Here is a 57,671-nt window from a genome sequence, read left to right on the forward strand (position 1 = left end):
TCGGGCCTGTCATCGAGACGTGATTACTGTTGAGGGATGGCTGGAACATCCGGTTCTGCCAGAGAAGGCATACCGAACATACCAACAAACTCATCCAGTGGCATTTTTTGCCCGTTCAGCGTTACCTGGCCTTTAGCGTATTGCAGGCTGGAGCCGATAACGTTGTCCTGCAGCGTCGTAATACGGAACATCTGGCCCATTGCCGCCAGGCCATTAACCTGTTGCTTCGCCAGATCCGCCGCTTCTTCCTGCTGATATCCTTCCAGTTTGGCAATCTTCGTCATGAACTCGGTCGCCATATCGACAGGGATTGTCAGCTTCGCATCCAGTGATTTGACTGAACGGTCCACTTCCTGAGTCAGCGTTTGCGGCTCCACGGTATTTGTGGTCGGATCTTTTAGCAGCAGGGACAGGTTAAATGCGGTTTCACCCTTTGCATTCTTCCAGCTCAGTGGGGCAATGGTGATAACCGGTTCGCCTTTCATCAAAATCGGCAGCGCATTAAAGAAGGCTTCAGTGACTTTCTGTTGATAGAGCTCAGGGTTCTGTACCACATCAATCTGCGCCATCAGCGCTTTGGTTTGGGCGCTGTATTGCTGACTAAACTGATGCAGTGCTTCCCCGTCAATCTGGCCAACTTTCAGCGTCAGCTTACCGCTCCCCATATCCTGACCCTGCAATTTCAGGCTATTCAGGGTGTAATCCAACTGGCTGTTGACGGTTTTGCCATCGTTGATCAGATCGGATTTACCATCGATGCCCATGCCTTCCAGAACCGCTAACTCTTTGCCTTCGACTGAAATCGACAGTTTTTCGAGTGACAGTTTCTGGTCGCCAATGCGTTCACCAAAGCTGGCGATACTGCTGGAACCTTCAGTTTTCAGGTTATTGAACGTAATTTGTACTTTCTGATCATACTCATTAACCGCATTAACCAGACCACTCTGCGCATCGCCAGTTAACGACACAGCATTACCGTCTTTGTCAGCGGTAAACTGGAACTCACCGCCGCTAAAGGCGACTTTTTCATCGCCTTTCTCGTAGTTCAGTGGTTTGAGAGTGAGATCGGAACGGGTATCCCCGCTGTAGCCAATGCGCGAATTAATGACGAATGGCGTCTCGCCTTTGGCAATATCAAACAGTGGTTTGGTAACGTCGTTATTCACCAGCGTCGTTTTCACGGAGGCCATCGCTGGAACCAGATTCAGTGACTTCAGTTGGGCCAGCGGGAAAGGACCGTGATCCACCGTTTCATTCAGGACAATACTTTGCCCCGGTTTCAGCCAGGAATCTGCCTGTCCGGCAATAGGTTTTACCACCAACTGCAGTTGGCTATTGAACACGCCGCGCTGGTAGTTCTGATAACTCAGTTCAATGCCAGCCTCGGGAGAGTAGCGTTTTAACTGATCGTTTGCCTGCGTCACCATCTCGGCGAGATGCGTTTCGAGTTTTTTTCCTGTGTACCAGGCGCCGCCCGTCCAGACGATACCCAGTGCAACCACCACACCCGCAGCTACCAGCGATTTTTTCATTTTGATATCCATATAATAAAACCAGACGCTTGAAGACGCCTGGAGGAGTGACATGTCTCTAACTTACTACAGCTTAGCAAGAGATGTTAAAAATATCAGTATCTTGCTACAGCTTGTTATAAACCCGAGCTAAACGACCCGTGCCGCTGACGTTTATCGGTGATTCATCCGCACTAATAAAGGCCGACTCACCCGGCTGCAACACCAGACGCTGCTCGCCTTTGCTCAGCACGGCTTCACCCTCAATGCAGAACAAAATGGCCGCACTTTGCTGGTTGATATCTGCGCCATCGGCGGTCAGTTCATGCAGAGAAAATGCGAAATCGTCTACCGGAATGGGGAAGTCCAGCTCGCTATTAGTTTTTATCGGTGTCGTCAGCAATTGGTTCGCAGGCTTGGCGACGAACTTAACGTTGGCGACCAGCTCGGGAATATCAATATATTTTGGCGTCAGTCCGGCGCGCAGCACGTTGTCTGAGTTGGCCATTACCTCAAGCGCCACACCTTGCAGGTAGGCGTGTGGAGTTTCAGCAAATAAGAACATCGCTTCGCCAGGATTAAGTTTCACCACATTCAGTAACAGTGGGGAGAAGAGCCCGCTGTCGTTCGGGTAGAAGTCAGCGATCTGGCGAATGGTTTGCCAGGGTTCACCCTGTTGGCTGTTCAGCGCGGATTTCAGGATCGCCAGCGCATGGGATTTCTCCTCATCCTGCATATTCAGCAAACTGGCGAAAAGATAGCTCAGACGTTCGGCATTCGGTTCCTGCAGGAAATGTGCAATAGCCGGATGCGCTGCGGAAACCGGTTGTAACAATGCAACAATGTCTGAGAACTCGCGAAATGCATTCATCGCCAGGAAAGGGGTTAAAGCAAAAACCAGTTCCGGCTTGTGGTTAGGGTCTTTGTAGTTACGCTCGGCGGCATCCATCGGGATCCCCGCCGCGTTTTCTTTAGCAAAACCGATTTCAGAGTTGTGTTTGTTAGGATGGACCTGAATCGAAAGAGGTTGCGCGGCGCAGAGTACTTTAAACAGGAAAGGCAGTTCACCAAAGCGTTTCGCAACGGCATCGCCTAACAGTGCGGATTTGTCATTCTCGATGACGTCGCGCAACGCGATCGTCTGGCCGTTAGCGCCCATAACCTGCGAACTGCTTTTCGGATGCGCGCCCATCCACAGCTCAGCCATCGGCTGCTGAGTGGGATTGGCAATCCCATAAAGTTCCGTTAACGCAGTTTTACTTCCCCAGGCATAGTTCTGCACTGAGTTGATGAGTTTTTGCATGCTCAAGCCCTGTTTCAATGTGGAATTTTCTACGGCTATTAAAGCAAGAAACCCGTGGGGAAGTAACCTGCACATGTAAAAAGTCGTCCTTGTCTCAGTTTTTGTTAAAAAATTGTGTAGGATATGGTGACTCGCTTTTAATACCCTGAGTAATTCCGGTTGCGGAAAGCCCTTCCTTCTGCAACCCGACCTGCGGCAGGGAAACAGGGCAATGGAACATCTGCCCAGAGAATAACCAGACCGAGCAGTAAGTGAGAGCACAATGTCAAACAAACCCTTTCATTATCAACATCCTTTTCCCCTCAAAAAGGATGATACCGAATACTATCTGCTGACCAGCGACCATGTCTCCGTTGCCGAATTTGAAGGGCAGGAGGTTGTCAAAGTTGCGCCGCAAGCATTAACTTTGCTGGCTCGTCAGGCGTTCCATGACGCATCGTTTATGCTGCGTCCTGCGCATCAACAGCAGGTAGCCGATATTCTGCGTGACCCTGAGGCCAGCGAAAACGACAAATATGTGGCACTGCAATTCCTGCGTAACTCTGACATTGCGGCAAAAGGTATTTTGCCGACCTGCCAGGACACTGGCACCGCGATTATTGTGGGTAAAAAAGGCCAGCACGTCTGGACCGGCGGCGGTGATGAAGCGGCGCTGGCCCGCGGTGTGTATGACACCTACATCGAAGATAACCTGCGCTATTCACAAAACGCCGCGCTGGATATGTATAAAGAGGTGAACACCGGTACCAACCTGCCAGCACAAATAGATTTGTATACTGTCGACGGCGATGAATACAAATTCCTGTGCATTGCTAAAGGCGGTGGTTCGGCGAATAAGACCTATCTGTACCAGGAAACCAAAGCACTGCTCACGCCAGGAAAATTAAAAAATTACCTGGTTGAGAAGATGCGAACGCTGGGAACAGCGGCCTGCCCGCCGTACCATATTGCGTTTGTAATCGGTGGAACATCAGCGGAAGCCACGCTGAAAACGGTCAAACTGGCGTCTGCTAAATACTACGATGCGCTGCCGACCGAAGGTAACGAACATGGCCAGGCATTCCGCGATGTGGAGCTGGAAAAAGAGTTGCTGATTGAGGCGCAAAATTTGGGGCTGGGCGCCCAGTTTGGCGGGAAGTACTTTGCTCATGATATCCGCGTAATCCGCCTGCCGCGTCACGGCGCGTCGTGTCCGGTCGGAATGGGAGTCTCTTGCTCTGCTGACCGTAATATCAAAGCTAAAATCAACCGCGAAGGTATCTGGATCGAAAAACTGGAACATAATCCAGGCAAGTACATTCCAGAAGAGTTGCGTCAGGCTGGAGAGGGGGAAGCGGTGCGCGTTGATCTCAATCGTCCGATGAAAGAGATCCTGGCCCAGCTGTCGCAGTATCCGGTTTCTACGCGACTGTCTCTCAATGGTACAATCATCGTTGGCCGAGACATTGCTCATGCGAAACTGAAAGAACGTCTGGATAACGGTGAAAGTTTGCCGCAGTATGTTAAAGATCACCCGATCTATTACGCCGGTCCGGCAAAAACGCCAGAGGGCTACGCCTCTGGTTCGCTTGGTCCGACCACAGCCGGGCGTATGGACTCGTATGTTGACCAGCTTCAGGCCGCTGGTGGGAGCATGATCATGCTGGCGAAAGGCAACCGCAGCCAGCAGGTTACCGATGCCTGTCATAAGCACGGCGGTTTCTACTTAGGCAGTATTGGCGGTCCTGCGGCTGTACTGGCGCAGGGCAGTATCAAGAGTCTGGAGTGTGTGGAATACCCTGAATTGGGGATGGAAGCCATCTGGAAAATTGAAGTGGAAGATTTCCCGGCGTTTATCCTGGTGGATGACAAAGGCAATGATTTCTTCCAGCAGATTCAGACGTCGCAGTGCGCACGCTGCGTTAAGTAACGTCAGCCGCCCTACGGGGCGGTTTTTTTTTACCGCACGAACCACCAAACGACAGTTTTATCCTCGTTAATACTCATAAGACCAACGCAAGTGGGCAATGTCGAAACATAACCTAATCAATTGTTAATGTGAGGAGCAGGTAATGGTAACGGTACGCCGCGAAAATGATTCAATGGGGGCGATTGATGTCCCGGCTGATAAGCTTTGGGGCGCGCAAACCCAACGATCGCTGGAGCATTTTCGTATCTCTACGGAGAAAATGCCGGTCTCGCTGATCCACGCGCTTGCGCTGACGAAACGCGCCGCAGCAAAGGTTAACCAGGATCTCGGACTGCTGGCGGAGGATAAAGCCCGCGCAATTATGCAGGCGGCAGATGAGGTGTTGGCGGATAAGCACGTTGATGAGTTTCCGCTGGCCATCTGGCAGACCGGGTCTGGTACGCAAAGCAATATGAACATGAACGAGGTGCTGGCAAATCGGGCCAGCGAATTGCTGGGCGGCGTGCGGGGGATGGAGCGTAAAGTACACCCCAATGACGATGTCAATAAAAGCCAAAGTTCAAACGATGTTTTCCCGACTGCAATGCACGTTGCCGCGCTGCTGGCTCTGCGCAAATCGCTGATCCCGCAATTGCAGGTGTTAACCAAAACGTTAAGCGATAAATCCCACGCGTTTGCGAATATTGTCAAAATTGGTCGTACGCATCTGCAGGATGCCACACCGTTGACGCTGGGCCAGGAGATTTCCGGCTGGGTGGCAATGCTCGAACATAGCCTGAAGCACATTGAAAACAGCTTGCCGCATGTGGCGGAACTGGCGCTTGGTGGAACAGCGGTAGGGACCGGACTCAACACCCATCCGGAGTATGCCCGGCGGGTCGCGGATGAACTGCGAGTCATCACCTGTGCGCCGTTCACTACCGCACCGAATAAGTTTGAAGCGCTCGCCACCTGTGACGCGCTAGTTCATGCCCACGGCGCGCTAAAAGGGCTGGCGGCGTCGCTGATGAAAATTGCCAACGATGTGCGCTGGCTGGCATCCGGTCCGCGTTGTGGCATTGGTGAGATTTCGATTCCGGAAAATGAACCGGGCAGCTCGATCATGCCGGGCAAGGTCAATCCTACCCAGTGTGAAGCGCTAACCATGCTTTGCTGTCAGGTGATGGGCAACGATGTCGCGATCAACATGGGGGGGGCGTCGGGTAATTTTGAGCTCAACGTTTACCGACCAATGGTCATCCACAACTTCCTGCAGTCGGTACGGCTGTTGGCAGACGGTATGGAAAGCTTTAACGAGCACTGCGCAACGGGGATTGAGCCCAACCGTGAAAGAATCGATCAGCTGCTTAACGAGTCGCTAATGTTGGTGACCGCGCTCAATACCCATATCGGTTACGATAAAGCGGCTGAAATTGCCAAAAAAGCGCATAAAGAAGGGCTGACCTTAAAAGCCTCCGCCCTGGCACTGGGGTATTTGACCGAAGCGGAGTTTGACAACTGGGTACGCCCGGAGTTGATGGTGGGTAGCATGCGGCCTGGCAGTTAATCAGCAACGTACAGGTGCAGCCGGGGAATAATCAATCTCAACGGCTGCGCCTGAGGTTTAAAACGATGCTGGACATTGTCGGCATCGTAATTCAGTAACTCGCCGATATCCGGTACGGTCATACCGTTTTCATTGTTGATCAGCGCGATCAATGGCGTCGGACAGGCGTATTGTACCTGCTTTTGTGCTCCTTTGTACCAGACGCGGGCGATCGGCTGCACTTTTACCGGTCGTTTAATCTTCAGGCGCGCATGCTGCCCCAGAGCGGCAATATCCTGATATTCACGTTCAAGTTTTGCCTGCCACTCTTCACGCGTCCAGGGATGTACGCTACGCGGTGACGTCAGGCTTTTTTCCAGTTGCTGCAACACTTCATCGCGCTTCAGATTTTTAATAATGTGTTTGTTGGCCCAACCAAATCGCAGAGTCGCCGGTTCTCTGACAAGGGTAAGTGTACGGTAGGCATTCAGCGTAATCAGCCCGGGCAGGTGGCGATGCACCCATTCAAAACGGGCTGCCGGTGCGAGCCCGGATTCCACTGTGACAATGCGCTCAAAGGTGGTTTTGAGCTGATTAATACGCTGTATTTGCGCTTCCAGATCACGTTGAGTCGCATTATCCACCTGATAACACAGCACGCCAGGCAGGCGGACAGCTGCTTTACTGCTACGATTCTCTGATTGTTGCTGGATAAACAAATGACGATAGTGGCGCAGCGCCAGTGTTTCTGCTTCTTTACCTAAATGCTGTTTAACATCAATGCTCGGTAGCGGGGCGTGTTCTGCTTCTTTAACCACTTCCGGTAACGAGAATACGCGTGCAATCAGCAGCGTCTGCTGCAACAGATTTTCATTCAGAAGCGCCAACTCTTGTTCCATCTGGCGGAAGGTGCCGTTCAGGCGGTCGACGAGATCGTAACGGGTCATTGGGGTTACCATTTTAGTTACAACATACTTTTTTATAGCATAACATCTGCCACCTGACTACCGAGCAGAACGGGTCAGGCAGGTGAAATTTCAGGAATGTCATGCCAGACGGGCCAACTGAAGCAAAAGCGGGCGCCGCCGAGCTCACTTTCATCGCAGACGACCGTGCCGCCCATTGCCAGTGCGATTGAATGTACGATAGCTAAACCAAGCCCGCAACCACCGGTCGCCCGGTCGCGGCTGGGATCAAGGCGTACAAACGGTTCAAAAATCTGTGCGCGGGCATCAGGTGCAATACCGGGTCCGTCGTCTTCCACAACCAGCGTCGCCTGATTTCCGTTTAATAGCAGGCTTGCTTGTACCGTAGACTGGCAATAGCGCAGGGCGTTATTCAGGAGATTATCCAGGACACGCTCCATCAGGCGCATATCCAGCGCACCATAGTCGCCGCTCTTTAGATGGCGTAAGCGCACCGCTCGATCAGGGTTTACGCTTTGCACATCCTCCAGATGGGTTGTCAGCCAAACGGGCAGGTCCGGTACCGTGAGCTTTAATTCGTTTTGTGGGCGGTCCAGCCGGGCATAGGTCAGTAACTCCTCGATTAACGCTTCCAGTTGACCAATATCACGATTCAGGGCCAGCGATTCCTGCTCGGTGAGGTTATCGCTCATTTCCAGCCGGTAGCGTAAGCGTACCAGTGGGGTCCGAAGCTCATGGGCAATGCCATCGATAAGCTGTTTTTTACTGGCGATTAAGGCATTGATATTATCCGCCATCTGATTAAACGCCACGCCCAATCGCTCAAAGCTGGAACCACTGTCAAAATGGAGGCGCTCACCCAGATGCCCTTCGCCAAAACGCTGTGCAGCGGCTTCCAGTCGGAGCATTTCCTGCCAGTGCGGACGCATCCAGATAAGCACCGGGAAGGCCAGAGAAATAGCAATAAATGCCATCAGCGCGATGTCCAGCAAGCGCATTTGATGGAGAAAATAGAGATACGGGACCGGGCCAACGGCCAGTACATAGTGACTGCGAGGGATCCGTTGAATAAAGGTGTACTGATCGTCAAGCGCGACGATATCGCCTTCGCGCAAACGCAGCATGGTTGGCGCGTCCAGTGTGTATTTATTTAGCGGCTCAACACGCAGGTCAAAAGAGAGGTTCAAATCCATCTCTTTTAGCGTCTTACCCCAGTCACGTGGCGGGATTTCGCGTAACTCACTACGCATCAGGTATAGCGAGCTTTTCATCAAATCGTCGAGCGACTGCCGGCCTGCGCGTTCTGCGGTGAATTTGTATACCAGACCGACCAGTAGTGTCATCACCAGAAAGCAGACAAACAGCAGGAGATAAAACTGCACAAACAGCTTCTTCATCAAAATCACCAGACGCTCAAAGGGTTAGCTAATCTCATCGAAAATGTGCGGGTGCGGATAACTCTCCGAATGCCATTAAGCACACTCAGTGGAGCAGATTACACTGTATCGACTATTTCTGCATTGCCATGCTCCGCTCGGCGCTTTGGCATGTATGACGTATAATGCGGCTTTGATGCATTCTGAGCTATTCCACGACTAATAAAATGACTCTCAATCGTTTCTGTTACTTGCTACTGATTTTGGCCGCGTCAGGCAGTATGTTCACCTCACATCCCTTTGTCATGTGGTGTCTGCTTGCTAATGTTTTGACGCTGGTCATTTACGGCGCAGATAAAATGGCGGCGCGCAGGGCCTGGCGCAGAGTGCCTGAATCCACTTTGCTGGTGTTTGGCGTGGTGGGCGGGTGGCCTGGCGCGATTGTGGGCCAACAACTCTTTCATCATAAAACACAGAAACAGCCATTCAAAACTTATTTCATTATCAGTATCTTATTGAGTGTTTCAACGATGGCAGCTGTTTATTGGCTCTTTCCACTTTCATTTTCCTGAGCATCAATCACAAGCATTATAAACAGCGGAGACAGGATGATATGAAGATCTATATTATTGACCAGAATGGCGATTTAACCTTACAAAACGGTCGCAGTATTGTTGTTGAGTTTGCTGATGGCAAATCGCTTGAACTGGCTGGTAGCCCACAACCTTTACCAGAGGGAATTCCTGAAGGGCTTCATATTTGGGGGGGCAGAATTCCGTATCAGACGTCAGAAGAAGTGAACACCTCGCAACTGGATTTTAAACCGGTAGCGGCCAATGGCATGATTGTTTCACCACTGCCGATTAAAGAAGCTGATTCCGGTGTTACAGGAATGTTTATTGCTGATGATGACGGTTCTTTGCAACCGGTAAAACAAAACAGGGTGGTTATCGCGCTTGATAATGGCAAAACTCTGGAGTTCATGGAGCATTATGCCAAAAGTGGGCTGCTGGTCTGGGGGGGACGCGAGCCCGATCCGCAACTTCCTTTTGAAGAAGTTAAGCAAAGAACCGAGAGCCTTGGATTGTATCTACTGGCAGGCAACGTTGTTCATGTATTTCCCTATAAAGTAGAGTAACAGTATGCTTTTTCGCCTCAAGGCTCAATCAAATAAAGGGCCGCATTGGATAAATCGGTAGTCAATGGCTGGCTCTGCCGATGGGGGCTCGTTCCTGATGGCGAACAGATAGAACGGCAACGTTTGCTGATGTGGATTATTGCCTGGTGTGGACTATCGTCCGCCTGGTTTATGCAAGACGGGTGCAGAGCGACAGTCCCCCTGTGCGTAGCGGAGTTAGCGACTGCGGAACTTGCTTCAGGTGGCCATCAACTTTGTTCTACGACACTGGGTTGGTAATTCTTAAAAGTTATCATTAGCACGGTAAACGTTTTAATAATCAATCAGTGAACGGCGGTGTGGAGGCGCTGGGACTTCTTTCGCAGGCGTTTTCACTGCAGGGAGGATTGTGGGATGCCGTCAGTGATTTGAGTGACCATATGGGGAATGTCGGGTTTGCCATTATTGGCGTCTTTATCGGTTGCTGGATTTTTTCTGCACTAAACTACCGTTGGAAAAAATACGACGGACTGACGTTTAGTTGAGACAAAAAGACGGTTTTAAAATAGTGGGAACGAAATATAGGGAGCGAGAAGGTGAGCGGCCATTCAAAAATGTAGAATGGAGCTGGAGGGCGTTTGTATGCCTGTTATGCAGTCGAGTTTGTGTGACAGTGTAACGCAAAGGGTGGGTTTGCCGATCAATATGACCGGCTCGGTGGATTACTTCTGAGGCCCGACATCCCAGGCATGCGGCGCGAACAGATAACCTTTGTTGCGTATCGTTTTGATTCGGTAGGGTTCCGTCGCGTTATCGAGCAGTTTTTTGCGTAACCGGGAAATTGCGACATCGACACTGCGATCCATGCCGTCATAACTTACACCGCGCAGATTTTTCAGCAACGCATCGCGGTCCATAATTTGCCCGGCATGAGTTGCCAGTTCCCACAGTAATTCGAAATCGGCGGTGGAAAGAGATACCTGCTCGCCGCCAAGCAGCACGGAACGATTGGTTGGGTCGATGGCGAGTGTGCCAAAGCGCAGCGTGGCGTGTGGTGTGATTGTTGCCGCCTGAATGCCTTTAGACTGCGCAGAGTGTTCATTCTGGCGCAGATGCAGGCGCAGGCGGGCCAGCAGCACCGCTGGTGGCGTTGTTTTCAGAATATAATCGCAGGCCCCCATTTCCAGCGCCAGAATATGGTTCATGTCGCTGTCCAGCGAGGTAAGCAGGACAATCGGACCCTGCCAGCGCCCACGCAAATCGCGGCAGATAGTCATCCCATCTTTGCCCGGCAGCATGATATCTAATAACACCAGGTCGGGTTGAACTTGCAGGATTTTCTCCTCGGCTAAATCGCCACGAGGTTCCACGATAACCTCAATATCATGCCGAGCCAGATAGGCCGCGATCAGCGAACCCACTTCGGGATCATCTTCAACAAATACGATGGTATTCATATCATTAATTTTGAATATAAAACGTCAACATACACCGCCCTCGTTTTTCCTTCCATTAATCTTTTCTAAACAAGAATGCTTCCGTTATGCTAGAGGCTGATGTTATTGATGTGTTAAGGCAGAGTGATGGGACTCGTTATAAAAGCGGCGCTCGGTGCGCTGGTGGTGGTGTTGATTGGTTTGCTGGCGAAAACAAAGAATTACTATATTGCCGGATTAATTCCGTTGTTCCCAACCTTTGCGTTGATTGCCCACTACATCGTGGCCAGTGAACGTGGGATCGAGGCGCTGCGTACAACCATTGTATTCAGCATGTGGTCGATTATTCCTTATTTTGTCTACCTCGTTTCGCTGTGGTATTTCACTGGATTTATACGTTTGCCTGTCGCGCTCGGCAGTTCAGTGGTGTGCTGGGGCCTGAGCGCGTGGTTGCTGATTTTCTGTTGGATTAAACTGCATTAACGCAGATGACGTCCACCATCAAGGGCAAAACTACGTCCGGTGACAAAACAGCTGGTTAGCAGATAGTCAATTAAATCAATGACCTCTTTTTCACCTGGCGCTGTTTTCATCAGGGATTTATTTAATGCCTGCTGGCGATACTCTGCATCGTCACCCTCGTTAAACAGGATTAGCGAAGGGGCAATGGCGTTCACTTTCACTTCCGGCGCCAGTTTACGCGCGAACGAGCGGGTCATATTATCCAGCGCCGCTTTACTGGCAGCATAGGCAATGTGCTTATCGCTGCCGCGCTCCACCACATAATCCGTAAAATGGATAATATCGCTGGCTGCGTGTCCATGACCGCGCAGCAATCCTTCAAGCGCATGGTTAAGCAGGTAGGGCGTATTGACGTGAATTTGCATCATACCTGACAGCACGTCGGTCAGCGGAGTGCCGGGTTTTTCTGCAAGCCAGGCACTGGCATTATGCACAATGGCGCGCAGGCCATTGGTATGAGCCTTAACTTCATCAGCAAAGGCCAGCACGCCTTCATCGCTGGAGAAATCAGCCTGGATACACAGCGCGCCCGCACCCCGTAGGCCATCAATGGCGGGGTAATGCGTACGGTAGCTGACGATAACCGGCTGTTTTTGATTCAGAAAATGCCATGCAACGGCGAGGCCGATGCGACGGCCTCCACCGGTGATAAGAATTGGCAATGGGGGTTTTTGACCCATCGTAATCTCCATGTGTCGCGAACGATGGGGATAACGTTACCCCATCAGCATCCAGGTCGCCGGAACAGAAGCTACAAGCAGCAGGCCGATCAGCGCAATCTCCTGGCGGTTTAATACTTTTTCATGCTCGTGTGTTTTTCGGGCATACAGGAAAACCAGCAGTCCCGGCGCATACAACACCACAGACAGCAGCAGGTGCATCGGACCTGATGCATACAATAACCATATACCATAAATACTGGCGCCGACACCGACAGCCCTATGAAGCGGACGAGAGGCGATTTTCACCAGGAAGGCACCGACCAGGAAATAGGGCACCAGAATCATTTCTGAGGCGATGGTCAGTAACGTATTGTAGTCCGAACCTGTAAGCCAGATCAGTACCAGACAGAACTGGACGGAAATGTTGGTCAGCCACAGCGATGCGGAAGGTGCGCCTTGTGCATTCTGGCGGGCAAAGATGCGCGGGAAGGCTTTGTGTGTGGCGGCGAGGAACGGTACTTCCGCCGCCATAATCGTCCAGCTTAAATAGGCGCCGCACACTGAGACAATCAGACCTGCAGCAATAATTATTTCGCCCCATGGCCCCATCATTTTAACCATCAGACCGGCCATTGATGGGTTACGGATTTCCGCCAGTTCGGGACGCGCGACAACGCCCAGAGACAGCAAAGTGACCAGCAGGTATACGCCCAGCGCGGCGAGTACCGCCAGCAGCGTAGCACGCCCGACATCGCGTTTGTTTTTGGCTCTGGCAGAAACCACTACCGCACCTTCCACACCGATGAATACCCACAGGGTAATGAGCATGGTGTTTTTAACCTGCTCCCAGACGGGAACGCCCAATGCAACGCCGGTAAAATCAAGGGTAAAGGTGTCTAGCTTAAACAGCATGAAAGCCAGCACGATAAACAGACCCAGCGGCAGTAACTTCGCCAGCGTGGCGACCAGGTTAATACTGGCTGCGGTTTGCACACCGCGGAGCACAAGAAAGTGTACGACCCACAGTAGCACCGATGCGCCAACGATCGCCTGCCAGGTATTACCGTCGCCAAACAGACGTAACTCTGGCGTATCGGTAAAGAAGCTGAGTGCAGAGAAAACGATGACCAGATAAGAAACGTTAGCGATAACGGCACACAGCCAGTATCCCCACGCGGAGCAGAAGCCAATCAGTTCGCCGAAACCTTCCCGCGCATAGCTAAAGATGCCGCCGTCCAGTTCAGGACGGATACGCGTGAGGATCAGCATGGCAAAGGCGAGCAACAGGATACCCGCGCCGGTAATTGCCCAACCAATCAGTAATGCGGCCGGACTGGCTACTGCCGCCATATTTTGTGGCAGGCTAAACACGCCAGCGCCAAGCATTGAGCTTAAAACCAGCGCTGTCAGCGCGCTCAGACCCAATTTCTTTTCCATTTCTATCCAGTTACAAAAACGAGAGTGAGAGAATAATTATTTTGGCAAACCGCATAAAAATGGTGAAAGCCACTAAGGCGCGGGATTTTACGGAGAGAAGAGATTGCATGCAATGGGGATAGGCAGATTTGTGACTAAAAATGCTAAAGGCGGCATAAAGCCGCCTTTTAATGTTACTAATGACGATTACTTGTACAGGTCAGCGCTGATCGTAATGTTGTTACCACGTTCAGACCACTGGCGAGTGATGTGATAGTATTTCGCGCCTTTCTTCGCAGCGCGTTTGGCCACCTGGTACGAGATTTCGGTCATGTTGCCATAGTTACCGGTGAACTTGATGCTGTCGAACGGAACCATCATGGCGGCAGTCGCTTTGTTCAGTTCTTCAACTTTCGTTCCATCCGGCAGCGTGACAGTGTAACGCCCACCTTTGGTGGATTGCGTTTCGAAGAAGCGACCCACTTCAGCGCTCGGAGACGCGGTAGTCGCAACGCCCGGGATCTCAACTTTCTTCGCGGCTTCCCCACCTGCTGCTAATGCGGCGCGACCGGCATCAGAGTCAGCTGGGATCGCATCAGGGCTTTGCACAACGCGTTTTTTCGCATCAGCTTTGTAGATAAATGCAGTAATACGTTGGTTGCCGCCCTGGTTGGCATCGACCTGGCGCACGATATAGAAGGAGTAAGCACCTTTCTCTTTCGCCGCTTTGGTGATGGCATCGTTCACTTCAGGTTGGCTGCGGTAGAAACCCTGCACCGTAACGGTATCATAAGGTTCTATCAAAACGGCCTGATCTTTGGGTAATTCCATTACACCGTTAATGATACGGTTTTTGGATGCTTCCGCTTTTTCAGCGTCGGCTTTGTAAACGTCAGCGACAACGCGCCAGTTACCGCCGCTGCCAAAATCTGAGGTATCAACAACATAAAAGGAGGCTGCACCGTCTTTATCTGCACGGCGTGATACGGCAGTCACCGCATCACCGATCGCATTAAAACGACCGGTAACCACAATGCGGTCATAGGGTTTAAGGGCTGCAGCTTGCTCCGGCGTCAATTCTGTCGCTGCATTTACAGAAAAAGCAGTCGCAGAAATAAGTGCGGACGCCAGGAAAGTGTTCTTAAGCTTCATAAAAATAATCCTTCGCCTTGCGCAAACCAGGTACTGGTATTGTTATTGACTAGAAACGTCGCTGATTATTGCATTTAAATTGTGTCAGTGTCTGCGTCATTTTTCACTCATCGTGCCACCTGACGTAACAACATCGATAATATTTTGTGATATGTCGAAAATTTCGGCGTTTGGTGACAAAAACTGATAAAGCAGTTGAATTTCATAAGTTAATTTAATGTTAATTAATTGTTTTTGACAGGTACGTAATCATGTTTTGCCGCTTCGCTTGAGCGAATTATCGGTCTTTGTGGGCTATTTTTAGGGCATTTTATCTGTCTGAGGTTCGAATCATCTCTATTTTGCAAATTTCATAATAAATACTGTTTTTTGGCGCTAGATCACAGGCGTCATTTTCAGTAGGTTATACAGAGTTTGTTACTGTTTTATTTTATTGAGGTAACACTGACCTCTTTCGAGAGTGCGCGCATGCCTCGTGCGAACATTGATAAACCATCATCATAAATACAGATGGAAGGGAACATTATGCGAATTGGCATACCAAGAGAACGGTTAACCAATGAAACCCGTGTTGCTGCCACGCCGAAGACGGTTGAACAGCTGCTTAAATTGGGTTTCAGCGTCGCGGTTGAAAGCGGCGCAGGTCAACTTGCAAGTTTTGACGATAAGGCGTTTGTACAAGCAGGCGCAGAAATTGTTGACGGAAATGCGGTCTGGCAGTCAGAGATTATCTTGAAAGTCAATGCGCCGGAGGCGGCGGAAATTCCGTTACTCAACCCGGGCACGACGCTGGTGAGTTTTCTTTGGCCCGCGCAAAACCCTGAGCTGCTGCAAAAGCTTGCAGAGCGCAACGTGACGGTTATGGCGATGGACTCCGTGCCGCGTATTTCGCGTGCGCAGTCGCTGGATGCCTTAAGCTCGATGGCAAATATCGCCGGGTATCGCGCCATTGTTGAAGCTGCACATGAATTTGGTCGCTTCTTCACCGGGCAAATCACCGCCGCAGGTAAGGTTCCACCTGCCAAGGTTATGGTGATTGGTGCGGGTGTGGCAGGTCTGGCGGCGATCGGTGCTGCAAACAGTCTGGGCGCTATCGTGCGTGCATTTGACACCCGCCCGGAAGTGAAAGAACAAGTTCAGAGTATGGGCGCCGAGTTCCTCGAACTGGACTTTAAAGAAGAGGCGGGCAGCGGCGACGGTTACGCTAAGGTAATGTCCGAAGCGTTCATCAAAGCCGAAATGGAACTCTTCGCCGCGCAGGCGAAAGACGTCGATATTATTGTCACCACCGCGCTGATCCCGGGCAAACCTGCCCCGAAACTGATTACCCGCGAAATGGTCGATTCGATGAAAGCGGGTAGCGTGATTGTCGATCTCGCCGCGCAAAATGGCGGTAACTGCGAATATACCGTGCCTAACCAGGTGACCACCACCGAGAACGGAGTGAAGGTTATCGGCTATACCGACCTGCCGGGACGTTTGCCAACGCAATCTTCCCAACTGTATGGCACGAACCTCGTCAACCTGCTCAAACTTTTGTGCAAAGAGAAGGACGGCAATATCACCGTCGATTTTGACGACGTGGTAGTGCGCGGTGTCACGGTCGTTCGTGAGGGTGAAATCACCTGGCCTGCGCCGCCAATTCAGGTTTCTGCTCAGCCGCAGGCTGCGGCAAAAGCCGCGCCCGCGCCAAAAGAAGAGAAAAAACCTACCTCACCGTGGCGCAAATATGCGCTGATGGCGTTGGTGATCATTCTGTTTGGCTGGCTCGCCGACGTTGCTCCGAAAGAGTTCCTGGGTCACTTTACGGTGTTCGCGCTTTCCTGCGTGGTGGGTTACTACGTGGTCTGGAATGTGTCGCACGCGCTGCACACTCCGCTGATGTCCGTGACCAACGCCATCTCCGGCATCATCGTTGTCGGGGCGTTATTGCAAATTGGCCAGGGTGGCTGGGTGAGTTTCCTGAGCTTTATCGCGGTGCTTATTGCCAGCATTAATATTTTCGGTGGCTTCACCGTGACTCAGCGCATGCTGAAAATGTTCCGGAAAAACTAAGGGGTAACATATGTCTGGAGGATTAGTTACAGCTGCATACATTGTTGCCGCGATCCTGTTTATTTTCAGTCTGGCGGGGCTTTCGAAACACGAAACCTCACAGCAGGGTAACAACTACGGTATCGCCGGGATGGCGATTGCGCTGATTGCCACGATTTTTGGCCCGGATACCGGCAACGTTGCGTGGATTCTGGTGGCGATGATCATCGGCGGCGCGATTGGTATTCGTCTGGCGAAGAAAGTCGAGATGACCGAGATGCCGGAGCTGGTGGCGATTCTACACAGTTTCGTCGGTCTGGCTGCGGTACTGGTGGGTTTCAACAGCTATCTGTATCACGACACGGGCCTGGAACCGATTCTGGTGAACATTCACCTGACGGAAGTCTTCCTGGGTATCTTCATCGGTGCGGTGACCTTTACCGGTTCCGTGGTGGCGTTTGGCAAGCTACGCGGCAAGATCTCTTCTAAACCGCTAATGCTGCCGAATCGTCACAAAATGAACCTGGCAGCGCTGGTAGTTTCTTTCCTGTTGCTGGTGGTGTTTGTTCGTACAGAAAGCGTGGGCCTGCAGGTTCTGGCGCTGTTGGTGGTGACCATAATTGCCCTGGCCTTTGGCTGGCATCTGGTGGCCTCCATCGGCGGTGCGGATATGCCGGTAGTCGTTTCAATGCTCAACTCTTATTCAGGATGGGCGGCGGCAGCAGCGGGCTTTATGCTGAGCAACGATCTGCTGATCGTCACCGGTGCGCTGGTCGGTTCTTCAGGTGCGATCCTGTCTTACATCATGTGCAAGGCGATGAACCGGTCATTCTTCAGCGTTATTGCGGGCGGCTTTGGTTCCGATGGTTCTTCTACTGGTTCTGATGAAGAAGTGGGCGAGCACCGTGAGATTAATGCAGAAGATACGGCAGAAATGCTGAAGAACTCGCACTCTGTGATTATCACCCCGGGTTACGGTATGGCAGTCGCTCAGGCGCAGTATCCGGTAGCGGAAATCACCGAGAAGCTGCGCGCGCGCGGCATTAAAGTGCGTTTCGGTATTCACCCGGTAGCAGGGCGTTTGCCAGGTCATATGAACGTACTGCTGGCGGAAGCCAAAGTACCTTATGACATTGTGCTGGAAATGGATGAGATCAACGATGATTTCGCCGATACCGATACTGTGCTGGTGATTGGTGCCAACGATACGGTGAACCCGGCGGCGCAGGATGACCCGAACAGTCCGATCGCCGGTATGCCGGTGCTGGAAGTGTGGAAAGCGCAGAACGTCATTGTGTTCAAACGGTCGATGAACACGGGCTATGCTGGTGTGCAGAATCCGCTGTTCTTCAAAGAAAACACCCAAATGCTGTTTGGCGATGCCAAAGCCAGCGTGGATGCGATCCTGAAAGCGCTGTAATCGTCAGCGAAAACTGAAACGGCCTCTGCGGAGGCCGTTTTTATTTTACTCTTTATTGAGATCGCTCAGTAACACGGCAATGCTTTGACCGCCATTGGTTTGCTCAAGCGCGATTTTCACAATGATGGTTAGCGGAACAGAAAGCAGCATCCCGACAGGGCCGAGCAGCCAACCCCAGAAGATTAACGACAAAAATACCACCAGTGTAGACAGTCCAAGTCCACGCCCCATGATCCGCGGCTCAAGGATATTCCCAAACACCAGGTTAATGACCAGGTAGCCAGCCAAAACAACGAGAGCGTCATAAAGGCCGCTAAATACCAGAACCTGAGCAATAGGGGGAATGGCTGCCAGCACCGAACCGATATTAGGAATATAGTTGAGGGCAAACGCCAGCAATCCCCAGACAAAGGCGAAGCGTACGTCCAGCGCGGCGAGCATGCTCCAGGCCACCAGCCCGGTGACAATGCTGATCGCCGTTTTTAGCACCAGATAGTGGGATACGCTGTCGATGGCGCGTTGAATCGCTGCCATTCCCTCAATAGGGCGGCTCATCATTTGTTTTAGCTTATTGGGCAATTGCGGTACTTCCAGCAGCATAAAAACCACCGTCAGCAACAGTAAAAATATCGATGACATGGCATTCGAAAGCTGTGCCAGCAAATTGGTCACCAGCGTCATTGCCGCGTTTGGATCGATATATTTGACAAGTTCATCCACAGAAACGCCGATTCCTGCGCGTTGTAGCCACGGCTCAAGATTTTTTAGCGGGACTACCAGTGAAGATCGATACTGTGGCAGCGTACGCGCAAGTTCATTTAAGGATGTACCTAAATACGCTAATAGCAGCACCATTAGCATCACAATAATTACGATGAGCAATGACACCGCGACTACACGCGGGATGCGAAGTTTGACCAACCACTGCACCACGGGGTTAAGCACAACGGCAATAAATAACGCCAAAATAAAGGGAACGATGATATCTGCGGCAAAGCGGATGCCGCTCAGGATGATCACCAACATGCCCAGCATAATGACTATTTTAAGACCGTTAAGCGTGATGATCGGTTTTGTCATGTGTATTCCTTCGTTTTTATTTTGAACCTTAATAATAATGTGACTTGCGTCGAGTCGTTATAATAAAAATCAAACGCACTGAGTAAAGAAGTGAAAAGGTTTTGAGTTCGTATTGAAGCTATGATACAAATCATCTGTGTTTAACTACCGAGGACAATTATCATCCGCGATGATGAGAAGCAACACTGCGGATAATTGTAATATTATGGACAATATGTTCAGGATGTTTTTGCGTTTACCTACACTTCTTCGTACTTCTTCCTCTTTCCTGCTTGCAGGTGAGCAACACTGGCGCAACGCGCTATAGTCCCTTCTTCTGCCTGAGCTGGCGCTGCGCGCTGAGCTAACTCACTTTATTTTTTTGGTTTACTGCATGCAGTAGGCCCAAAGGACTATATTCTCACGCAGGAGAAGCATCATGTTTTACTGGATATTATTAGGTCTGGCCATCGCGGCTGAAATTACCGGTACGCTTTCAATGAAATGGGCAAGCGTCGGTCATGGTAATTCGGGCTTTATTTTAATGCTGGTAATGATCGCCTTATCGTATATTTTTCTCAGTTTTGCCGTTAAAAAAATTGCCCTTGGTGTGGCCTATGCCCTGTGGGAAGGGATCGGTATTTTATTTATTACGCTATTTAGCGTGCTGTTATTTGACGAAACCTTGTCCACACTGAAGGTGGCAGGACTGGCTTCGCTGGTGGTCGGCATTGTGCTGATCAAATCCGGCACCCGAAAGCCTGTTAAACCGGGCAAAGAGGTGACTCATGCAACAGTTTGAATGGGTTCACGGTGCCTGGCTGGGTATGGCCATCGTGTTAGAAATCGTCGCTAACGTCTTTTTGAAATTTTCCGATGGTTTTCGCCGCAAGATTTATGGCGTGCTGTCGTTGGCTGCTGTATTAGCGGCCTTTAGCGCGCTGTCGCAAGCGGTAAAAGGTATCGATCTTTCTGTGGCTTATGCCTTGTGGGGCGGATTCGGTATTGCCGCAACGTTAGCGGCTGGTTGGGTGCTGTTTGGTCAGCGCCTGAATAATAAGGGCTGGATCGGTGTGGTACTGCTGCTGGCCGGAATGATAATGATAAAACTTGCCTGATATCCGTGCTGCCCGGTAATGCGGGCAGCACATGTTAATCCTTCGCCAACTCTTCCAGCTTATCGCGAAAACCGGTCACGGATATGGCGCGATTATCTGCCCGCCAGCGATCTTTGGCAGCCGGAGCGGAGCTTTGCACACCAATCAACTGCCAGCCAGACTCGGTCTGCAGCATCAATGGCGAACCGCTGTCACCCGGAAGCGTGTCGCACTGGTGTGACAAGACGGTATTCTGTGCCCAGCCGGTCACGACACAATCCTGATGCGTGTACAGGTCGTCCAGATGATCTTCTGGATAGCCCGACTGGGTGACTTTACGATCTGCAGTTTTTAACGCTGCGGTTAACGCGTCTTTGTCGCCGTTAAACAGTGGCAGCGGTGTGATGCCCGAAGGCGGATTACGCAGTACCACCAGACCAAAATCCCACGGGGCTGCGGCAGGCGGCACTATCCAGCCATCACCATCGGCTTTTAAACGTTTGGCAAGTGAGGGCGCAACCCGTCCTTCAATGTCGTGGATTTCATAGCGCCATAGACCCTTTTTAGACACGAAGCGCAATGCGACGGCCTTGTCCGGTTTGCCTTTCGGGGGCGTGAGTAAGCAGTGTCCGGCTGTCAGGGCCAGATGTGGCGAAATAAGCGTGGCGGTACACAGGTTACCGCTGGCGGTTTCCAGTTGCCCGATAGCGTCCCACGGCGATTGTGTCGGGTCAGTCACCTTTATGCGATCGTCATGACCAAAAAACAGCGTTTTTATATTTTCTGCTTCAGCGCTGTCCGTTGCAGGCTTGTCCGCATGTGCAACGACAGGAAGTAAACAAAGTGAACCCAGTAATACAGCAATGGTTTTAGGCATATCACGCTCTGGTGGGGAATTATGATTTTTAACAGCAAACCCTCAGTTAATACTATAGACGGGACGACGAGAAAGTGGGAGTAAAATCAGATAACTACATTCAGGAAAGATAAAAACGCATGGCGATGATGGCGCAAATTATCAGGGTAATAAGAATGAACTCAAAGCGGTAATGTGACACCATTTTACCCTCCGAATGGCGGCGCTAAATCCGGTTGATTTAGCGCCGTTTGCTATGGCGTGGGGGACGCCACAGTGACTACAAAGACGTTATGCTGCAGGCTGAGCAGCCGGTTTAGCGGTGTCTTGTTTTACCGCTTTTTTGGTGTGTTTTTTAGCGGCCTGAGCTTTTTGCTCCGGCGCTTTCTGTTCTGCTACTGGTTTGGTTGCCGCTTTTTTTGTGTGTTTTTTAGCGGCCTGCGCTTTTTGCTCCGGCGCTTTCTGTTCTACTGCCGGCTTGGTTGTCGTTTTTTTAGTGTGTTTTTTGGCTGCCTGCGCTTTTTGCGGCGCTGCTTTGTGCTGTTTTTTGTGGTGAGTGGTTTTCGCCGGGGCTGCTTTGGTAGTTGCAGCAGCAGCCGGAGTGGTGGTAGCAGTTGTTTCAGCAGCAAATGCAGCAGAAGACAGACCCATAGCAGCGGCAACAACCAGAGCTAATACTTTTTTCATTCTCATACCCTCGATTTGGTTTTTCATTCAACCCCACTGCGGGGCCGTTGAAATAACTATATCGCTGTAATCACAGGGCTTCCGTGAGTCATTGGTTTCGGCGTGTAACGATATGTACAATGACTCACGGTATGAGATTACAAATAGCGGGCTTCCAGGTGAGCGCGGAAATAACGGCTGCTAAGCGGCTCCCCGGTGGCCTGGGTAATAAGCTGTTCAGTGGTAAAACGGCTGCCGTGCTGCCAGATATTCTGACGTAACCAGTCAAATAATGCGCCAAACTCGCCTTGCGCAATAGACTGATTTAAATTCGGCAACGCGCGGTTAGCGGCACTGAATAACTGCGCTGCGTACATGGCACCTAAGGTATAAGAAGGGAAGTAGCCAAAGCCGCCGTCGGTCCAGTGAATATCCTGCATACAACCGTTACGATAGTTGCCGATCGTTGACAGTCCCAGCCAGGCCTGCATTTTCTCATTCCACAATGCCGGGATATCATCCACTTCAATATCGCCATTAATGAGCTCACGTTCGATTTCATAACGCAGGATCACGTGAGCGGGGTAGCTTACCTCATCGGCATCAACACGGATAAATCCGGGTTTAACCTGCTGATTCCAGGCGATGAAATTGCTTTCTTCAAACGCAGCCTGATCGCCAAAATACCGCCTCACCGCCGGAATTAACCGCGTCAGGAAGGCTTCACTACGGCCCAGTTGCATCTCGAAAAACAAACTCTGGGATTCATGAATGGCGGTTGAGCGTGCCAAAGCGATAGGTTGACCTGACCAGTTGCGCGGCAGATTTTGCTCGTAGCGGGCGTGACCGGTTTCATGGATCACACCAAACAGCGCGCTGAGTAATTCGTTTTCATCATAGCGGGTGGTGATACGAACATCTTCCGGTACACCGCCACAGAAGGGATGTGCGCTGATATCCAGTCGGCCAGCCGTAAAATCGAATCCCAACTGAGCCATTGTTTCCAGACCCAGCTCACGCTGGAGAGCGGTTGGGAAGGGACCAACCGGGGCAATGAGCGACTGCTGAGACTGCTTCGCCACAACGTTGTTGAGCAGGTTAGGAAGCCAGCTCTTAACGTCAGTAAACAGGACATCCAACTGGGCGCTGGTCATCCCTGGTTCAAAAATGTCCAGTAGCGCGTCATAAGGCGTACAGCCTTTAGCCTCTGCGCGCAGTCGGGCTTCTTCTCGGCTGTACTTCACGACTTCTTTCAGGTTGTCGGAAAATCCTTCCCAGTCATTCGCGGGGCGCTGGCTGCGCCAGGCGTGTTCGCAACGACTTCCCGCGAGTGATTTCGCTTCTACCAGCGATTCAGGCAACAACGATGCCTGGTGATGCAGACGCGACATTTCGCGCAGGTTGGCCTGCTCAACATCGTTGAGGTCTTCCTGTTGGGCCGCGGCGATCCACATTGCCACCTTCGGATCGGTTAACAGCTGGTGCTCGAGCACGCTCAACTCGGCCAGCGCTTCACCGCGTGCTTTACTGCCGCCGGATGGCATCATGGTAAACATGTCCCAACTGGCGATTGCCGAGAGGTGGGAGAAGCGAGAGAGCCGCTGGAACGTGCGGGTGAGCTGATGGTAATTATCATTGCTACTCATTTTTTGTTCTCGTTCTGTTTAGGTGTATGAGAAGTTTACCGTGATTCATTCACTTTTCATAAACACACCTTTGTAACCGGTTTTCCGTAACAGCTTTTTATAGCGAAAAGCCAGCAGCACGGCAAAACAAATGGCGTAGATAATGGGAAGCGGGGATAACACTTTTACTGACCACAGGTAATGAAGCGGTAGCAAAATGGCAGTCAGATAAACGTAATTGTGCAGTGTTTGCCAACGTTTACCCATTTTACGCTGCGCGGCTTGCGTGGACGTTAGCGTCAGCAAGAGTAAGATTATCCAACCTATTATGCCCAGCGTCAGCCATGGGCGTGAAACCAGTTCACGTCCCAATAGTCCCAGATTTTGTATACCCAACTCCAGCAGCGCATAGCTGGTCAAATGCAGCGTGGCCCAGGCAAAACACCATAAACCTAACAGCCGCCGAGTGCGAAACAGCAAAGGTTGTTTTGCATAGCGTGCAAGCGGCGATATTAGCAAAGTCACAAGTAAAAACTTCAGCGCAGTGATACCTGTAAAGTGCTGGATATCTTTTCCTGGGTCGGCACCTAATCCGCCATGCTGTACGGCCCAGAAAAGCCACACCAGGGGTAAAAAACCGGCGAGATGCAGCAGCACTTTCAGGCCCGTTATCTGTTTTACGGTTAACCTCACTTAAAAATACTCCCGTAGATTCATGCCCTGATATAAAGACGCCACCTCATCGGCATAACCATTAAAAGGCAATGTAGGCTGCCGCTGTACATCGAGAATGCCACCCGAACCGATAAAACGCTCTGAAGCCTGAGACCAGCGGGGGTGATCGACCTGCGGATTTACATTGGCGAAAAAACCGTATTCGTTTGGCGCCGACATATTCCAGGTTGTCGGTGGCTGCTCTCGCGTTAGCTTAATACTGACTATCGATTTAATACCCTTGAAGCCGTACTTCCAGGGGACCGTCAGGCGTATTGGCGCCCCGTTTTGTGGCGGCAACGCTTTGCCATACACGCCCACGGTCAGAAGTGTGAGCGGGTGCATGGCCTCATCCAAACGCAGACCTTCGACATAGGGATATTTCAGTCCTCCACCAATGAAGCGATCTTTCTGGCCAGGCATTTCGTCAGGGGCGTAGCGAGTTTCAAAAGCGACGTATTTGGCATGGCTGGTTGGCTCAACCAACGCCAATAATTTATGCAAGGGAAAGCCAACCCATGGCACGACCATTGACCAGCCCTCGACGCAACGCATCCGGTAAATGCGTTCTTCTAACGGAAAACGCGTGGTCAGTGCATCATGATCCAGCGTCAAAGGCTTGTTTACTTCACCGCTGATAGTTAACGTCCAGGGCTCGGTTTTCAGGCTACCGGCATTCGCGGCAGGATCGGCTTTATCCAGACCAAATTCGTAGAAGTTGTTGTAGCCCGTCACCTTGTCTTCCGGCGTCAGGGGCAGATTGCTTTGCCAGCGCTCGGGTTTTGCGAATTCGAGCGTTTTGCCCGCCGGAACAGGTGGACGATCGTTACCTTTAAACCAATTCAACAAATTGGCCTGTGTCGGGGAAGACAACGATGCCGCAGCCGCGCCTATCCCAAGAGCTTTAAGGATCTGTCGACGTTGCATAAAAAAAACTGACTCGGCTGTTACATCAGCTTCCCGAAGTAGGCGTTTTTTCTGCATAACTTTTCCTTTTTGTTGTCATATTGAGGAAAACAAAGCGACGTTTCGCTTTGAATGCCTGACGTGTCTATATCGACATACTGGGCGCAGGGGTATCCCCTGATCCTCACGAAAAGTTAAAAATTTTGTGATAACTTCCGCCCCTTGCCTGAGGTAAGCTTTCAGTATGACGAGAGGGGGATGACACTGATGACTGGCGCAAAAAAGATATTTCTGGTGGAAGATGACAGTGATATTGCCTCACTTTTGCAACTGAGTCTGAAGGATGAGGGGTACGAAATTATACATGAAGCAAATGGTGCGCGTGCGCTTGAGCAACTCGAGAAGCACGTCTGGGATGCCGTTATCCTCGATTTGATGCTGCCAGGAGTGGACGGCTTGGAGATTTGTCGTCGCATTCGTCAAATGAGTTTCTATCTACCCGTCATCATTATCAGCGCCCGTACCAGTGAAACGCACCGTGTTCTGGGGCTGGAAATGGGCGCCGATGATTATTTAGCTAAACCTTTCTCCGTGCTGGAGTTAATGGCTCGGGTGAAGGCGTTATTTCGCCGTCAGGAGGCAATGAGTCAGAACCTGCGTATGGAGGCCGGGATTATCACCGTTCATGGCGTAGAGATTGATCCATTAGCCCGGGAGGTCCGCTTGCAAGGTAAAACCCTCGATTTGACGCCGCGGGAGTTCGATTTGCTCTATTTTTTCGCCCGTCATCCAGGAGAGGTTTTTTCGCGTCAGGCACTGTTAGATCAGGTGTGGGGCTACCAGCATGAAGGGTATGAACATACGGTGAACAGCCATATCAATCGTCTGCGGACCAAAATTGAAAAAGATGCGGCTGAGCCGGAAATTATTCTCACCGTTTGGGGAAGAGGCTATAAGCTTGCTGCGGTTAACGCGGAGCATCAGTCATGATTTATCGCCTGTCGCTGAGCCAGCGACTGACCCTGGTCTTTACCGCCATTATGCTGATTTGCGCGGTTGCCGTCAGCGCTGTTCAGATCCGCAGCAGTAAACAGTATGGTGATGCGATGGTGCAAAGGCTCTCGTTGGCGTTGGCGAGTAAGATTGTCGAAAGTGAGCCACTTATTGACTCCAGCGGGCAAGTTAATCGCCAGACCTTAAAAGGACTTTTCAATCACCTGATGACGCTCAATCCAAGCGTGGAGCTGTATCTGGTTTCACCGTCCGGTGAATTACTCGCTGATGCTGCCCCGCCTGGGCATCTGCAGCGACAGAAAATTAGCGTACAACCAATTAAAGCGTTCCTTAATTCGAACGAGTTGCCCGTATATGGCAACGATCCGCGCAGTAGTCAGCAAAAGGTTTTTAGCGCCGCGCCAGTGTTATTCAACGGTGAGCTGCACGGCTATTTGTACATCATTCTCCAGGGCGAAGACCTGAATATGCTGGCAAATAACGCCTGGCAAAAAACGCTTTGGAACACCGTGGCCGGGACGTTAATTCTGGTTTTATTCGCTGGTGCAATCGCGGGGTTCCTGGTGTGGCGATGGGTGACGAATCCGGTGAAAAGGCTGACCGGTCAGGTGGTCAAACTGGAACAGGACAGCATTAGCGTTATTAAACAGCTGGCACAAAAAAATCCTGATTCGGCTCCGGCGAATGAGATTGCCTTACTGAACAACGCGTTTATCGAGTTAGCGCAGAAAATCGCACAGCAGTGGGATTTATTGGCTGACAGCGATCGTCAGCGCAGAGAATTTATTGCCAATATCTCACACGATTTACGCACGCCGCTCACATCGCTGCTGGGGTACCTGGAAATGCTGTCGCTGAAAGCGGATACGATGACGCCGGATGAAAACCGGCATTATCTGAGTATCGCGTTACGCCAGGGGCATAAGGTTCGTCATCTGTCGAAACAGTTGTTTGAGCTGGCGCGACTGGAGCATGGTGGTATAAAACCGCAGCGCGAGCGTTTTGCAATTGGCGAGCTTATCCAGGATGTGGCGCAGAAATTTGATCTCCCCGTTGCCACGCGTCATTTGCAGTTGCACCTTGAAGTAATGGGGCCGTTGCCATTGGTGAATGCCGATTTATCAATGATGGAAAGAGTGGTGACGAATTTGCTGGATAATGCTATCCGTCATACGCCTGACGGGGGCGATGTATGGTTGAAAGTCTGGTGTGATGCAGACCGCCTATTAGCGGAAGTGCAGGACAGCGGACCTGGGGTGGAGGACGCTGTACGAGAAGTCTTATTTCAGCGCCCCACCGCGTTAATTCCCCGTGAGCAGCGGGCTGAACGTGGTGGTCTGGGCTTACTGATTGTGCGAAGAATGCTCGAGCTGCATGGGGGGGATATAAGCCTGGTTAATTCATCGGCAGGGGCCTGCTTCCGTTTTACGTTGCCGCTGGCGGATTCTCCACTGAGTAGCTGAGATGATATTCCTGAGTAAAGAGAGGCTATAACACTTCCTGGCATTGATGCCGATTATGCTGCATATAGTGATGAATTGAACGGTTATTGCCCTGCAAATGGCGGCTCAGATGTTACTGTCAGGTTCATGAAGATGATGCCCGGAGGCCGGGCATCGAGGATTACACGTGCAGACGATGGTGTAAACGTGTGCCGACCAGCAACGCCAGCACCAGCATCAGGGCGATAAATCCGCCTACGCCGTTCCAGCCATAGCTGTGCCAGAATACACCGCCCAGCGTGCCAGCAATGCTGGATCCCAGATAATAACTGAACAGATATAAGGAAGAGGCCTGGCCTTTAGCGCGTTTTGCCCGTGGCCCAATCCAACTGCTTGCCACGGAGTGCGCGGCAAAGAATCCAGCTGAAAAGAGCAGCATCCCGGCGAAAATTAGCCATAGCGATGTAAAAAGGGTCATCAACAGCCCAACCAGCATCACGCCGGTTGAAAACAACATTACCGGGCCGCGTCCGTAGCGGGTGGTCATCGAACCTGCTTTCGGCGAACTCCAGGTCCCGGTCAAATACGCCACTGACAGCAGGCCGACAACAGCCTGGCTGAGTTCCCACGGGGAGAGCATCAGACGGTAGCCGATGTAGTTAAACAACGTCACAAAAGATCCCATTAACAAGAAACCTTCGGCGAACAGCAGCGGCAACCCTCTGTCGCGCCAGTGCAAACGAAAGTTAATAAATAACGTCTTCGGGCGCAGCGACGTCGGTCTGAAATGACGAGATTCCGGCAAGATTTTCCAGAACATCAGCGCGGAGGCAAGGGCAAAACACCCGATCGCCGCCAACGCGATACGCCAGTTAAAGAAGTCGGTAAACACGCCGCTGATCAAACGACCACTCATACCACCAATCGAGTTACCGCTGATATATAAACCCATTGAAAAGGCGACGAAGCTGGGATGAATTTCCTCACTCAGGTAGGTCATACCCACTGCCGCCACGCCGCTCAGCGAAAGGCCTATCAGTGCGCGCATGATTAAAATACCGTGCCAGCTGGTCATCATCGTGGAAAGCAACGTACAGCAGGACGCAAGCAGGAGTGCCGTTACCATTACCGGCTTGCGACCTATCGCATCAGAAAGTGGGCCGGTAAACAATAAACCAATGGCGAGCATCGCCGTTGAGATGGAAAGCGAAATACTGCTGCTGGCGGGAGAGACCCCAAACTCGTGTGAGAGCACGGGCAGAATGGGTTGCACACAATAGAGGAGAGCAAAAGTTGCCAGTCCGGCAGAAAACAGCGCCAGCGTGACGCGCATAAATGGGGATGTGCCACGTTTGATAAAACCATCCGGCGTGGTAACTCTCTGTGCATCAACATCGCTTGCCGGCGCGGTATCGACAGTTGTTGTACGGCTCACTTGAAATCCTTGCTCAATCAATTACCTCTACAGGTCTAGCCTTAAGAGTATGAAACTCACAATATTCTGTCTAATATATTAATAATCTCAAATAATATTTTAAAAATATGAATATCGAATTGCGTCATTTACGTTACTTTGTGGCGGTTGCCGAAGAGCTGCATTTTGGTCGAGCTGCGGCTCGACTGAATATTTCGCAACCGCCACTCAGCCAGCAAATCCAGATCCTGGAACAGCAGGTCGGTGCCCGACTTCTGGCGCGCACTAACCGTAGCGTGGCGCTGACGTCTGCCGGCAAGCAGTTTCTGGCGGACAGCCGACAGATCCTTAGTCTGGTTAATGAAGCCGCTGCCAGGGCTGAGCGTTTGCATCTGGGAGAAGCAGGGGAGTTGCGTATCGGCTTTACATCATCGGCGCCGTTTATCAAAGCAGTTTCTGATACGTTATCCCTGTTCCGCCAGAGCTACCCTGCAGTCCATATGCAAACCCGGGAAATGAATACGCGCGAGCAAATTGCCCCGCTTAACGAAGGAACGTTGGATTTAGGACTATTACGCAACACGCATCTTCCGGAAACGCTGGAGCGTGAAATTATTCTGCATGAGCCCTTGATGGCGATGATCCCGCGCGCGCATCCGCTGGCGCAAAAGCCGGTAGTTACGCTGGCAGAGCTGGCCAACGAACCCTTTGTCTTTTTTGATCCACACGTGGGGACGGGGTTGTATGACGATATTCTTGGTCTGATGCGTCGCTATGGACTGAAGCCTACTATCGCTCAGGAGGTTGGTGAGGCGATGACTATCATTGGGCTGGTGGCTGCAGGATTAGGTGTTTCCATTCTTCCCGCGTCCTTTAAACGGGTGCAATTGTATGAAATGTGTTGGCTCCCGATAGCGGAAGAAGATGCCGTCTCAGAAATGTGGTTAGTGTGGCCTAAGCATCATGAACAAAGTCACGCCGCACAGCGCTTTCGCGAGCAACTGCTGGCGGTTGTTCATACGATTAATTTAGTTTAAAAATGGGCGAAAATGTGCAGTAAATCACACGGCTAAGTAAAAATTTGACGGGAGCCATTGAAGTGCTTCACCATAGTCTACAGATTATTTCGGAGCGCGAAAATAAAGGGAGTAAGTGGTGGTTGCTGATAGTCAGCCTGGGCATATCGATCAAATTAAGCAGACCAATGCGGGCGCGGTTTATCGCCTGATTGATCAGCTGGGTCCGGTATCGCGTATTGATCTCTCTCGCCTGGCACAATTGGCGCCTGCCAGCATTACTAAAATTGTCCGCGAAATGCTCGAGGCGCACCTGGTACAAGAGCTGGAAATCAAGGAGGCGGGAAGCCGTGGGCGTCCGGCCGTTGGGCTGGTTGTTGAAACGGAAGCCTGGCACTACTTATCTATTCGTATCAGTCGCGGAGAGATTTTTTTGGCGTTGCGCGATCTGAGCAGCAAGCTGGTGGTTGAAGATTGTCTTGAGATGGCGCTGGTCAGTGAAACCCCGTTGCTGGAACGTGTTATTACCCAGGTCGATCAGTTTTTCATCCGCCACCAGCAAAAGCTGGAGCGCTTAACCTCCATCGCCATCACCTTACCCGGTATTATTGATACTGAAAACGGTATCGTCCATCGCATGCCGTTTTACGAAGATGTCAAAGAGATGCCGCTTGGGCAGGCTCTTGAAAATCATACTGGTGTACCGGTGTATATTCAGCACGATATCAGCGCCTGGACCATGGCCGAGGCACTTTTTGGTGCATCGCGTGGCGCGCGCGATGTCATTCAGGTGGTGATCGATCATAACGTGGGTGCAGGGGTGATCACCGACGGTCATTTACTGCATGCTGGCAGCAGTAGTCTGGTTGAAATTGGGCATACACAGGTGGATCCCTATGGTAAACGCTGCTATTGCGGCAACCATGGTTGCCTGGAAACGATTGCCAGCGTCGACAGCGTGCTGGAACTCGCACAGGTGCGATTGAAACAGTCAATGAGTTCTTCTCTACACGGGCAACCGTTAACGGTAGACGCGCTGTGTCTGGCGGCCATGCAGGGAGATTTGTTGGCGAAGGATATCATTAGCGGCGTCGGAACCCATGTAGGCAGAATTCTTGCCATCATGGTGAATTTGTTCAACCCGCAAAAGATATTGATTGGTTCTCCGTTCAGCAAAGCGGCGGATATTTTGTTTCCCACTATTGCTGACAGCATCCGTCAGCAGGCGCTTCCGGCCTACAGTCAGCATATTGTCGTCGAAAGTACGCAGTTCACCAATCAAGGAACGATGGCCGGTGCGGCGCTCGTTAAGGACGCGATGTATAACGGTTCTTTGTTGATTCGTCTATTACAGGGTTAACATTTTTTAACTGTTGTACGAAAAATTGCGCTATCTCAAGCCGATTCTTATCGCCATACCTTAGACTTTCTCCACTGTTTTATTTTCCTGATTTATATTTTCAAAGCATAACGGTGGAGTTAGTGATGCTGAAGCGTTTCTTTATTACAGGTACAGACACTTCTGTTGGGAAGACCGTGGTTTCCCGCGCATTACTACAAGCGTTAGCGTCAGGAGGTAAAAGTGTTGTGGGTTACAAGCCCGTAGCCAAAGGAAGCAAAGAGACGCCTGAAGGCCTGCGCAACAAAGACGCGCTGGTGCTACAAAGCGTGTCGACAATCGAGCTGCCCTACGAGGCGGTCAACCCGATTGCACTCAGTGAAGACGAAAGTAGCGTAGCGCATAGTGGGCCGGTCAATTACACCCTGCTCTCTAACGGCCTCGCAAGCCTCAGTGAAAAAGTCGATCACGTTGTCGTGGAAGGCACAGGAGGCTGGCGGAGCCTGATGAACGATCTGCGTCCGTTATCTGAGTGGGTGGTACAGGAACAATTGCCGGTGTTGCTGGTGGTAGGTATCCAGGAAGGCTGTATTAATCATGCCATCCTTACTGCGCAGGCGATTGCCAGCGACGGACTGCCGTTAATCGGCTGGGTCGCGAACCGTATCAATCCAGGGCTGGCGCATTATGCGGAAATCATTGATGTGCTGAGCAAAAAATTACCCGCACCGCTTATCGGCGAACTGCCTTATCTGCCTCGCGCAGAGCAGCGCGAGCTGTCTCAGTTCATCCGCCTGTCAATGCTCGGCAGCGTGTTGTCGGTAGATCGAGTCGTGGCGTAACGTTCGCGATAGCACCGACGCCACCACACAGGCAATCAGCAACCCGGGGAGCAGACGGTACTCCCCGGTCATTTCACAAACCATCAGTGTCGACATTATTGGCGCATGTGTAGTTGCTGCCAGCAGCGTGGCCATACCCGTTAATCCCAGCAAAATAGCAATCTCATCCGGCCCCGGTAACCACAATCCCCACATCCGTCCCAGTAGCATGCCCACCGACAGACCGACAAACAGCGTTGGCGTAAACACACCGCCTGGCGCGCCGGAACCACTGCTGGCTAATACTGCCAGTATTTTGCAGATAAAGATCACGCTCACCACGGCAAGTAACGGAGGGGCGGTCAAATATGACTGCACTACGCTGTAGCCATTGCCCCAGACCGCAGGCGTGAGCAGCGACAGCAGGCCAACGATCAGTCCGCCGAGTGCCAGTTGCCACGGAGGGGAGAGTTTTAAGCGCAAAAAACCATTATGGCTGGCGGTCATCAACCACATAAACAGCGGCCCGCAAACGCCGGCTGCCAGACCGGTACTGACGATCATGACATATTCCAGCACATGTAGCTCGCGCGTGAATCGTACGGCATACAGGAGCGCATTGCTATCGCTCAGTACATTGGTGGTGAGCAAGGCCACGACGGCAGACACCACCACTGGTCCCAGTGATGCGAGGATCAGCGTGCCAAACAATACTTCAGCAATAAATAAACTGCCCGCCAGTGGAGCATGGTACGCTCCAGCCATACCGGCAGCGGCTCCACAGGCAATCCATAACTTCCATTCCGTACGCGGGGTGAAGCGTTTAGCAAAGCAGGAGGCCGCCAGCGCCGCCAGTAAAATCATGGCGCCTTCGCGCCCGATGGCGCTCCCGCTGGCGACAACCAGTAATGAGGCGAGTGATTTAACCAGGCTTGCACTGACGTCAAATTGACCGTCGGTTTGCAGGGCTTCCATATAATCGGTAGGGGCCTGTGGGCGTAAACGGTTAAACTTTTGCCATCCCCAAAGCAGTAAACCTGCCGCCAGACCACCTAATGCAGGCGTCAGCGCACGTCTTAGAGGCGAAAGACTTGTTGCCGCATTGACCAGACTCCCGGTGTCGTTGCTCAGGAACAACCATTCAAGCAAGAACATGGCATGACGAAATCCTGCAACGGCTAACGCGGCAAGAATACCAATCAGCGCGGCAATCATCAGACGGCGGAACATGGCGCGCAGATCAGGATAAGCATGTAAATGGTGCATGAGTGTCCAGAAAGGAAGTTGCAGACGCTTCATTTTGCGGTTATTTGGCAACAGAAGCAAAAGCTTAGCGTGCGCAACAGGATGTCCCACAGGCAGGATGCATTCTGCCTGTGAGGAAATTAGCGAAACAGAGGTTTTTTGGCTATCGGGATCAGTAACTGCGATTGCCATTTAGCCAGTGTCAGACGGGCCAGCTCACCGAGCGCCTGATAGAACGGGTGGTCGGCTTTGTCGATAAATACGTCAAGGAAGCGGGATGACCACGGGAACAAATGCCACGCCAGCAACTGCTCGCATTCGGTATGGCGTTCGTTCTCAGCAAGCCAGGCCGTAAGCAACAGCAACGAACCAAAGTGATCTTCCGGCTCATTTTGCTGCATGGCGAACTGGATGCCGTTTTCCCGCATCCATTGGCGTAATGCCAGAGTGGAATCGCCAAACAACACGTTTTCACGATCCAGCCAGACGGATCCCCAGGGCGGAGAAGGTAGTGCATACGGACCGACAAACAGACGCTGCCAGGCCTGCGGCAGAGGCTCATCGGCCTCGACTTGCAGTTTTTCTGCCAGCGGAGAAAGCGTTGCCTGATCAAGCGGCCACTGGACCTGCCAGCCTTCGGTTCTTAACGCATTGACTAATGCAGAGGTTTCTGCGCTTTCAGGTGCATAATAAAATAGCGCACCCAGCACACGCGCTGCGGTAGAGAAGTTGTCACGTTGTGAAAAATGGGTCATGCATACAATCCTGAACAGTGCGGGTTGCCCCGCACCCGAGAGTTAACCTGCGACAGCCATTCCGACTGTCATATGTAATCCGTAAAACAAACCGCGGCCAATGATTTCACCGGCGAGGACTGAAACCAGGCCCAACGCCAGTCCGCCAACGGACGGTTCTTTGCGACGGACAAGCGGACATATCCAGCACCCCAGACCCGCAGCCAGCAGGAGGATACGCCAGACCTGTAAACTTGCGTAGTCGGGCACCAGCGCGCTGGCGTTTTGTACCGAACTGTGGATCTCACCGAGCGCCAGTCCCTGCAGAACGATAACCGCCACGGTCACCAGCAGGGCCAGAACGCTTACGCCGGCGAATCTGGCAGGGCTACAGGAAACACCTGCAGCCCGCAGCAGTAGGGTGGCAAACAGCGGCCCGCTGAGCAGCATCGTCATAAAAAATGCCAGCGTCGTATAGCCATTATACCAGGTCGGGACGGTGTCTATCAGATAGACGCGGGTCATCGCCAGCACAAATACCAGACCCAGCACCATGCCTGCCAGCAGCCAGATTTTACCTAAAGCTGCAGGCATTTTACCGAGAAACGCCACCAGCCACCACAGGCCACCGACGGCGAAAAACAGCGACCCGCTGGCGATTTCGTTACTCAGCGCCGATGCGCCGACTCTGTTCAGCGAGTTAAAGGCGCGCAGCGGCGAACCCAGATGCATCACCGAGGCGAGAAAGGCGATGCCCATCACCAGCCACAGAAAAAACATGTTGCGCACGATACGCTGTTTTACCGCATCGTCTTTAGCGGTCAGCCAGCCGTAACCACTCACCAGCAGCGCCCCGACCACGCACTGGCCGAGCACCGTAAACAGAACCAGCGGCCATTCATGCCATCCATTACCCATGTCACACCTCCTTCGGGTTGGCCAGATAACCCGTGGTGTCCCCGGTCGGGCGGCTATTGGCGTTGGGTTTGATTACAATACTCGGTTTGGTGAAGTGCGGGCCCGGCAGCGGAGCAACCGCCGCCAGCTCACCGTGTTTTTTGCGCAGCTCATCAATGGGACCAAAGTCCAGCGCGCGCAGCGGACAGGATTCGACACAGACGGGCTTTTTGCCGTCGGCGACGCGATCGTGGCAGCCGTCGCACTTGGTCATATGCCCTTTGGCGGCATTGTACTGTGGTGCGCCGTACGGGCAGGCCATGTGGCAGTAACGACAGCCAATACACACGTCTTCATCCACCACCACAAAACCATCTTCACGTTTATGCATAGCCCCGCTGGGGCAAACCTTGGTGCAGGCCGGATCTTCGCAGTGGTTACAGGCAATGGAGAGGTAGTAGGCGAAAACGTTCTGTCGCCAGACGCCGTTGTCTTCCTGCCAGTCTCCCCCGGCGTATTCATAAATCCGGCGGAAACTGACGTCGGGCGTGAGATCCTTGTAGTCTTTGCAGGCCAGTTCGCAGGTTTTGCAGCCGGTGCAACGACTGGAATCAATAAAAAATCCATACTGAGTTGTCATGGGTTAGTCCTTAAACCTTCTCGATCTCGACCAGGTTAGTGTGCTGTGGATTGCCTTTTGCCAACGGCGACGGACGCTGAGTTGTCAGCGTGTTGACGCAGGCGCCGTGATCAATTTTATCGCCAGCCATATCGGCATCATGCCATGCGCCCTGGCCCATTGCGCTTACGCCGGGTAGGATTCGTGGCGTTACTTTTGCCGGGATACGTACTTCACCGCGATCGTTAAAGACTCGAACCATATCGCCATTTGCAATGCCTCGTTTTTGGGCATCGACGGGGTTGATCCACACTTCCTGACGGCAAGATGTCTGGAGAACATCGATATTGCCGTAGCTGGAGTGCGTACGGGATTTGTAGTGGAAACCAAACAGCTGGAGCGGAAATGAACTGCGTTTCGGATCATCCCACCCTTCAAAGGTGGACGCGTAAATGGGAAGCGGACTGATCACTTCATCCTTTTGCAGTTCCCAGGTGTTGGCAATTTTCGCCAGTCGGCTGGAATATATTTCAATCTTTCCGGACGGTGTTTTGAGCGGATTGGCCTGTGGATCGTCGCGGAATTTTTTATAGGCGACAAAGTGGCCATTAGGATCTTTGCGTTTATAGATCCCCATTTTTTTAAGCGCGTCATAAGAAGGGAGGGCAGGATCTTTGGCCAGCATTTTGGCATACAGATACTGGAGCCACTGTTCCTGAGTACGGCCTTCGGTAAAACGTTGATAGACATCATCTCCAAGACGTTTTGCCACTTCACTCATGATCCAGTAGATCGGTTTGCGCTCGAACTTAGGTGAGGTTGCTGGCTGAATGAAAATGAGGTATCCCATATTGCCCGCATAGTCGTTAGGAATGATGTCTTCCTGCTCCACAGTCATTAAATCAGGCAGCAGGATATCGGCATATTTGGCCGAGGATGTCATGAAGTTCTCAATGACCACTATCATTTCGCACTTTGTATCGTCCTGCAGGATAGCATGCGTTTTATTGATATCTGAGTGCTGATTGGTGATGGTGTTTCCCGCATAGTTCCAGATAAATTTAATCGGCACATCGAGCTTTTCTTTCCCACGCACGCCATCGCGGGTAGCGGTCATTTCCGGACCCCGGGCGATGGCGTCAGTCCAGCTAAAGCAGGATATCTGGGTCTTAATGGGATTATCTGGCAGCGGCATACGCTCAATTGTGATGGTATAGGTTGATTCTCGTGCACCGCTATTGCCGCCATTGATGCCGACGTTGCCAGTCAGGATAGGCAACATCGCGATCGCGCGTGAGGTCAGTTCGCCGTTAGCCTGACGTTGCGGCCCCCAACCCTGACAAATATATGCCGGTTTCGTGCTGCCGATTTCCCGAGCCAGTTTGATAATGCGATCGGCTGGGATTCCGGTGACTTGGGATGCCCATTGGGGGGTTTTGGCGATGCCGTCATCGCCATCCCCCAGAATATAAGCTTTGTAATGTCCGTTTGCTGGCGCATCGGAGGGCAGGGTTTTCTCATCATAACCGACGCAGTATTTGTCAAGGAACGGCTGGTCGATAAGATTTTCGTTAATCATAACCCAGGCAAGTCCCGCTACGAGTGCGGCATCGGTTCCCGGTCGGATAGGGATCCACTCATCTTCGCGACCCGCTGCGGTATCGGTATAGCGCGGATCGATGACGATCATCCGGGCATTAGAGCGTTCCCGGGCCTGTTCAAGGAAGTACGTTATTCCGCCGCCGCTCATGCGCGTTTCGGCTGGATTATTGCCAAACATCACTACCAGTTTGGTGTTTTCGATGTCGGACGTGCTGTTGCCGTCATTTGAGCCGTAGGTATAGGGCATTGCCGCCGCGATTTGGGCGGTGCTGTAAGTACCATAATGGCTCAGAAATCCGCCATAGCAGTTCATCAGGCGAGCGACCAGCGAGGCATAAGGAGAGGAGCGCGTAATGTTGCCGCCTACAATGCCTGAGGTGTAGTTAATATAAACAGCTTCATTACCGTATTTCTCCACGGTATTTTTTAAACTGTCACTGATGGTATCCAGCGCTTCCTGCCAGGTTATACGTTCGAATTTTCCCTCACCGCGTTTTCCCACCCGCTTCATTGGGTAATTCAGGCGATCCGGATGATTGATCCGTCGGCGGATTGATCGCCCACGCAAACAGGCACGAACCTGATGCTGACCATAAATATCGTCTCCGGTTGTATCGGATTCCACCCATACAACCTCGTCATCTTTGACATGGAGTTGCAGGGCACAACGACTACCGCAGTTCACGGAACACGCGCCCCAAACCACTTTTTCTTCAGCTGGTTGAATAGCTTGTTGTACCGCAGCGGCGGCGGTGCGTATTCCGAAAGGTAATGACAGCCCGCCTGCGGCAAGCGCCAGCGAACCGATAGCCGAGGATTTCACTAACGCCCTGCGGCTGATGCCTCCATATTGCTCAGTTTCAGACATAACTCACTCCATTATTGTTATCGCTATATAATAACTTCTATAACGCAATTAATAGCATGCTAATAATAGAGAGAGTTTACCCACTTGTAGGTAGAGCATATTAATGCATATCAAACTGGAGTGACCCTCCGCGCACGGAGGGCGTGATTTATTGCGGTTCGGCGGCGTGTCCGTCTTGCGAAGATGTGCTATTCGCGGGGGCGTTGCCACTGTTAGTCCGGGTGTAGAGAATTTTGTGCGTATCGTTTGCACAATGTCCGACTACCAGTGAGTCAGGCTGATCTGCCTGATCGTTGGGGACAATATTCAGCGTGAAGCTGGATTCAGCCACACCATTATTGATGATACGCTGTTCGATATCGCTTTTTACGCGTTCACATGACGCCGGGGCAGCCAGAACCTGCGGGGAAGCGACTATCAATATGATCGCGGCAATTCCTGGTATGTTTTTCATCATCAGCTCCTTTATGATCAACTTAAACTAAGATTAGCATTTCTGGTGTAAATAACTGTATTTGCTAATATGATTGAGAATTATCTTCTTATCCCGGTGAAAAATGTGAAGAAACAGACCTTGTTAGGTTTCCTGTGCCTCTTGCTGGTTGGATGTGATAACGCCAAAGGGCTGATTTCCTTTACGCCGGAAATGGCCAGTTTTTCAAATGAATTTGATTTCGACCCGCTGCGCGGACCGGTGAAAGATTTCAGCCAGACGTTGCTCAATGACAAAGGTGAGGTTACTAAACGCGTTGTTGGTACGCTCTCACAGGAAGGGTGCTTCGATACGCTTGAATTGCACGATATTGAAAATAATAGCGGCATGGCGCTGGTCCTGGATGCTAACTATTACCGGGATGCCGAAACGCTGGAAAAAAGGATCCGCTTACAGGGTAAATGTCAGTTGGCAGAGCTGCCTGCTGCGGGTGTGGTTTGGGATACCGATGATAACGGTTTTGTCGTTTCCGCTACGGGCAAAGAGATGAAAGTGCAATATCGCTATGATGCGGAAGGCTACCCGCTGGGTAAAACAACCGTCAATAACGATAACACCTTGCAAGTTGATGCCAAACCCTCGGTTGATCCGTTGAAGAAGCTGGATTACACCGCGGTGAGTCTGCTTAACAATCGTCCTGTAGGCAACGTCAAACAAACGTGCAAGTACGATGACTATGCTAATCCGGTCAACTGCCAGCTTGTTATCGTTGACGAGAGCGTGAAGCCGGCAGTTGAACACCATTACTCAATTGAAAACACCATCGAGTACTATTAGTCAGTCTTTACTGAGCGGTAGGTTGCAGCAAATTAGGACCTGACGTTTTATGTTCTGCCAGATACTGCTGCTGGAAGATACACATGCGGATAGTGTTGCGGTATTGTCCGTTGATAAAGAATTCATGAATTAGTTCGCCTTCGACCATAAAGCCGAGTTTACGGTAGATGTGGATAGCTTTTTCGTTCTCTTTATCAACGATCAGATACAGCTTATACAAATTGAGTACGGTAAAGCCGTAATCCATCGCCAGTTTAGCCGCACGCGTTGCCAGACCTTTACCCTGATAATCAGGGGAGATAATGATCTGGAATTCCGCCCGGCGGTGCACATGGTTAATTTCAACCAGTTCTACCAGCCCGGCTTTTTCACCGTTGCATTCCACAACAAAGCGACGTTCGCTTTGGTCGTGGATATGCTTGTCATAAAGATCTGACAGCTCAACAAACGCTTCGTAAGGTTCTTCAAACCAGTAACGCATTACGCTGGCGTTGTTATCAAGCTGATGGACGAATCGTAAATCTTCACGCTCCAGCGGGCGCAACTTAACACTGAGGGCGCTAGTCATATCGTATCCTTTCAATATCCTTCAAAGTGCAATGTTTATGGGGCAACGGTGCGGCCTGTGCGGCGGTCAAGGCAGCGCAGGGTGTTGGGTTCCCAGTACGCATTAATATTAGCGCTCTGTTCGCACTTATCACGGCTATCGAAGGCGGCGTCGGTTTTGTCCCACTCTTTCTCTACACGTTTATTGACTTTCTGGCGTAGCTGACGCGTATCGTTCCATTGTTCCTTTTCCATTGCAGCCTGTTGACGACTCTGCGCACTGTCCCCGGACTCAATGACCAGTTTACTGGTTTCAGCAAATGCGGAAGAGGTGTACACAGCCGCCGCCAGCGTCAGCATAGCCGTCAGGCACAGGCGTTTGGTCAGTGTAATATTCATGGCGAATTCCTTTTATGGGAAAGGGGATAAATCGTAAAACAGGGTTAAATTCTACACTATTACGTTTCGTGGGCATACCCACTCAGCGGATATGGATACGCTGATGATATTCTGTCGTATCATGGTTAAACCGAAGGTAACTGAATAACATCAATGCTTAAGACCACATTGCTTTTCTTCGTCACCGCACTATGCGAAATCATTGGCTGCTTTTTACCCTGGCTCTGGCTTAAGCGAGGGGCTACGGCCTGGCTGCTGATCCCCGCAGGGGGGGCACTGGCATTATTCGTCTGGTTTCTGACGCTGCACCCGGCAGCAAGCGGGCGTGTCTATGCAGCCTATGGCGGGGTTTACGTGGTAACCGCGCTGCTATGGCTACGCATCGTCGACGGCGTAAAACTCAGCCTGTACGACTGGTCGGGGGCGCTTGTGGCGTTGTGCGGCATGCTGATCATTGTGGCTGGATGGGGGCGCGCATAGCGCCTTTTTTGTGATCAAGAAGCGTTTTTTTGATCATTATACTTGTATGGTAGTAGTTCAGTTGGGTAAATTTCCTGCATCTCAAGAACAGATGTAAGGAACAAGAAATGAAGATTGTCGGGGCTGAAGTTTTTGTCACCTGTCCGGGGCGTAATTTCGTGACGTTGAAAATTACGACAGAAGATGGGATCACCGGGCTGGGTGATGCCACATTAAACGGACGCGAGTTATCCGTAGCGTCCTACCTGAAAGATCATGTGTGCCCGCAGTTGATTGGTCGCGACGCGCATCGAATTGAGGACATCTGGCAGTTTTTCTACAAAGGCGCGTACTGGCGTCGTGGTCCAGTCACCATGTCGGCGATTTCCGCAGTGGATATGGCATTGTGGGATATCAAAGCGAAAGCGGCCAATATGCCGTTGTACCAGCTACTCGGCGGCGCGTCGCGTGAAGGGGTCATGGTTTATTGTCACACCACAGGCCATACCGTCGACGACGTACTGGAAGATTATGCGCGTCATAAAGAGATGGGCTTTAAAGCGATTCGTGTGCAGTGCGGCGTACCTGGCATGAAAACCACTTACGGGATGTCGAAAGGTAAAGGACTGGCCTATGAACCCGCGACCAAAGGGCAATGGCCGGAAGAACAGTTATGGTCAACGGAGAAATATCTCGATTTCACGCCAAAACTGTTTGAAGCGGTGCGCGATAAATTCGGCTTCAACGAACATCTTCTGCACGACATGCATCACCGTCTGACGCCAATTGAAGCGGCCCGTTTTGGCAAAAGCATTGAGCAGTATCGTTTGTTTTGGATGGAAGATCCAACCCCAGCTGAAAACCAGGAGTGCTTCCGCCTGATCCGCCAGCATACGGTCACGCCGATTGCGGTCGGGGAAGTGTTTAATAGCATCTGGGACTGCAAACAGCTTATCGAAGAACAATTGATCGACTACATCCGCACCACCATCACCCATGCGGGGGGGATCACCGGTATGCGTCGGATTGCCGATTTTGCTTCGCTGTATCAGGTTCGCACAGGCTCGCATGGACCTTCCGATCTTTCACCCGTGTGCATGGCCGCCGCGTTGCACTTTGATCTGTGGGTGCCTAACTTCGGTGTACAGGAATATATGGGGTATTCGGAACAGATGCTGGAAGTGTTCCCGCATAACTGGACCTTTGATAACGGCTACATGCATCCGGGAGACAAACCGGGACTTGGGATCGAGTTTGACGAAAAACTGGCGGCGAAATATCCGTATGACCCTGCATATTTGCCTGTAGCCCGCCTGGAAGATGGCACGCTGTGGAACTGGTAAGGAGTGATTTGCGATGAAAAGTATTGTGATTGAAAAACCGAATACGCTGAATATTGCTGAGCGAACTATACCTGAACCCTCAGCAGGCGAAGTCCGGGTAAAGGTAAAACTGGCGGGAATTTGTGGTTCCGATAGCCATATTTATCGCGGACACAATCCCTTTGCACAATACCCGCGCGTGATTGGCCACGAGTTTTTTGGTGTGATTGATGCGGTAGGCGACGGTGTTGAGCGTTCGCGAATGGGTGAGCGGGTATCCGTTGATCCGGTCATCAGTTGTGGACATTGTTATCCCTGTTCGGTTGGTAAACCTAACGTTTGCACATCGCTGGTGGTGCTGGGCGTTCATCGAGATGGTGGTTTCAGCGAGTACGCTGTCGTGCCGGCGAAAAATGCCTGGACCATCCCCGATATCGTGTCCGATGAGCATGCCGTTATGGTTGAACCTTTTACCATTGCCGCAAATGTAACCGGGCAAATCAATCCGACAGAAAACGATACGGCTCTGATTTATGGCGCAGGCCCTATGGGGCTGACTACCGTACAGGCGCTTAAACGTGTCTATAACGTTAAAACCGTAGTGATCGCCGACAGAATCGATGAGCGCCTGAGCATGGCGAAGCAGTGCGGTGCAGACTGGGCAGTCAATAATAGTCAGCAATCGTTGCAAGATTTCCTCGCAGTAAAAGGGCTAAAACCGACCATCATCGTGGATGCCGCTTGTCATCCATCCATTTTACAGGAGGCTATAACGCTGGCATCGCCTGCCGCGCGGATTGTTTTAATGGGATTCTCCAGCGATCCTTGTCAGATTGTTCAACAAGGCATTACCGGGAAAGAACTTTCAATCTATTCCTCAAGATTAAATGCAAACAAATTTCCGGTTGTTATTGATTGGTTGGTCAATGAACTCATCGATCCTAATCAACTTATTACCCATACTTTTGACTATCACCACGTTACCGACGCAATTGAATTGTTTGAGAAAGATCAGCAGCACTGCTGCAAAGTTTTACTCACATTCACTGAATAATATAAATAACTGCGAGTAAGTGGTACGCATCTTACCTCTTAGAGATAGCCAATATGAATCAAGAAAAACACGAAAGATCAACGAAGGACCTGGTCAGAGCAGCCGTATCCGGATGGTTGGGCACTGCGCTCGAATTTATGGATTTCCAGTTATATTCTTTGGGGGCCGCGCTGGTATTCCATGAGATATTTTTCCCGGAACAGTCTGCAGCGATGGCGCTCATTTTAGCAATGGGTACCTACGGCGCGGGATATATTGCTCGTATCATTGGAGCATTTATATTTGGCAAAATGGGCGACAGCATTGGACGTAAAAAGGTGCTGTTTATTACCATCACTATGATGGGTATCTGTACAACATTAATAGGTGTACTGCCAACGTATGCGCAAATCGGTATCTTTGCGCCCGTATTACTGGTGACACTGCGTATTATACAAGGATTGGGTGCGGGAGCTGAAATCTCGGGTGCAGGTACTATGCTTGCCGAGTATGCACCAAAAGGCAAACGCGGCATCATTTCTTCACTTGTTGCCATGGGAACCAACTGTGGCACGCTGAGTGCAACGGCCATCTGGGCAGTGATGTTCTTCGCTCTCGACCGGGAAGAACTGTTAGCCTGGGGTTGGCGAATTCCATTCCTGGCAAGTGTCGTGGTGATGATTTTTGCCATCTGGTTACGTATGAACCTCAAAGAAAGCCCGGTATTTGAGAAAGTTAACGACGAGGAAAATTTACCAGCATTAAATAATTCGCCGGAAAACACGCTGGGGGCGATGTTTACCAGTAAATCTTTTTGGCTGGCAACTGGTTTACGCTTTGGGCAGGCGGGCAACTCTGGGTTAATCCAAACCTTCCTTGCCGGTTATTTAGTTCAGACGTTGTTATTTGATAAATCAATACCTACCGATGCGTTAATGATTAGTTCGATACTTGGATTTATTACCATACCGCTACTCGGTTGGCTTTCTGATAAGTTTGGCCGTCGCTTGCCTTATATTATCCTGAATATTTCTGCAATTCTTTTGGCTTACCCGATGCTGTCAATCGTCGTGGATAAAACATATAGTCCTGGCATTATTATGACGGCACTGATTGTTATTCATAACTTTGCCGTATTGGGATTATTTGCGCTAGAAAATATTACCATGGCTGAAATGTTCGGTGCGCGTAACCGATTCACTCGCATGGCAATCTCAAAAGAGGCGGGCGGGTTGGTTGCCGTTGGTTTCGGTCCGGTGCTGGCCGGTATTTTCTGCAACATGACCAATTCCTGGTGGCCAATTCTGGTGATGGTTATTGCCTACTCACTGATAGGTCTTATTTCCGCGTTGTTGATGCCAGAAGTGAAAGACCGCGATCTTAGTGTGCTAGAGGATGCAGCAGAGGTGGGTCAGTCGAATAAAGTTCGTTGCTCGGCGACTCAGACAAGCTGATGTTAAATAACGGCATGGACGGAGGTGCTCGTGCTCCGTTCATCCTGGTATATATCTTCTAATGATGTCATACCAATCAAGAAAAGCTTAATGCAAGTCAAAACATACAACCCTACAGGCGTTACTCTGAAACAATCCTGAGTTCATAAATAAATAGGCCATACCATGCAAAACAAGCTCCTGGCAGCGAAGGCTGCGCTTCCCGACTACGATCGTACAAAACTGGTTCCGCGTATTGTTCATCTGGGATTTGGCGCGTTTCATCGCGCACATCAGGGTGTTTACGCTGACATTCTGGCTGCAGATCACGACAGTGACTGGGGCTATTGTGAAGTGAACCTGATTGGCGGTGAGCAGCAAATTGCCGATCTGAAACAGCAAGATAACCTGTATACCGTTGCGGAAATGTCAGCGGATGCCTGGACTGCAAGAGTCGTGGGCGTGGTGAAAAAAGCGCTGCATGCACAGGTTGATGGTCTGGAAAGCGTACTGGCTGCGATGTGTGAACCGCAGGTCGCGATCGTTTCCCTGACCATAACGGAGAAAGGATACTGCCATTCTCCGGCGACCGGTCAACTGATGTTCGACAATCCAATGATTGCCGCCGATCTGCAAAACCCAAAACAGCCAAAAACTGCGCCAGGCGTAGTGGTTGAGGCTTTGGCACGTCGCAAAGCGGCAGGTTTAGGCGCCTTTACCGTGATGTCTTGCGACAACATGCCAGAAAACGGTCACGTAATGCGCAATGTTGTCACAGCGTATGCGAGGGCGGTGAATGAAGAACTGGCGGCGTGGATCGAGCAACATGTGACGTTCCCGTCGACTATGGTTGACCGGATTGTCCCAGCGGTTACCCCAGAAACGCTGGACAAAATTGAACACATCACTGGCGTACGCGACCCGGCAGGCGTGGCATGTGAGCCATTCCGTCAGTGGGTCATCGAAGATAACTTTGTCGCCGGTCGCCCTGAGTGGGAGAAAGCAGGAGCGGAGCTGGTGGCAGATGTCATCCCATTTGAAGAAATGAAGCTGCGCATGCTCAACGGCAGCCACTCTTTTCTGGCTTATCTTGGTTATCTGGGGGGATATCAGCACATTAACGACTGCATGGGCGATGAAAATTATCGTCTTGCCGCTCGCGCGCTAATGTTGCAGGAGCAAGCACCTACGTTAAAAGTTAAAGGTGTGGATCTACAGCACTATGCCGATCTGTTAATTGAGCGCTACAGCAACCCGGCACTGCGTCATCGAACCTGGCAGATCGCTATGGACGGCAGTCAAAAATTGCCTCAGCGTATGCTTGATTCCGTTCGTTGGCACATTGTAAACGGCAGTCACTTTGATCTACTGGCGCTGGGTGTGGCTGGCTGGATGCGCTACGTCGGCGGTGTTGATGAGCAGGGCCAGGCGATTGAAATTAGCGATCCGTTGTTGCCAGTGATCCAGAATGCGGTGCGTAGTAGTAACGAGGGCGAAGATCGTGTTCGGGCGCTGCTGGCGATCGATGCTATTTTTGGTCGTGAACTGCCGCAGGTCGAATTATTCAAAAACAAGGTTACACAAGCATATCTTGCTTTAGTGGCTGAAGGGGCAAAGACAACAGTTGCGAAGTATGTTGCAAAACTGAAGTAACGAAAAGCATCGATTTAGCTCGCCATCTGGCTGTAAACGGGCCAGATGGCGCATTGTTTTGGCATTCACACCAATTAGTTCATGCCCAAACGAATCAGTTCGAGGGGGGCATATTTACCTTCACACCCTTCGATTTCCACTGTTTTACCGCGACGAATTTGCTCAGCGGTCAGGCCATCGGTATCTATCGCTGTAATGCGGCCTGTGAGTCCGGTGTCGCTAATCATGACGCGGCTGCCAGTGGTGATTGCGTTACGGTTACGATCGTATGTTTTCATGGTGTTTTCTCCTTTCCAACTTACCGTCAAAGCCCGTGGGCTTTTAGTCCCACGTAACGGGCGCAATATAAATACGCTTCTCGTTAATGATTTTTTTTGTTTTCGATCAAAATCACAGCTTTTTTTATGCAGATGTGCAGGAGAGTGGGGGATGCAGAATAAACTCACCTCTGCGCGAGGTGAGCGTAATATTAATCTTCGCTGAACCAGTCGCTATTTTCCTGACGAATAAGCTGAACGGACTCACCTATTTCCTGAAGATGCAGCATCATTGCGCGCTCAACGGCATCGCCATCATGCTTCTCAAGTGCGGCAAAGATGTCGTGATGCTGGCGCAGCAGCATTTCTGGCGGAGAGATATGATCCAGACTCATATAGCGAACGCGGTCAATCGTGGCCTTTATATTTTCGACGGTATCCCAGGCGAGCTGACACTCGGCGATTAAAGCCAGTTTCTGATGAAATTCGTCATCGAGCTGAAAGAAATCATTAATTTGTTTTCGGTCAATCGCAATACGTTGCTGATGCAGATTCTGTTCGAGCTGATAGCTCTGTTTATCGGTGATCAATGCTGCGGCGCGGCGAACTACGGCACATTCAATTGCCTGGCGTACAAAACAGCCATTTTGTACTTGCGACAGCGAAATTTTGTTCACGTAACTGCCACGCTGCGGGCGAATTTGAATCAGGCCGTTTTCTGCCAGTTTGATGAATGCTTCTCGTACCGGCTGGCGGGACACATTAAAGCGTACGGAAACCTCTTTCTCCGACAACGGTGTACCGGGTGCAATCAGACAGTGCACGATATCGCGACGAAGAATACGGTAGATCTGTTGATTTACCGGCTGTGTAGGGTTGAGCTGCGTTTCTTCGGTCATTCATTATTACTTTTTAGAGAGTTAACCCAGAGATCTTATCACTTATTTCAGGCTATCTATACCCGGCACAAGGCCGGGCAGTGAAATTAGCTCCGATGAATACTCAGTCCTGCAAATGACTGTGTGACAGGCATCATTTCAAGGGTGTTAATGTTGACATGAGCAGGTAAGGACGCCACCCACCATACCGCTTCTGTGACATCTTGCGGGGTCAGCGCGGTCGTATTTTCGTAAGCTTTTTCAGCTTTGGCGTCATCGCCTTTGAAACGCACATTCGAGAATTCCGTACCGCCAACCAGGCCTGGCTCAATGTCGGTAACGCGAATCGCGGTGCCGTGTAAGTCAGTACGTAAATTCAGGCTAAACTGGCGAACAAACGCTTTGGTCGCGCCGTACACGTTACCACCAGCGTATGGCCAACTGCCCGCGGTAGAACCGATATTGATAATGTGACCGCGGTTACGCTCAACCATGCCTGGCAAAACGGCACGGGTCATATAAACCAGACCTTTATTATTGGTGTCGATCATATTTTCCCAGTCTTCAATGCTGGCCTTATGGGCTGGCTCAAGACCCAGCGCCAGACCCGCGTTGTTGACCAGTACATCAATATTGCGCCACTCAGCAGGTAGGGCGTCGAGCATCCCTTCTATTGATGCACGATTACGTACGTCCAGCTGTGCGGTATAGAGGCGGTCACCCAGCTCGTCTTTGAGCTCCTGCAGGCGCTCCTGGCGGCGTCCGGTGGCAATAACTTTATGCCCATTCTCAATAAAACGACGCGTAATGCACTCACCAAAACCTGCCGTTGCTCCGGTTACTAAAACGATCATCTCACTGTTCCTCAACGCTTTTTATGTAGCACTACCATAGCACGTCATTTCCGTTCAGAGCTATTCCTGCTTAACGCGATTGCGGTAGATTACAGGGAAGTCTACTCTGGTAAACAAATCGTTTTCAGGAGTGAAAGATGTCGTTAACGAATCCTTTTTTACACCACAGCACATTGCCGTATCAGGCACCGCAATTTGATCTGATAGACGTGCAGCATTATCGTCCTGCTTTCGAGGAAGGCGTGCGGCAAAAACGCGCAGAGATCGAAGTGATTGTGCAAAACCCACAGATCCCTGATTTTGCAAATACTTTGCTGGCACTTGAACAAAGCGGCGCGCTGCTCACACGCGTGACCAACGTTTTCTTCGCGATGACGGCGGCTCACACTAATGATGAAATACAGCGCCTCGACGAAATGTTTTCCGCAGAGCTTGCCGCGCTGGCCAATGACATTTACCTCAATGACGCGCTTTTTGCGCGCGTCGAAGCCGTATGGCAACGGCGCAGTACGTCAGGTCTGGATAGCGAGTCATTACGCCTGTTGGAGGTCGTCCACCAGCGTTTTGTACTGGCTGGTGCCCGTCTGAATGAGGCGGATAAAGCCAGCCTGAAAGCGCTCAACACGGAATCCGCCACCCTGACCAGTCAGTTTAATCAACGGCTGTTGGCAGCGAACAAGTCCGGTGCTTTGGTGGTGGACGATGTCCGGCATCTGGACGGGTTCAGCGCTGACGAAATTACCGTTGCCGCCGAAGCAGCAAGGGAAAAAGGGCTTGAAGCGCATTGGGTTATTCCGCTCCTAAACACGACTCAGCAACCGGCGCTTGCGATGTTACGCGATCGCCAGACCCGTGAAAACCTGTTCACCCGCGCATGGACACGGGCCGAAAATAATGACGCCAACGACACGCGGGCGATCATTCAGCGGCTGGTTGATATTCGGATGCAGCAGGCAAAACTCCTCGGTTTTGCCAATTACGCCGCCTGGAAAATTGCCGATCAAATGGCAAAAACGCCGGAAGCGGCACTAAATTTCATGCGGGCGATTGTTCCTGCCGCGCGAGCGCGGGCGTTGGATGAGCAGGCTGAAATCCAGAAGGTTATCTCTAAAGAAAACGGGCAATTTAGCCCAGAGGCCTGGGACTGGTCATTCTATGCCGAACAGGTCCGCCGTGAGAAATATGCGCTTGATGAGCTGCAGCTCAAACCTTATTTTGCTCTGGATACGGTGCTGAACGAGGGGGTTTTCTGGACGGCTAATCAACTGTTTGGCATCAAGTTTATCGAGCGTTTCGACATTCCGGTTTATCACCCCGATGTACGGGTATGGGAAATATTCGATCATGATGGCGTAGGACTGGCGTTATTTTATGGTGATTTCTTTGCCCGGGAATCAAAAAGCGGCGGTGCCTGGATGGGCAATTTTGTTGAGCAATCGCGGCTAAACGAAACCAGACCGGTGATTTACAACGTCTGCAACTATCAGAAACCCGCTCAGGGCCAACCCGCCTTGCTGCTGTGGGATGATGTTATTACGTTATTTCATGAGTTTGGACATACGTTGCACGGCCTTTTCGCCACTCAGCGTTATGCCACGCTCTCAGGGACTAACACTCCGCGTGATTTTGTCGAGTTTCCATCGCAGATTAACGAACACTGGGCGAGTCATCCGCAGGTCTTTGCCCGTTTTGCGCGTCATGTTGATACCGGGGAGCAAATGCCACCGGTATTACGGGATAAAATGCAACAGGCCAGCTTGTTTAACAAAGGTTACGACATGACTGAACTGCTCAGCGCCGCATTGCTGGATATGCGCTGGCACTCCCTGGATGTGAGTGACTCATCTCGCTCGGTCGATCAATTTGAACAGCAGGCACTGGCGGCGGAAGATTTGGACCTTAAAGCCGTGCCACCGCGTTATCGCAGCAGTTACTTTGCCCATATCTTCGGCGGGGGTTATGCCGCAGGTTATTACGCCTATTTGTGGACGCAAATGCTGGCCGATGACGGCTATCAGTGGTTTGTGGAGCAGGGCGGATTAACGCGTGAAAATGGGCAGAAATTCCGCGAAGCGATTTTATCTTGCGGGAACAGTAGTGATTTAGCTGAGCTTTATCGCCAGTGGAGCGGGCGCGACCCACGAATGGCTCCAATGCTGGAACATCGTGGTTTGAGCGCGTAGGATTTGTTCAGATAGTGAGAGTAACCGGGTGTAATGCCCGGTTTTTGCGTATTTAAATATCTGATTCTGAAAAGCCATCAGCGAACGTTGTCTGGCGTCATGAATAATTTTATCTTCCCAATGGTGGTGAATCCCCCTGAGCGGTGGGGCGTCCAGCCATACCTCCTTTGCCTGGTATGCAACGCGAAACTAACCGGCTGGGGCTGTTTCACCGGGAGGCACCCGGCACCACAGGTATAATAAATGTTATCAACATTATCCACCCCATTAGCCTGTCATGAATGACAGGCTTTTTTTATTGTCTTTCCCTAATGGTAATGCTCCAGGCTGTCAGTTAATAATGTCAGGGCGCTATTTTTTACCTGATGCTGAAAATATCGCTACAGTACCGGTTACTTGCGTATTAACATGTTCAAAATGCGCTGACAGAATCTGTTTCAGTCCCTCTTCAGAATCATTAGCGTTTGAGAAAATACCTTTCTTATTGTAGATGCTCATGAGTTTATTTCCGAAAGTGTTGTGTATAACACCATCGCCAAGAATAGTTGCGCCATACAGCGTACCCGTGTCTGTTAAAGCCCGTGCGGCATTTGCTATCACACTGGCTTTCGCTGATATATTGCCAGGCAAGCAGTGCAGGAGATAAAACATGGAAATGGAATCGAACTCATTGTGCAAATCCGTAGGGTAAGATTCGAACACGTCATGCTTAATTTTGCGCTGAATTTTCGCTTCCCCGATTCTTGATGCAGCAGCGTCCAGACTGGCTTCATTCAAATCCATTAGCGATATTACACAGCCGTCAGGAGCGTGATAGGGGTAAAATCCGGTTCCAACGCCAATATCCAGATGTGTTTTACTCATATGCTGGAGAAAATGGGGAAGAAGGTGTTCCCTGGTCGGACACTTCCAGGCATATTGATTTGATACTCCTAGCACCCACCAGTCATAAAGTTTTAGCGTCATTGGTGTGTAAATTTTAGCGCCATCGTCAGTCATTTTATTCATTAGTTTCTATCTGTTATTGTTTTGGCTGGGAATTAAATCAATAATCGCGATAAATGGCAAGTGCTATGACACCATTGATTTCTATAACTAAATTTACATAAATTTTCTTTTTTATGGTTAAAATCCCGGTTCAAAGTGTTCATTCAGGGAAGGAAACCGTGATGATGAAAAACACAGCGGAAATAGATGCAATCATAAATGAGTTGAACAACTCAATTGATGCCCACTACAAATGGCTGGTAAAAATGTTCCGCTGCGCTGTGTCCTCAGATGTTACTCATCCCGATATTACGGGTGACAACGCTCATTTTGTTTGTCGATTTGGAAAATGGATAAATGATCAATCGCTGAACAATGAGGATGATAGTAGTTATGTGAGCAAGATTTATTCTGTTCATGAAAAAATGCATGTAATAGGAAAGGAGTTGCTATTGGCAATAGTGGAGAATCGTAGCCATACATGGCATTTCGACAGCTTCCAGGACGCGCTATTGGCATTTACGTCTGCTGTAATGGACTACAAGATATATTTATTGAACATCCGCAGTAATATCGATGTATTAACGGGTTTACCCGGGAGAAGAATGCTTGATGAGTCATTTGATCAACAACTACTCGACGCCGAACCGCTAAATCTTTATATATTGTTATTGGATATCGACCGTTTTAAACACGTTAATGATACTTATGGTCACCTGGTGGGGGATGTAGTGTTGCGTGCTATGGCCTCAAATTTGTTGGCATGGACGCGATATGACGAGGTAGCGTACCGCTACGGCGGTGAAGAGTTTATCATCATCATCCGGACTAAAACTGACGAACAGGTCTGCCTGGCGGGATTGCGGCTTTGTCAGCTTATTGGCCAGAAAAAAATACCCTATGCTGATGGCGAAATTGGTATAACGGTAACGGCTGGAATAACCCGGGTTCAACAGGGTGAAACGCTGGATACCGCACTGGATCGCGCTGACAGAGCGATGTATCAAGGGAAGCAGAACGGCAGGAATCGCTGTATGTTTATGGATGAATACGAGCGGATCACTCAGGTTGACACTAATCGTGTGATCTCATACCCCCTTAGCGCATGAGATTTGCGAACACCGTTTCGAAGTAGTTACGTTTCGTTTAGCTTTCATTGGGGTTGCCAGTGATAGGTTAGCTGACTATCCGTTATCTTCGCAGGGAATTGCCAGATAGCGTATAAAAGCAAAACACAAATCTATCCATGCAAGCATTTACCGCTGGTTTAACCGGCGGTTTTTTTTATCTGCTAATCAGGGACAAGATGCGGAAGGGCGATGCAGGTAAAAAAAATGGCCCCTTGTGCAGCTACGCAACAAGGGGCCGGGTCGGTTCAGGACTATCTCCGTTCATCAATCATCCCATCTGTGGCTAAGATACGCGGCCAGGAAACCGGAAAATAAAATAATTCCCAGAACAGCCATAAAAATATTCATATTACCCAGCATAGTAAATGCTCCTTTATCTGTGAGTTTCCTCTCTTACCTTAAGTTCACCTCGCTTATGACTATAGTAGCAATTCAATCTTAAACAAAGGCTGAACTGTCTGAATATTTCGGCTAAAAAGTAAAGTTTTGACGCGATAACGTCGGGAAAAATAAATAATAGTGACGAGGATCGTTTATCTGCGCACAAATAGCCCTGATTTTATACCGGGACACGTTGTCATGATGCTGTAATACGGACACAAATTGTTGCACGCTTATAATGCAGCGTTGTCTCATCGTGGTTCAATTGATCGTGCAATTATTCCTTGTAGCAGAAAATTTTAATGCCCTCTTCGTAAATTAATTATAATTCATTGATTTTATATGATTTTTAATATCTGGCATTGTTTTTGCCTTATCACTTCTGAACACCCTTATTTTGCACCGTTTTATCTGCCCGGCTGCACCGGAGCTTTCAACAAGTCTAATTTCAGGAGTGAAACTATGCAGCGTCGTAAATTTTTAAAAATTTTTGCACTTTCCACCTCTGTAGTCGCGATGGGAATGAGTTTTAGCGTTCAGGCGGCCGATACCATTAAGGTCGGCATCATGCATTCGTTATCCGGCACGATGGCCATTTCCGAAACGCCGTTAAAAGATATGGCGTTGATGACTATTGATGAAATCAATGCGAAGGGCGGGGTGTTAGGAAAAAAGCTGGAGCCAGTGGTCGTTGACCCAGCCTCGAACTGGCCCTTATTTGCTGAAAAAGCCCGTCAGTTGTTGAGCCAGGACAAAGTGGCGGCGGTCTTCGGCTGTTGGACATCGGTTTCACGTAAATCAGTTTTACCGGTATTTGAAGAGCTAAACGGTCTGCTGTTTTACCCGGTGCAATATGAAGGTGAAGAGATGTCGCCTAACGTCTTCTATACCGGAGCTGCGCCAAATCAGCAGGCGATCCCGGCGGTTGAGTATCTGATGAGTGAAGACGGCGGCAGTGCTAAGCGCTTCTTCCTGTTGGGCACGGATTATGTTTATCCGCGTACAACGAACAAAATTTTACGCGCCTTTTTACATTCGAAGGGCGTTGCTGATAAAGATATCGAAGAGGTGTACACCCCATTCGGACACAGCGATTACCAGACCATCGTCGCCAGTATCAAGAAATTTGCTGCAGGAGGAAAAATGGCGGTGGTGTCGACCATCAACGGCGATTCTAACGTTCCATTCTATAAAGAGTTGGCGAACCAGGGCCTGAAAGCCACCGATGTTCCGGTGGTGGCATTCTCCGTGGGGGAGGAGGAGTTACGCGGTATTGATACCAAACCGCTGGTGGGCAACCTTGCCGCGTGGAACTACTTTGAGTCCGTAGATAACGCGACCAACAAGAAATTCGTTGCGGATTACCGGGCGTATGCCAAAGCGCACAAACTGCCAAATGCTGATTCGGTGGTAACCAATGACCCCATGGAAGCCACTTATGTTGGTTTGCATATGTGGGCGCAGGCGGTAGAAAAAGCCGGAACGACTGATGTGGATAAAGTCCGCGTAGCGATGGCAGGACAATCATTTGCTGCACCATCAGGTTTTACCCTGACCATGGATGCCACCAATCATCACCTGCATAAACCCGTCATGATTGGCGAGATTGAAGGCAACGGCCAGTTTAACGTGGTGTGGCAATCCGATGAACCGGTCCGCGCCCAGCCGTGGAGTCCGTACATCGCCGGTAATGACAAAAAATCTGCACAGCCCGTTAAAACTGCCAGCAATTGATCGTGTGCCCTCCTGCGGGCGGGCAACGCTTTGGAGAACGCTCATGAAAGCTATGCGCTTTATTCGTGGTGTGTTGTTGCTGACGTGGTTTTTGCCGTGGATAGCGCAGGCATCAGATGCCGATACCTTTACAGCCGCAAATCGAACTCAGCAGGCTGCCTTGCTCGAACAATGGTCGATCAATCCCGACGTTCAGCGTTTGCCGATGCTCAACGCGTTGCGTGAAGAGCAATTGCTGACCGATAACGCAAGAAACGCGTTCATCATAAGCGGCTCGCACGTACAGCCGTTAGGAACGGCGAAAGGCCCGAACGGCGAGTTAAAAAAAGTCCGGCTGACTAACCGACTGCGTAATCTGGTTGCCGGAACGTTGGCCGTCCATCAACTTTTTAGTGACAGTGTCACTAAAAGAGCTGAGGCAGCGCGCACGTTACAACGAGAGGCATTGCCAGGCATGCTGCCATTTTTGCAGCAACGAATGGCACAGGAGCCCGATGCCGATGTGAAATCCGCGCTGGCTATTGCGCTGGCAAACCTGCAGTTAACCAGCAGCTCGCCTGAGGTCAGACGGCAGGCCATTGTGCTTATAGGGGCTTCAAACGATCCTGAAACCCAGGCGCGCCTGCAACCTTTCACCCTTGCTGAACATGAGGCCGATGCCAGCGTGCGTGCTGCCGCCAGCGACAGTCTGAGTTCCATCGCGTATCGCATGAAGATTGGCGATCTTCTTGGACAGGCCTTTATGGGGTTGTCGCTGGGTTCTGTTTTGCTGCTGGCGGCATTGGGTCTGGCCATTACCTACGGGCTACTCGGCGTTATTAATATGGCGCATGGCGAGATGTTAATGCTCGGGGCTTACTGTACCTGGATTGTGCAACAGCTGATGGGCCAGTTTTTCCCGCAATGGTTAGCCTGGTATCCGGCTATTGCGCTGCCGGTTGCCTTTTTATTTACCGCGGCGGTAGGAATGCTGCTTGAGCGCGGAGTGATCCGCCATTTATACGGGCGTCCTCTCGAAACGCTGCTGGCGACCTGGGGGATTAGTCTGATGCTCATCCAACTGGTGCGTATGACCTTCGGCGCGCAGAACCTTGAAGTTGCCAATCCGGCATGGCTTTCCGGGGGGATTCAGGTTTATGCCAATCTGATTTTACCGTGGAACCGAATTGTGGTGCTTGGCTTTGCCATTCTGGTGCTGTTTTTCACCTGGCTATTGTTGAATAAAACGCGCCTTGGGCTGCGCGTACGTGCGGTGACGCAGAATCGAAATATGGCGGCATGCTGCGGCGTACCTACTGGACGCGTCGATATGCTGGCCTTTGGCCTTGGTTCAGGTATTGCCGGATTGGGGGGCGTCGCGCTCTCACAATTGGGCAACGTAGGACCGGAATTGGGACAAAGCTACATTATCGATTCGTTTCTGGTGGTGGTGCTGGGCGGCGTGGGACAACTTGCCGGGAGTGTGGCTGCTGCGTTTGGGCTGGGGATCTTCAACAAAATTCTTGAGCCTCAGATAGGGGCGGTACTCGGCAAAATTATGATTCTGGTGCTGATTATTCTGTTCATTCAGAGGCGTCCGCAGGGGCTGTTCGCGCTAAAAGGGAGGGTTATTGACTGATGACGATGCCAATGACATTAACGCTGGCGCGTAAAGCGCCACGCGTGACACGTGTGCTGGGCCTGGGGTTACTGTTGGCGTTGATTATTCTGCCGTTTCTTGCGCTGCTACCTGCGGACCATCCGCTGGCTATATCGGTGTGGACGCTGACGCTTGCCGGGAAAATTCTCTGCTATGCCATTGTGGCGGTCGCGCTGGATCTGGTGTGGGGTTATGCAGGAATGCTCTCCCTGGGCCACGGTATTTTCTTTGCGCTGGGAGGGTATGCGATGGGAATGTACCTGATGCGCCAGGCCTCTGGAGAAGGATTGCCGCCCTTCATGTCATTCTTGTCGTGGACCGAGCTGCCCTGGTTTTGGTGGGGAACGCAACATTTTATCTGGGCGCTACTGTTGGTCGTTCTGGTTCCTGGCCTGCTGGCGCTGGTATTTGGTTGGTTTGCCTTTCGGTCAAAAATCAAAGGGGTCTATTTCTCCATCATGACCCAGGCCCTGACTTTCGCCGGAATGCTGCTGTTCTTTCGCAACGAAACGGGTTTTGGGGGGAATAACGGTTTTACCGGCTTTACCACTATTCTGGGATTCCCGGTAGCCGCCACCTCAACCCGTATTGCGCTGTTTCTGGCGACGGTCATGCTGCTGGTACTGGCATTATGGTTGGGACTGGCGCTGGCCCGCAGTAAGTTCGGTCGTATTCTGACTGCCGTGCGTGATGCCGAAAACCGTCTGATGTTCTGTGGTTACGATCCGAAAGGTTTCAAACTGCTGGTTTGGACGCTTTCAGCGGTGCTGTGTGGCCTGGCAGGGGCGCTGTATGTTCCGCAGGTGGGGATCATTAACCCCAGCGAAATGTCGCCGACCAACTCGATTGAAGCGGCGATTTGGGTTGCCCTCGGTGGGCGAGGAACCCTTATCGGCCCGGTATTCGGCGCCGTGTTAGTGAATGGCGCTAAAAGCCTGTTTACCGTGATTATGCCTGAATACTGGCAGCTGTTTCTTGGCCTGATCTTTATTGGTGTTACGCTGTTTTTACCCCGAGGTGTAATGGGTCTGTTTCGCAAGGGAGACAAATGATGCAGCCAGATGAAGGGCTATTTACTCGCCAGATGCCGGGAGATCGGTTTCGCAACCAGACTGACCCGGTGCTACAGCTGGAAAAAATTAACGTTAACTTCGATGGATTTCAGGCACTGACCGATCTCTCGCTCAATATTGGCGTTGGGGAACTTCGTTGCATCATTGGCCCCAACGGTGCCGGAAAAACGACGTTAATGGATGTCATTACCGGCAAA

At 50.9% G+C, this 57,671-nt stretch carries 54 protein-coding genes and 2 pseudogenes (1 of these 56 only partly in view); 28 read left to right on the forward strand and 28 right to left on the reverse strand.

Annotated features, from left to right (window positions below; all coding sequences use genetic code 11):
* Window positions 1–23 precede the first annotated feature (23 nt).
* Both On2M_RS14800 and manA read right to left on the reverse strand, forming a co-directional pair.
* The gene (locus On2M_RS14800) at window positions 24–1,532 is read right to left on the reverse strand and encodes a YdgA family protein (RefSeq protein ID WP_210905042.1); all 1,509 of its coding nucleotides are present in this window, start codon (window positions 1,530–1,532) and stop codon (window positions 24–26) included.
* A 106-nt stretch (window positions 1,533–1,638) separates the two neighbouring features.
* Complete coding sequence (manA, locus tag On2M_RS14805; RefSeq protein ID WP_151219123.1) at window positions 1,639–2,814, reverse strand: mannose-6-phosphate isomerase; 1,176 nt, start codon at window positions 2,812–2,814, stop codon at window positions 1,639–1,641.
* Between the two features lie 262 nt (window positions 2,815–3,076).
* Here manA and fumB point away from each other — a divergent pair, with 262 nt between their 5' ends.
* Window positions 3,077–4,723, forward strand: a complete 1,647-nt coding sequence (fumB, locus tag On2M_RS14810) for a class I fumarate hydratase (RefSeq protein ID WP_151219124.1) — start codon at window positions 3,077–3,079, stop codon at window positions 4,721–4,723.
* A 142-nt stretch (window positions 4,724–4,865) separates the two neighbouring features.
* Window positions 4,866–6,269 (forward strand): class II fumarate hydratase, encoded by a 1,404-nt coding sequence (gene fumC / locus On2M_RS14815; RefSeq protein ID WP_210905043.1) that lies wholly within the window; start codon window positions 4,866–4,868, stop codon window positions 6,267–6,269.
* Here the strand turns inward: fumC and tus are convergent.
* Both tus and rstB read right to left on the reverse strand, forming a co-directional pair.
* Entirely contained in the window at window positions 6,266–7,195 is a 930-nt protein-coding gene (tus, locus tag On2M_RS14820) for a DNA replication terminus site-binding protein (protein WP_187252487.1), read from the reverse strand. The two genes, fumC and tus, sit on opposite strands and share 4 nt — an antisense overlap.
* Window positions 7,196–7,269: 74 nt before the next feature.
* Window positions 7,270–8,571, reverse strand: a complete 1,302-nt coding sequence (gene rstB, locus On2M_RS14825) for a two-component system sensor histidine kinase RstB (RefSeq protein WP_151225422.1) — start codon at window positions 8,569–8,571, stop codon at window positions 7,270–7,272.
* 206 nt (window positions 8,572–8,777) lie between these two features.
* Here rstB and On2M_RS14830 point away from each other — a divergent pair, with 206 nt between their 5' ends.
* From On2M_RS14830 to On2M_RS14840, 4 genes and pseudogenes are all read left to right on the forward strand, one after another.
* Complete coding sequence (locus tag On2M_RS14830; RefSeq protein ID WP_151225423.1) at window positions 8,778–9,122, forward strand: DUF1294 domain-containing protein; 345 nt, start codon at window positions 8,778–8,780, stop codon at window positions 9,120–9,122.
* A 41-nt stretch (window positions 9,123–9,163) separates the two neighbouring features.
* Window positions 9,164–9,688, forward strand: coding sequence for a hypothetical protein (locus On2M_RS24255; protein ID WP_247604994.1), 525 nt, complete (start codon window positions 9,164–9,166; stop codon window positions 9,686–9,688).
* 87 nt (window positions 9,689–9,775) lie between these two features.
* Window positions 9,776–9,967, forward strand: a pseudogene (locus tag On2M_RS24260) (hypothetical protein); the annotation flags it as partial.
* A 53-nt stretch (window positions 9,968–10,020) separates the two neighbouring features.
* Window positions 10,021–10,212 (forward strand): annotated as a pseudogene (locus tag On2M_RS14840) (HoxN/HupN/NixA family nickel/cobalt transporter); the annotation flags it as partial.
* 177 nt (window positions 10,213–10,389) lie between these two features.
* On the opposite strand, the gene rstA reads toward On2M_RS14840, so the two are convergent.
* Window positions 10,390–11,124, reverse strand: coding sequence for a two-component system response regulator RstA (gene rstA / locus On2M_RS14845; protein ID WP_151219130.1), 735 nt, complete (start codon window positions 11,122–11,124; stop codon window positions 10,390–10,392).
* Between the two features lie 126 nt (window positions 11,125–11,250).
* Here rstA and On2M_RS14850 point away from each other — a divergent pair, with 126 nt between their 5' ends.
* Complete coding sequence (locus On2M_RS14850; protein ID WP_210905044.1) at window positions 11,251–11,586, forward strand: GlpM family protein; 336 nt, start codon at window positions 11,251–11,253, stop codon at window positions 11,584–11,586.
* Here the strand turns inward: On2M_RS14850 and folM are convergent.
* The 3 genes from folM to ydgH all read right to left on the reverse strand — a co-directional run bounded on the left by folM (window position 11,583) and on the right by ydgH (window position 14,855).
* Window positions 11,583–12,305: a dihydromonapterin reductase gene (folM, locus tag On2M_RS14855; protein ID WP_210905045.1), complete on the reverse strand. Its 723-nt coding sequence runs from the start codon at window positions 12,303–12,305 to the stop codon at window positions 11,583–11,585. The two genes, On2M_RS14850 and folM, sit on opposite strands and share 4 nt — an antisense overlap.
* A gap of 36 nt (window positions 12,306–12,341) precedes the next feature.
* Window positions 12,342–13,724, reverse strand: coding sequence for an amino acid permease (locus tag On2M_RS14860; RefSeq protein ID WP_210905046.1), 1,383 nt, complete (start codon window positions 13,722–13,724; stop codon window positions 12,342–12,344).
* Between the two features lie 186 nt (window positions 13,725–13,910).
* Window positions 13,911–14,855, reverse strand: a complete 945-nt coding sequence (gene ydgH / locus On2M_RS14865) for a DUF1471 family protein YdgH (RefSeq protein WP_151219133.1) — start codon at window positions 14,853–14,855, stop codon at window positions 13,911–13,913.
* Between the two features lie 525 nt (window positions 14,856–15,380).
* On the opposite strand from ydgH, the gene pntA reads away from it, so the two are divergent.
* Complete coding sequence (gene pntA, locus On2M_RS14870) at window positions 15,381–16,910, forward strand: Re/Si-specific NAD(P)(+) transhydrogenase subunit alpha (RefSeq protein ID WP_151225426.1); 1,530 nt, start codon at window positions 15,381–15,383, stop codon at window positions 16,908–16,910.
* A gap of 10 nt (window positions 16,911–16,920) precedes the next feature.
* Window positions 16,921–18,309 carry a Re/Si-specific NAD(P)(+) transhydrogenase subunit beta gene (gene pntB / locus On2M_RS14875; protein WP_210905047.1) on the forward strand — a complete coding sequence of 463 codons (1,389 nt, stop codon included), beginning with the start codon at window positions 16,921–16,923 and terminating at the stop codon, window positions 18,307–18,309.
* A gap of 45 nt (window positions 18,310–18,354) precedes the next feature.
* Here pntB and On2M_RS14880 read toward each other — a convergent pair whose 3' ends face one another.
* Entirely contained in the window at window positions 18,355–19,389 is a 1,035-nt protein-coding gene (locus On2M_RS14880) for an AI-2E family transporter (RefSeq protein WP_151219136.1), read from the reverse strand.
* Between the two features lie 415 nt (window positions 19,390–19,804).
* Between On2M_RS14880 and mdtJ the strand changes: the two genes are divergently transcribed.
* Both mdtJ and mdtI read left to right on the forward strand, forming a co-directional pair.
* Window positions 19,805–20,170, forward strand: a complete 366-nt coding sequence (gene mdtJ, locus On2M_RS14885; protein WP_161799268.1) for a multidrug/spermidine efflux SMR transporter subunit MdtJ — start codon at window positions 19,805–19,807, stop codon at window positions 20,168–20,170.
* Window positions 20,157–20,486, forward strand: a complete 330-nt coding sequence (gene mdtI / locus On2M_RS14890; protein ID WP_151219138.1) for a multidrug/spermidine efflux SMR transporter subunit MdtI — start codon at window positions 20,157–20,159, stop codon at window positions 20,484–20,486. Before mdtJ ends, mdtI begins: the two co-directional genes overlap by 14 nt.
* Window positions 20,487–20,520: 34 nt before the next feature.
* Here mdtI and On2M_RS14895 read toward each other — a convergent pair whose 3' ends face one another.
* From On2M_RS14895 to msrP, 5 genes are all read right to left on the reverse strand, one after another.
* Window positions 20,521–21,342, reverse strand: coding sequence for a serine protease (locus tag On2M_RS14895; RefSeq protein WP_151219139.1), 822 nt, complete (start codon window positions 21,340–21,342; stop codon window positions 20,521–20,523).
* Between the two features lie 270 nt (window positions 21,343–21,612).
* Window positions 21,613–22,008: an acid resistance repetitive basic protein Asr gene (gene asr, locus On2M_RS14900; RefSeq protein WP_210905048.1), complete on the reverse strand. Its 396-nt coding sequence runs from the start codon at window positions 22,006–22,008 to the stop codon at window positions 21,613–21,615.
* 137 nt (window positions 22,009–22,145) lie between these two features.
* Window positions 22,146–23,633: a carboxypeptidase M32 gene (locus On2M_RS14905; protein ID WP_151219140.1), complete on the reverse strand. Its 1,488-nt coding sequence runs from the start codon at window positions 23,631–23,633 to the stop codon at window positions 22,146–22,148.
* Window positions 23,634–23,678: 45 nt separating this feature from the next.
* Window positions 23,679–24,305, reverse strand: a complete 627-nt coding sequence (msrQ, locus tag On2M_RS14910) for a protein-methionine-sulfoxide reductase heme-binding subunit MsrQ (RefSeq protein ID WP_151225429.1) — start codon at window positions 24,303–24,305, stop codon at window positions 23,679–23,681.
* The gene (msrP, locus tag On2M_RS14915; RefSeq protein ID WP_210905049.1) at window positions 24,306–25,310 is read right to left on the reverse strand and encodes a protein-methionine-sulfoxide reductase catalytic subunit MsrP; all 1,005 of its coding nucleotides are present in this window, start codon (window positions 25,308–25,310) and stop codon (window positions 24,306–24,308) included.
* A gap of 189 nt (window positions 25,311–25,499) precedes the next feature.
* Between msrP and On2M_RS14920 the strand changes: the two genes are divergently transcribed.
* Window positions 25,500–26,222, forward strand: a complete 723-nt coding sequence (locus On2M_RS14920; protein WP_151219495.1) for a response regulator transcription factor — start codon at window positions 25,500–25,502, stop codon at window positions 26,220–26,222.
* Window positions 26,219–27,709 (forward strand): ATP-binding protein, encoded by a 1,491-nt coding sequence (locus On2M_RS14925; RefSeq protein ID WP_210905050.1) that lies wholly within the window; start codon window positions 26,219–26,221, stop codon window positions 27,707–27,709. The genes On2M_RS14920 and On2M_RS14925 overlap by 4 nt, the downstream gene beginning before the upstream one ends.
* Before the next feature lie 160 nt (window positions 27,710–27,869).
* On the opposite strand, the gene On2M_RS14930 is transcribed toward On2M_RS14925, so the two are convergent.
* Entirely contained in the window at window positions 27,870–29,123 is a 1,254-nt protein-coding gene (locus tag On2M_RS14930) for an MFS transporter (protein ID WP_151219142.1), read from the reverse strand.
* A 107-nt stretch (window positions 29,124–29,230) separates the two neighbouring features.
* Between On2M_RS14930 and On2M_RS14935 the strand changes: the two genes are divergently transcribed.
* The 3 genes from On2M_RS14935 (at window position 29,231) to bioD (ending at window position 32,299) form a co-directional block, all read left to right on the forward strand.
* Window positions 29,231–30,139 carry a LysR family transcriptional regulator gene (locus On2M_RS14935; RefSeq protein ID WP_151225432.1) on the forward strand — a complete coding sequence of 303 codons (909 nt, stop codon included), beginning with the start codon at window positions 29,231–29,233 and terminating at the stop codon, window positions 30,137–30,139.
* A gap of 118 nt (window positions 30,140–30,257) precedes the next feature.
* Window positions 30,258–31,478, forward strand: a complete 1,221-nt coding sequence (mlc, locus tag On2M_RS14940; protein WP_151219144.1) for a sugar metabolism global transcriptional regulator Mlc — start codon at window positions 30,258–30,260, stop codon at window positions 31,476–31,478.
* Between the two features lie 125 nt (window positions 31,479–31,603).
* On the forward strand, window positions 31,604–32,299 hold the full coding sequence (bioD, locus tag On2M_RS14945) for a dethiobiotin synthase (protein ID WP_151219145.1): 696 nt from the start codon (window positions 31,604–31,606) through the stop codon (window positions 32,297–32,299).
* Here the strand turns inward: bioD and clcB are convergent.
* The 6 genes from clcB to On2M_RS14975 all read right to left on the reverse strand — a co-directional run bounded on the left by clcB (window position 32,255) and on the right by On2M_RS14975 (window position 38,697).
* Window positions 32,255–33,544 (reverse strand): voltage-gated ClC-type chloride channel ClcB, encoded by a 1,290-nt coding sequence (gene clcB / locus On2M_RS14950; RefSeq protein WP_210905051.1) that lies wholly within the window; start codon window positions 33,542–33,544, stop codon window positions 32,255–32,257. The two genes, bioD and clcB, sit on opposite strands and share 45 nt — an antisense overlap.
* 119 nt (window positions 33,545–33,663) lie before the next feature.
* A complete protein-coding gene (dmsD, locus tag On2M_RS14955; protein WP_151219147.1) occupies window positions 33,664–34,278 on the reverse strand; it encodes a Tat proofreading chaperone DmsD in 615 nt (204 codons plus the stop codon).
* A 42-nt stretch (window positions 34,279–34,320) separates the two neighbouring features.
* The gene (locus tag On2M_RS14960; protein ID WP_210905052.1) at window positions 34,321–35,175 is read right to left on the reverse strand and encodes a dimethyl sulfoxide reductase anchor subunit family protein; all 855 of its coding nucleotides are present in this window, start codon (window positions 35,173–35,175) and stop codon (window positions 34,321–34,323) included.
* 1 nt (window position 35,176) lies between these two features.
* Window positions 35,177–35,794 (reverse strand): DMSO/selenate family reductase complex B subunit, encoded by a 618-nt coding sequence (locus On2M_RS14965; RefSeq protein WP_210905053.1) that lies wholly within the window; start codon window positions 35,792–35,794, stop codon window positions 35,177–35,179.
* Window positions 35,795–35,804: 10 nt separating this feature from the next.
* Entirely contained in the window at window positions 35,805–38,243 is a 2,439-nt protein-coding gene (gene ynfE, locus On2M_RS14970; protein ID WP_210905054.1) for a selenate/tellurate reductase subunit YnfE, read from the reverse strand.
* Window positions 38,244–38,391: 148 nt separating this feature from the next.
* Window positions 38,392–38,697 (reverse strand): DUF1161 domain-containing protein, encoded by a 306-nt coding sequence (locus On2M_RS14975; protein WP_210905055.1) that lies wholly within the window; start codon window positions 38,695–38,697, stop codon window positions 38,392–38,394.
* Between the two features lie 105 nt (window positions 38,698–38,802).
* Between On2M_RS14975 and On2M_RS14980 the strand changes: the two genes are divergently transcribed.
* Window positions 38,803–39,513 carry a YnfC family lipoprotein gene (locus On2M_RS14980; RefSeq protein WP_151219150.1) on the forward strand — a complete coding sequence of 237 codons (711 nt, stop codon included), beginning with the start codon at window positions 38,803–38,805 and terminating at the stop codon, window positions 39,511–39,513.
* A gap of 7 nt (window positions 39,514–39,520) precedes the next feature.
* On the opposite strand, the gene speG is transcribed toward On2M_RS14980, so the two are convergent.
* The gene (speG, locus tag On2M_RS14985) at window positions 39,521–40,081 is read right to left on the reverse strand and encodes a spermidine N1-acetyltransferase (protein WP_151219151.1); all 561 of its coding nucleotides are present in this window, start codon (window positions 40,079–40,081) and stop codon (window positions 39,521–39,523) included.
* A 35-nt stretch (window positions 40,082–40,116) separates the two neighbouring features.
* The gene (locus tag On2M_RS14990; protein WP_151219152.1) at window positions 40,117–40,458 is read right to left on the reverse strand and encodes a DUF1283 family protein; all 342 of its coding nucleotides are present in this window, start codon (window positions 40,456–40,458) and stop codon (window positions 40,117–40,119) included.
* Window positions 40,459–40,611: 153 nt separating this feature from the next.
* On the opposite strand from On2M_RS14990, the gene On2M_RS14995 reads away from it, so the two are divergent.
* From On2M_RS14995 to On2M_RS15015, 5 genes are all read left to right on the forward strand, one after another.
* Window positions 40,612–40,938, forward strand: coding sequence for a YnfA family protein (locus On2M_RS14995; protein ID WP_151219153.1), 327 nt, complete (start codon window positions 40,612–40,614; stop codon window positions 40,936–40,938).
* A 107-nt stretch (window positions 40,939–41,045) separates the two neighbouring features.
* Entirely contained in the window at window positions 41,046–42,260 is a 1,215-nt protein-coding gene (gene rspA / locus On2M_RS15000) for a D-mannonate dehydratase ManD (RefSeq protein ID WP_210905056.1), read from the forward strand.
* Window positions 42,261–42,273: 13 nt separating this feature from the next.
* Entirely contained in the window at window positions 42,274–43,293 is a 1,020-nt protein-coding gene (locus On2M_RS15005; protein ID WP_210905057.1) for a Zn-dependent oxidoreductase, read from the forward strand.
* A gap of 53 nt (window positions 43,294–43,346) precedes the next feature.
* Window positions 43,347–44,726: an MFS transporter gene (locus tag On2M_RS15010; protein WP_210905058.1), complete on the forward strand. Its 1,380-nt coding sequence runs from the start codon at window positions 43,347–43,349 to the stop codon at window positions 44,724–44,726.
* Between the two features lie 165 nt (window positions 44,727–44,891).
* Complete coding sequence (locus On2M_RS15015) at window positions 44,892–46,358, forward strand: fructuronate reductase (protein WP_151219156.1); 1,467 nt, start codon at window positions 44,892–44,894, stop codon at window positions 46,356–46,358.
* 74 nt (window positions 46,359–46,432) lie between these two features.
* Here On2M_RS15015 and ydfZ read toward each other — a convergent pair whose 3' ends face one another.
* The 3 genes from ydfZ to ydfG form a co-directional block, all read right to left on the reverse strand.
* Window positions 46,433–46,636, reverse strand: coding sequence for a putative selenium delivery protein YdfZ (gene ydfZ, locus On2M_RS15020; protein ID WP_003032393.1), 204 nt, complete (start codon window positions 46,634–46,636; stop codon window positions 46,433–46,435).
* Between the two features lie 191 nt (window positions 46,637–46,827).
* Entirely contained in the window at window positions 46,828–47,514 is a 687-nt protein-coding gene (locus On2M_RS15025) for a GntR family transcriptional regulator (RefSeq protein ID WP_151219157.1), read from the reverse strand.
* An 86-nt stretch (window positions 47,515–47,600) separates the two neighbouring features.
* Complete coding sequence (ydfG, locus tag On2M_RS15030; RefSeq protein ID WP_151219158.1) at window positions 47,601–48,347, reverse strand: bifunctional NADP-dependent 3-hydroxy acid dehydrogenase/3-hydroxypropionate dehydrogenase YdfG; 747 nt, start codon at window positions 48,345–48,347, stop codon at window positions 47,601–47,603.
* Window positions 48,348–48,484: 137 nt separating this feature from the next.
* Here ydfG and dcp point away from each other — a divergent pair, with 137 nt between their 5' ends.
* Window positions 48,485–50,530: a peptidyl-dipeptidase Dcp gene (dcp, locus tag On2M_RS15035; protein ID WP_210905059.1), complete on the forward strand. Its 2,046-nt coding sequence runs from the start codon at window positions 48,485–48,487 to the stop codon at window positions 50,528–50,530.
* Window positions 50,531–50,881: 351 nt separating this feature from the next.
* Here the strand turns inward: dcp and On2M_RS15040 are convergent, their stop codons facing one another.
* A complete protein-coding gene (locus On2M_RS15040) occupies window positions 50,882–51,538 on the reverse strand; it encodes a class I SAM-dependent methyltransferase (RefSeq protein ID WP_151219159.1) in 657 nt (218 codons plus the stop codon).
* 161 nt (window positions 51,539–51,699) lie between these two features.
* Here On2M_RS15040 and On2M_RS15045 point away from each other — a divergent pair, with 161 nt between their 5' ends.
* Window positions 51,700–52,626: a diguanylate cyclase gene (locus tag On2M_RS15045; protein WP_151219160.1), complete on the forward strand. Its 927-nt coding sequence runs from the start codon at window positions 51,700–51,702 to the stop codon at window positions 52,624–52,626.
* A gap of 285 nt (window positions 52,627–52,911) precedes the next feature.
* On the opposite strand, the gene mgtS is transcribed toward On2M_RS15045, so the two are convergent.
* Complete coding sequence (gene mgtS, locus On2M_RS15050) at window positions 52,912–53,007, reverse strand: protein MgtS (protein WP_151219161.1); 96 nt, start codon at window positions 53,005–53,007, stop codon at window positions 52,912–52,914.
* A gap of 483 nt (window positions 53,008–53,490) precedes the next feature.
* On the opposite strand from mgtS, the gene urtA reads away from it, so the two are divergent.
* The 4 genes in view from urtA to urtD are tightly spaced (at most 43 nt apart) and all read left to right on the forward strand, a layout consistent with a single transcriptional unit that may run on beyond the window.
* Entirely contained in the window at window positions 53,491–54,762 is a 1,272-nt protein-coding gene (gene urtA / locus On2M_RS15055) for an urea ABC transporter substrate-binding protein (protein ID WP_187252467.1), read from the forward strand.
* A 43-nt stretch (window positions 54,763–54,805) separates the two neighbouring features.
* Entirely contained in the window at window positions 54,806–56,380 is a 1,575-nt protein-coding gene (gene urtB / locus On2M_RS15060; RefSeq protein ID WP_210905060.1) for an urea ABC transporter permease subunit UrtB, read from the forward strand.
* Entirely contained in the window at window positions 56,380–57,453 is a 1,074-nt protein-coding gene (gene urtC / locus On2M_RS15065; protein ID WP_187252465.1) for an urea ABC transporter permease subunit UrtC, read from the forward strand. The genes urtB and urtC overlap by 1 nt, the downstream gene beginning before the upstream one ends.
* Window positions 57,453–57,671: the start of an urea ABC transporter ATP-binding protein UrtD gene (gene urtD, locus On2M_RS15070; protein WP_151219496.1), read on the forward strand. Its footprint extends 579 nt past the window's final position; 219 of the gene's 798 nt are visible here — the first part of the coding sequence; the start codon lies at window positions 57,453–57,455; its stop codon lies off the right edge, out of view. The genes urtC and urtD overlap by 1 nt, the downstream gene beginning before the upstream one ends.

This window comes from Citrobacter sp. On2M (assembly GCF_018035235.1).
Lineage (GTDB): Bacteria > Pseudomonadota > Gammaproteobacteria > Enterobacterales > Enterobacteriaceae > Citrobacter > Citrobacter meridianamericanus.

Coding starts and splice junctions, on each gene's coding strand:
- On2M_RS14800 (WP_210905042.1), bottom strand. CDS start 1,532: ATGAAAAAATCGCTGGTAGCTGCGGGTGTGGTGGTTGCACTGGGTATC.
- manA (WP_151219123.1), bottom strand. CDS start 2,814: ATGCAAAAACTCATCAACTCAGTGCAGAACTATGCCTGGGGAAGTAAA.
- fumB (WP_151219124.1), top strand. CDS start 3,077: ATGTCAAACAAACCCTTTCATTATCAACATCCTTTTCCCCTCAAAAAG.
- fumC (WP_210905043.1), top strand. CDS start 4,866: ATGGTAACGGTACGCCGCGAAAATGATTCAATGGGGGCGATTGATGTC.
- tus (WP_187252487.1), bottom strand. CDS start 7,195: ATGACCCGTTACGATCTCGTCGACCGCCTGAACGGCACCTTCCGCCAG.
- rstB (WP_151225422.1), bottom strand. CDS start 8,571: ATGAAGAAGCTGTTTGTGCAGTTTTATCTCCTGCTGTTTGTCTGCTTT.
- On2M_RS14830 (WP_151225423.1), top strand. CDS start 8,778: ATGACTCTCAATCGTTTCTGTTACTTGCTACTGATTTTGGCCGCGTCA.
- On2M_RS24255 (WP_247604994.1), top strand. CDS start 9,164: ATGAAGATCTATATTATTGACCAGAATGGCGATTTAACCTTACAAAAC.
- rstA (WP_151219130.1), bottom strand. CDS start 11,124: ATGAATACCATCGTATTTGTTGAAGATGATCCCGAAGTGGGTTCGCTG.
- On2M_RS14850 (WP_210905044.1), top strand. CDS start 11,251: ATGGGACTCGTTATAAAAGCGGCGCTCGGTGCGCTGGTGGTGGTGTTG.
- folM (WP_210905045.1), bottom strand. CDS start 12,305: ATGGGTCAAAAACCCCCATTGCCAATTCTTATCACCGGTGGAGGCCGT.
- On2M_RS14860 (WP_210905046.1), bottom strand. CDS start 13,724: ATGGAAAAGAAATTGGGTCTGAGCGCGCTGACAGCGCTGGTTTTAAGC.
- ydgH (WP_151219133.1), bottom strand. CDS start 14,855: ATGAAGCTTAAGAACACTTTCCTGGCGTCCGCACTTATTTCTGCGACT.
- pntA (WP_151225426.1), top strand. CDS start 15,381: ATGCGAATTGGCATACCAAGAGAACGGTTAACCAATGAAACCCGTGTT.
- pntB (WP_210905047.1), top strand. CDS start 16,921: ATGTCTGGAGGATTAGTTACAGCTGCATACATTGTTGCCGCGATCCTG.
- On2M_RS14880 (WP_151219136.1), bottom strand. CDS start 19,389: ATGACAAAACCGATCATCACGCTTAACGGTCTTAAAATAGTCATTATG.
- mdtI (WP_151219138.1), top strand. CDS start 20,157: ATGCAACAGTTTGAATGGGTTCACGGTGCCTGGCTGGGTATGGCCATC.
- On2M_RS14895 (WP_151219139.1), bottom strand. CDS start 21,342: ATGCCTAAAACCATTGCTGTATTACTGGGTTCACTTTGTTTACTTCCT.
- asr (WP_210905048.1), bottom strand. CDS start 22,008: ATGAAAAAAGTATTAGCTCTGGTTGTTGCCGCTGCTATGGGTCTGTCT.
- On2M_RS14905 (WP_151219140.1), bottom strand. CDS start 23,633: ATGAGTAGCAATGATAATTACCATCAGCTCACCCGCACGTTCCAGCGG.
- msrP (WP_210905049.1), bottom strand. CDS start 25,310: ATGCAGAAAAAACGCCTACTTCGGGAAGCTGATGTAACAGCCGAGTCA.
- On2M_RS14920 (WP_151219495.1), top strand. CDS start 25,500: ATGACTGGCGCAAAAAAGATATTTCTGGTGGAAGATGACAGTGATATT.
- On2M_RS14925 (WP_210905050.1), top strand. CDS start 26,219: ATGATTTATCGCCTGTCGCTGAGCCAGCGACTGACCCTGGTCTTTACC.
- On2M_RS14935 (WP_151225432.1), top strand. CDS start 29,231: ATGAATATCGAATTGCGTCATTTACGTTACTTTGTGGCGGTTGCCGAA.
- bioD (WP_151219145.1), top strand. CDS start 31,604: ATGCTGAAGCGTTTCTTTATTACAGGTACAGACACTTCTGTTGGGAAG.
- clcB (WP_210905051.1), bottom strand. CDS start 33,544: ATGCACCATTTACATGCTTATCCTGATCTGCGCGCCATGTTCCGCCGT.
- dmsD (WP_151219147.1), bottom strand. CDS start 34,278: ATGACCCATTTTTCACAACGTGACAACTTCTCTACCGCAGCGCGTGTG.
- On2M_RS14960 (WP_210905052.1), bottom strand. CDS start 35,175: ATGGGTAATGGATGGCATGAATGGCCGCTGGTTCTGTTTACGGTGCTC.
- On2M_RS14965 (WP_210905053.1), bottom strand. CDS start 35,794: ATGACAACTCAGTATGGATTTTTTATTGATTCCAGTCGTTGCACCGGC.
- ynfE (WP_210905054.1), bottom strand. CDS start 38,243: ATGTCTGAAACTGAGCAATATGGAGGCATCAGCCGCAGGGCGTTAGTG.
- On2M_RS14975 (WP_210905055.1), bottom strand. CDS start 38,697: ATGAAAAACATACCAGGAATTGCCGCGATCATATTGATAGTCGCTTCC.
- speG (WP_151219151.1), bottom strand. CDS start 40,081: ATGACTAGCGCCCTCAGTGTTAAGTTGCGCCCGCTGGAGCGTGAAGAT.
- On2M_RS14990 (WP_151219152.1), bottom strand. CDS start 40,458: ATGAATATTACACTGACCAAACGCCTGTGCCTGACGGCTATGCTGACG.
- On2M_RS14995 (WP_151219153.1), top strand. CDS start 40,612: ATGCTTAAGACCACATTGCTTTTCTTCGTCACCGCACTATGCGAAATC.
- rspA (WP_210905056.1), top strand. CDS start 41,046: ATGAAGATTGTCGGGGCTGAAGTTTTTGTCACCTGTCCGGGGCGTAAT.
- On2M_RS15005 (WP_210905057.1), top strand. CDS start 42,274: ATGAAAAGTATTGTGATTGAAAAACCGAATACGCTGAATATTGCTGAG.
- On2M_RS15010 (WP_210905058.1), top strand. CDS start 43,347: ATGAATCAAGAAAAACACGAAAGATCAACGAAGGACCTGGTCAGAGCA.
- On2M_RS15015 (WP_151219156.1), top strand. CDS start 44,892: ATGCAAAACAAGCTCCTGGCAGCGAAGGCTGCGCTTCCCGACTACGAT.
- ydfZ (WP_003032393.1), bottom strand. CDS start 46,636: ATGAAAACATACGATCGTAACCGTAACGCAATCACCACTGGCAGCCGC.
- On2M_RS15025 (WP_151219157.1), bottom strand. CDS start 47,514: ATGACCGAAGAAACGCAGCTCAACCCTACACAGCCGGTAAATCAACAG.
- ydfG (WP_151219158.1), bottom strand. CDS start 48,347: ATGATCGTTTTAGTAACCGGAGCAACGGCAGGTTTTGGTGAGTGCATT.
- dcp (WP_210905059.1), top strand. CDS start 48,485: ATGTCGTTAACGAATCCTTTTTTACACCACAGCACATTGCCGTATCAG.
- On2M_RS15040 (WP_151219159.1), bottom strand. CDS start 51,538: ATGAATAAAATGACTGACGATGGCGCTAAAATTTACACACCAATGACG.
- On2M_RS15045 (WP_151219160.1), top strand. CDS start 51,700: ATGATGAAAAACACAGCGGAAATAGATGCAATCATAAATGAGTTGAAC.
- mgtS (WP_151219161.1), bottom strand. CDS start 53,007: ATGCTGGGTAATATGAATATTTTTATGGCTGTTCTGGGAATTATTTTA.
- urtA (WP_187252467.1), top strand. CDS start 53,491: ATGCAGCGTCGTAAATTTTTAAAAATTTTTGCACTTTCCACCTCTGTA.
- urtB (WP_210905060.1), top strand. CDS start 54,806: ATGAAAGCTATGCGCTTTATTCGTGGTGTGTTGTTGCTGACGTGGTTT.
- urtC (WP_187252465.1), top strand. CDS start 56,380: ATGACGATGCCAATGACATTAACGCTGGCGCGTAAAGCGCCACGCGTG.